Raw genomic sequence first — 57671 nt, 5'->3', positions numbered from 1 at the left:
GGCTGGGCCGGAATGCCGAGCCCTCGGCCTGCGTAATCGACGCGCAGAGCGTGAAGACCTCCACCAGCGTCCCCGTCGTGAGCCAGGGCACGGACGCAGGCAAGAAGATCGTCGGCCGTAAACGGAGCATCGTCACCGACACGCTCGGCCTGCTTCTCGCGGTGCTGGTCACCGCAGCCAGTGTCCAGGACTCCGTGGCCGGCACCCAGCTGCTCGACCAGGTTGCCGCCGACCATCCCGGCATCCGCAAGGTGTGGGTCGATGGCGGTTACCGCCAGCACCTCGTCGAGCATGCCGCCACCTTGGGCATCGACATGGAAATCACCGCCCGCAAACCCGGGACCAGGGGATTCACCCCGATGCCGAAACGTTGGACTGTTGAGCGAACATACGGCTGGCTGATGCTCCACCGCCGCCTGGCCCGCGACCACGAGACCCTCCCGGCCCGCTCCGAGGCCATGATCCACCTGGCCATGACCGACCTGATGGCCCGCCGCCTCAGAACACCATCTCCTGGCGCGACCCGACATCACCGGATCACATTCGCACCCCAAGATGAAACAACGGGAGAAAACGACCTCTGAGCCTGTGCTTTAACCAGCGGTCGCATCGCAGCCTGCCCCGCGCGGTTCGGCCCCCTCCGCCGAAGGTAGGTTGGCTTCTGTCGGCGGTGGCTGATTGACGTAGTGGCGCGAAGGGGGCTGGTGTGACGCACGAGATGGACATCAAGGTCGGGACCAACGTGCGGATTACCGGTGGACCGTTCACCGACTTCACGAGCCCCGTCGTGGCTGTTGACCATGTTCGGGGCCGTGTCGAGTTGACGGTGGATATCTTCGGCGACGCGACCAGGATCGACATCCCCTTGTCGGATGTCGTGAGGACTGTCTGATCTTGCCCCTCAGGGTCTGATCCGGTCGCGTTCGCTGATGGTCTCCGGGCGCCGGACGGTTTTGCCCACGTCGTAGCGGGTGGCCAGTCGCTGGTTCTTCGACCCGAGGGGCCTGCCGGGGCCCGGCCGCGATGGTTTCGGCGCACGGGTCGGGCAGTGCAAGGCCGGGCGGAGGTTTCTGAACCCCCGGCGGACCCGGGCCGGGGTGAGCTTGTTCGGTTCCATCGAGCGCTCCCAGGGCCGACGGACATCTTCGGAGAGTGGACGGGCGAGCCGTAGCTGGGTATGCGCGTCGATGATCAACCACGTCCACCGGTCCGCCGCTGCCTGGTGCGGAGCTTCGGCCGGGTCCAGCCGAGGGTCTGCTTGGTCATGCGGAACGTGTGCTCCAGGTCGAAGCGTCGCAGGAACGCCTGCCAGCGCAGATCGACGCCGGCGCTCGTCAGGCCGGTGGCGGAGGACCACAACCACAGCGGCAGCGGATCTCCGCCGCCGGGCAGGCGGTCCACCTCAAGGCGTATCAATGTCCCTTCGATGATGGGCAGTTCGCCGTCGTGGTCGATCCATGCGGAGCGGGTAGTGAGCCGGGGATGGATACGGTCCCAGGCCGTCGCCCGGGCGGTCCCCTAGCGGTCGGTGACCTGGACGGTCTCTGCGTCCGGCTCGCTCCAGGTCTCGGGCTTGGCGAAGCGGAACTCCTTGCCGTGCTTGGGAGGCCGCCCGCCCTGAGGGTAGGCCCGGGAGTACTCCAGCTGGGTGGGTGTCGGGCGGCGCATGACGCGGTCCGAGCGCATCCGTCCCAGGACCTCAACAGGCAGTCCGTCGAGCAGGTAGGCCATGCGCGGGGCGTCGTAGCCGGCGTCGAAGACAACCAGGATGTCCGGATCGCCGTCGCGCCAGCTTCCGCCGGCGATCAGGTCCTCGACCACGCGGCGAACCTGGGCGGCGGTGACCTCGGCGACGTCGTCCTCGGGGCCGAGCCGCACCGCGTCCAGCAGCCGGCACCAGGAGGTGCGGCCCGATTCGAGAGCGGCGACGAACGAGTACGGCCAGCCCGGGATCATCAGGTGCTGGTCCCGGCCGCGACCGTGGTGTGGCAGAAGAGCCTGTCCGGGCTGCACTCGGCGTCCGGCCGCGGCCAGTTGCACACATCCACAGCCAGGACCAGCCGGCCGTCGGCCGCCTCGGGCTGGGGCAGCGCGGCCAGCGTCCGCCGCAGCTGTCCGGCATCGACGCTACCCCGGTTGAGAGCCCCGTACAGCGCGCCGTGCCCACGCCGGTGCTCGGGCGTCAACGACAACTCCACCGGGGACCGCACCGGACCGTCCGCGCACAACAAACGCGTCCGCGAGCTCGAACAGCTCGTCAGGCCGCGCAGTCAGGCACGCGAAGAAGTCCTCCCGGAAGTGTGACGCTTCAGCGAACGCCTCCCGCCGGACATCGTGGTGCAGCACACTCATTCCTCGCGGCCTTCGTCGTGGTCAGGCGCGTCCTTGGTCGGAGCACAGGATCAGACGAAGGCCGTGTCCACGTCCGGCGAACACCCGGATGAGCGGCTCCGTTCGACACGCCGTTCGAGGCCAAAGGAAAAGCACAAGCTGAGGCATCTGCTCTTCGCTGATGGCGCGTTTGCCGGATTTGCCGGGAGGCAGGCGCGCCCGGCTTGGCTGGAGACGTGCGGCGGTCACTGACCTGCCGTGCACAAGCCGTCATCAGTTCCAGGCCGGACACGCGGTGGAGCCGCGCGGGGTGATGACCCGCTGGGCATACACGCCGAGGGCGCGCGCGATGCCGGCCGGCTCCATCTCCGCCACCCCGGGCCAGCACCGCTCATCAAAGACGCTGCCGGGCACGGGAGATACCCCGAGCAGCCATCCGGACCACGGGAACGACGGCATGGGCGCTCGACTCGCTGGGCACGATGACCGACGGCGCCGCGACCACCGCACCCTCGGCTCCGCGTATCGGAGCGGCGATTCCGAGAGCCTCTTGATGGACGCGTCCGGGGCAATAGGCGTATCCCTGCTGCCGGGCCTCGGCCAGGACCGCACGCAACCGGGTGGGCTCGGCCGGAGTGGCCGACGTGTAGGCGATCAACGGGCCCGAAGGGACAGCTTCCTTCAGGGATGTGGGGCCGTAGGCCAGCAGCACCAGTCCGCTGGAGGATGCGTGCAGGGACAGGCGCCCAGCGATTCGGGTGTAGTTGATCACCACGTTGGGGGCCGAGAGCCGTTCCAGGAACAGGACATCCTCGGTCGAGCAGGACGAGGCCGCCACCATCCGGGTTCTCCACGTGGCGGCGGGCTCGGCCTTGCACCGAGCCCGCCGCTCCAACTCCACTCCTTCCTGATCGCTTGCTGTGACGCTCACCCGGTCCGGCGTACGTCGTTGCCCGCGAGCGTCACGACCACCAGGACCTGTGTCACGCCACCGGCTAGCGCTGCAGTGTCAGCACGCCCGGCCGGTACGGCAGGAGGCCGTAGTCCATGCCGTCGGTGCTGGGGTCGCGTCCCTGGTAGAGGAACTGCAGATTGCAGGGGTCGATGGTCTTGGTCTGGTCGGGGTTGGTGCGAACCAGATCGCCGTGGCTGATGTCCCTGGTCCAGGCCGTCGCGCCGCTGTTGGCACTGCCGGCGAAGGGGCTGGTCACGGTGTCGGCCCCGGCCTGCGGTGTCCACGTGCCGTCGAGGCTGGTGGCCGTGAACGCGCGGAAGTAGCGGCCATACCCTGTGTAGTTCTGGGCCTCGACGATCATGAGGTACTGGTTCTGGCCCTGGACCTTGTAGACCTCCGGCGCCTCGAACAGGTTGAGCGGCGTGTCGCTCATGATCTTCGTGAACGAACCGAAGGTGCCCGGGAAGTTGCCGATGGGCATGCTGGCGCGGTAGATGCTGCCCTCGTCGTCGGCGAAGAACATGTACATGTTCGTGTCGTCGCCGATGAGGGTCACGTCGAGGGGGCCCCCCTTCGGGAGGGTGCCCGTGAACAGCTCCTGCTGCGCGGACCAGCCGTTGGGGTTGGTGGGGTCACTTGAGGTGCGGTAGCCGAAGCTGTATGGCCAAGCCCCGTTGTAGGCGAGCACCCAGAGGTTCTTCGGGGCGAAGTAGAACAGCGTCGGCGCGATGCCGTCGAAGGGGATCGTGTTCTGGGTGGCGGTGGCCATGTCGGACCAGTTCGTGAAGGGGCTGAAGGTCGTCAGTCCCCAGCGCCCGTCGTCACCGGCGAGGGTGTTGTGCGTCGTGGCATAGACGATGTGCTTGCCGTTGTAGACGACGCTGGTGAAGTCCTTGAGCGAGGCCCAGCCCGCCTTCGGCTCCGCCAGCGGGCCGGTCGATGTCCAGCGGTAGGTCGACGGAAGAGCACACACGTGGTTCGCTCCTGACAGGCCGGTCCACTTCTGGTTGGTGCCGCCGTGGCACGACCAGATCTGCACTCCTGTGCCGTTGGATTTGCCCCAGCCCGCGGCTTCCAGGCAGAGTCCGGACCGCACGCCGACGATCGTGCCGTCGGGGTTGACCCGCCACTGCTGGTTGTCGCTGCCGTTGCACGTCCAGATCTGTACCGGCGTGCCGGACGTGGTGGCGCCGCCCCGGACGTCCAGGCACTTATTGCCGTAGACGGTCAGCTGGTTGCTGTCCGTCAACGTCCACTGCTGGTTGGTTCCGCCGTGGCAGTCCCAGATGTGCACGTTCGCGCCGTCGGTCTGGCTGAAGCCCGACACATCGAGACACTTGCCGGAATCAACACCGCGCACGTCGCTGGTGGTGGCCGCCTGAGCCGGGCCGGCGACGAGCAGCGCCGCCAATGCGGCCAGGGCCGCAACCGCTGCGGCGAACACCACCGACGGACGTCTGCGGCTGAAACTACGACTGCGCATAAGGACCTCGTCATCCCTGAGCGAGCGACTCCGGTCTTCCCCGTCAGGGGCTGCCCGGATGCCGACATGGTGCATCCTTGTCCGATATACCGAACAAGGGTCGAAGTGCCGATCGAGAGAATGCTAGACATCCCATGAAACACGTCAACACTTCGCGCAATATCCGCGAGCAGAAACGTTCACAGGCTGAAACCGGGCCTTCAAATCCCGTTATTGCAAAGACCTTTGACGCGAGGTCAGGCGGCGGTGCGAGCGCGGGCTTGGACAGGCACCGTTGCAGTACTGGTTGCCGCCGCTCCCGAAAAGGTTGCCGCCCGGTCCAAGTTGAGGGTGTGAGGGGCAGCGGTTGCAGGCGGGTGCGTTCGACCGTCTGGCGCGGAGGCCGGTGCCCTGCCTGTCTCGCGGTGGACTCGGGTGTTGACCTACCGCCAGAAGATTCGCGCAGGCCCCGCGGAGTTCGGCGAAGCTACCGTGCTTCTCCCGCGGGTTCGCGGAGGTCGGGATCAGGTTCGTCTTCGCGATACGGACGGTGGCCTCCCTGCCCCCATTTGGACTCGGGGTCGAACGGGACGCAGGTGTGCACTTGCAGGCCGTAGTGGCGTCCTGCGGCCACGACTTGAGGAGACGGACCGCGATCCCGGCGAGCCGGTCGATGGTCATCGTCTTCTCGTTGTCGGTGAGTAGACAGGTCGGTGCCCCGCCGATCGCCCGCAAAGTGGAGTCGATGCACGAGAGCACCGTGGGCAGGGTCCGGTCCCAGACCGGGATCACCACCCGGAAGCGGGACCACGCCGGCCACGCACAGAACAACAGCGTCTCGCGCGCTCGCCTCCACCGCCCGGAACAGGCACTTTCGGGCCCCATCCCCAGTCGAACTGGAACCAGAGACCGGGCTCGGCGATCCGCGGCCGGTAAGTACGACGGTGGCCGGCCCGCCACTGTTCCCTTCGCCCGCGCGACCGCCCGCCGCGTCGTCCGCTCGTCCCCGGTGAACCCCAGTAGCTGGAGGCGTTCGTGGAGCTCGTCGGCTCGCACCGTACGCCGCGACCGGTCGACCCACTCCTCAATCTTCGGCATGAACGGGTCGATCGAGGATCTTGTGCTGTCCGCTCTCAACTCCTAGGATCCATGCCGTCCGAAGGACCGGTTCACGTTCGCAGTATCGAACACATCCCGGCCCGAAGCGGCTTGCGCATGGTGCACATGCCGGGCATGACAGCACCCGCATCATCCGTACCAGTAAGGCTCTCCCCCACACGCCAAGTGCCGGACTTGGAAGGGTGCACCCGGCATTCGTGCGGCGAGCCCCGATCGCCTCCTGGAGCATCGTGTGACGTCACCCGCACCATGCCGCGCCCGCGCCTGTGCCGCGCGGCTGTGGTCCTCCTATTAGGCCTGGCGCGGCCGGCCCGTCGTCCAACTCGTAGGCCGTGCCTGGGGCACGTCGTATCCAGCCCCGCCCTGCCGCCCCCACCCCGCCAGGTCACCCCACTGACCGGAAGGGAACCACAAACCGGACCACGACACATGGTCCGTCAACAACGGCCTGACCCTGCGCACCGCGACGGCCACCAACCACCTGTACTGGGCCCGCAATACCCTCACCCACCGGATTCAGGGACCCATCTCCACCGCGACGATCCAGCTGGACGACGCGACGATCCGCGATGGACAGCAACTGGAGCACCACCGGCGCCGAAGTCGCGAGCGACAACGTCACGGCGGTCGCATCCGGCTGCGCGCGGCCGCCGGCATCCGCCCCGGCGCCTCCCGCCCGGGAACCTTCTCCCACAGCACCGACGGCACCAACTTCACCCGCCTGGGGCCGCGTTCACCATGGGCAACACCTGGCAGTTCTTCATGGGCTACCGCTTCGCCCTTCCAGCTACGCCACGCAGACACTCGGCGGTTCCGTCCGCATCGCACGGTTCGCACTGACCACACCCCAAGCACAGCAACGTCCCTCCCCCGCATCTGACCAGCTGCTCAGTCCCCGACCCGCAGCACCAGGAAGGACCACACCATGGCCAGTACCGCCGTCCACAGGCCAACGGCTCACCCGACCGCAGTGAGATCACCCGCCACCGGTACGAGGCTCGCCCGGGCAACCTGGGTGCTGATCCTCATGTTGGCGTTCGCCGTCCTTCCCGCCGCGGTGCATCCCACGGCGGCCAAGGCCGACAACCCGATCGTGCAGAACGTCTACACCGCCGACCCTGCCCCACTGGTGTACAACGGGCGGGTCTACCTCTACACCGGGCACGACGAGGACGGCTCCACCTCCTCCTTCGTGATGAAGGACTGGCGGGTGTGGTCCTCCGCCGACATGGTCAACTGGACCGACCACGGCTCGCCGCTCAGCCTGGCCACCTTCAGCTGGGCGTCCGCCGACGCGTGGGCGGGCCAGGCCGTCGAACGGGGCGGCAAGTTCTACTGGTATGTGCCGGTGACGGCCCGGGCGACCGGCCGAATGGCCATCGGCGTGGCGGTGTCGGACAGCCCCACCGGCCCGTTCCGGGACGCCCTCGGCCACCCGCTGGTGGAGAACAGTGAGATCGACCCGACCGTCTTCATCGACGACGACGGCCAGGCCTACCTGTACTGGGGCAATCCGAACCTGTGGTACGTCAAGCTGAACGCGGACATGACGTCCTACGCAGGCAGCCCCGTCCAAATTCCGCTCACCACCGCGGGCTTCGGCACCCGCACCGACAACCCCGACCGTCCCACGCTGTACGAAGAAGCACCCTGGGTCTACAAGCGCAACGGCCTGTACTACATGGTGTATGCGGCCAGGTGCTGCTCGGAGTTCATCGCCTACTCCACGGCACCCAGCCCGACCGGGCCGTGGACCTACCGGGGAACAGTCATGCCCGCCCAGGGCAACAGCTTCACCAACCACCCCGGGATCGTGGACTTTCAGGGCAACTCGTATTTCTTCTACCACAACGGCGCCCTCCCGGGCGGCGGCGGCTTCACCCGCTCGGTCGCCGTGGAGAAGTTCTCCTACAACGCTGACGGAACTATCCCGACGATCAACATGACGAACACCGGTGCGCCCCGGATCGGCGCGCTTGACCCGTACGTACGCCAGGAGGCCGAGACGATCGCCTGGAGTTCCGGGATCGAGACCGAATGGACCAGTGACGGCGGAATGGACGTCGGCTGGATCGAAAACGGCGACTCCATCAAGGTCAAGGGCGTGGCCTTCGGGGCCGGCGCCTCCTCCTTCACCGCGCGCGTGGCCTCCGCCGCCGGCGGCGGCACCGTCGAGCTGCACCTGGGCAGTCCGAGCGGGACGGTCGTGGGCCGGTGCAGTGTGCCGAACACCGGCGGCTGGCAGGCCTGGACCACGGTGACCTGCCCCGTGAGCGGCGCGACGGGAACCCAGGACCTCTACCTGACGTTCACCGGCGGCAGCGGCTACCTCTTCAACATGAACTGGTGGCAGTTCACCCGCGCCGCGTAACCGCACCACGTCGACTTGCTCCTCGGGCTGAAGGCCAAAGATTCCGGCCTTCCCGTCCGAAGACTGTGCCGCGTAGCCGCGTAGCGGCACAGTCTTCGGACGGGAATCCGTGGCTTCCCGCTTCGTCGCGCTGTGCCGGGACGAGTCCTGGCCTGACCTTCGCTCCACAGACCGCCAGTCCGGCGGCCGTCTTCTCGTCCCCCCGCCGACGTCCCCCGCCTGACATCACCGCCGCCCTGACGGCGGCGCGGGGCGGAGGCCCCGCCGACGCGCAACACCGGTGAGCGCGCCCCGAGCCCCGGCTGCGTCCGCGCCGCCCATCCGCCCTCCCACATCCTCAACTCCAGCCAGGGCATGGTCGAAGGCGTCACAACGGGGATGTCAGCAGCCCGACCACGCCATACGCCGGTGGCGACCTGGGCGGACTTCGGAGGGCGCTGTCACGTTGTTGGGTGCGTGAGTGCCTGACAGGTGCTGGAGTGTGGCCGGCCCGGGTGTCGGCCTGGGTCAGGCTGCTGCGGGCAGGCCGGCGATGCCGGTGATGTGGTCCCAGATGGCGAAGCGGATGATCATCTCGACTCGGTAGTGGGTAGCGGACAGGCTGGGGCGGTGGGGTCGGAAGTGGGGTGAGATCCCGCTGAACGCGGCGAGGATTTCTGCGCTGCGCCGGTGCTGCGGAAGCCTTTCAGGGCCCGTTCGCGCTGCCGGGTCGGTTGGTGTGAGTTCTCGGCCCGGTTGTTCAGCCCTTTGTGGGAGCGGTGCTCGACCGAGGCCATGACCTCGCGGTGGGCGGCTCCGTAGAAGCGGAGCTTGCCGGTGACGACCACCCACGGCACCGTACCCGTCTTTGTGAGAAGGCCACGGAAGAATCGCCTGGCCGCGGCCTTGCCGCGTCGGTTCTGCACGAGGATGTCCAGCACGTTGCCGTCCTGGCCGACGGCCCGCCACGGGTATTCCTGCTCGCCGTTGATCTTGATGAAGACCTCGTCAAGGTGCCACTTTTCGCCGGTCCGGGGCCGGCGACGGCGTAGTCCGTTCGCGTAGGCCTGACCGAACTTGGCGCACCAGCGGCGGATCGTCTCGTACGAGACGATGATCCCGCGCTCGAACATCAGCTCCTCCACCTCACGGAAGCTGAGCGGGAACCGGAAGTACAGCCACACGCAGTGGGAGATCACCTCGACCCGGTACCGGTGCCCCTTGCACGACAGCGACCCGGCCCCCACGAACAGCCCCCTCCGGCACGATCAACCAGAAGATCATCCCACCCGGTCAACCAACGTGACGGCGCCCCACCGAGTGCGGCCAGGCCGGCGCACAGGAAGACACCCGCGACGTAGAAGCCGGTGATCCACGACGCGTACAGCACTCTCACGGAACTCGGCATCGTAAGCGCGTTGCCTGGACCCCGTGAATCCCAACTTCCCCTGCAATCACGGGCTTCACGCTACGAGGGGAGGGGCAAGTCCTCGATCACCACGATGTCCAGGGTCCGCGGCCCGTGCACCCCTTCCACACGCTCCAGTTCGATGTCGCTGGTGGCCGAGGGGCCGGAGACGAGGGTCAGAGGCCGCAGCGGATCGAGACGGCCGAGCGCCTCGGGCACGTCACCGGCGATCTGGCTCGACCGCACCACGCAGACATGCTGGTCCGGAAGGAGGGTCAGCGCCCGGCGGCCCTGGCCGGGGCCGCTGTCGAGCACCACCGTGCCCGTGACGGCGATGGCGCCGGCGGCGGTGGTGACCACCGCGTCCGCCGCGTCGAGTTGTCCGATGCTCAGCGGTGGGACGTCCGCCAGCCGGGCCCAGTCACCAGGAGGCAGCAGGTCCTCGGGGAACCCGGGCGGGATCACCAGCGAGCGCGCTCCGGCCCGCACAAGCGCGCGAGCGACAGCGGCGGCGGCCTCGCCCTCGGGCACGCGGACGACGGTGGCGCGGTAGTCGGCGGCTCGTTCGGCGAACAGCCCGACGACGTCCGGTCCGGCGTGGTCGGCGCCACAAGCCGGCGGCGCCGGGACAGCGTCGGGGGTGTCGGAGCGTGGCACGTCGCTCAGAGCGCCGCGAATGCTCCGCAGTACGGTGTCACGGCCGTTCATCGCCGCTCGCCTTCCTCTGTCGTACGGCTGTTTCCTCCAGGGCGACCGCGCGTGCGGCTTCCCTGCGGCGTGTCGCCGTCCCCTCTCGTACGGCGCCACCAGGCGCGCAGCGATTCCCGGGCCGGCGCGGGTGTGTCACGCGTTCCGGACCAGCGGGCGAACGGGCCGGGGAGGGCACCGATCCGTCCGTCGCGGGCCACCAGTCGGGCACCGAAGGCGCCGAGTCGCTGGGCTGCCGCCAGCCGCCGGGGCGAGGCCAGGACCGCGCCCGCGGCATTCATCGCCAGCGCCTCCGGGGTGGGCAGCAGCCGGGCCGCACGCTTCGCCTCGACCGCCTCGGCCCGCAGATGGACCAGCACCTCCGGAATGTTGATCTTCACCGGGCAGGCGTCATAGCAGGCCCCGCACAGCGTCGAGGCGAACGGCAGCGAGGCCGCCTGCTCGATGCCGACGAGCTGAGGGGTCAGTACGGCACCGATGGGACCGGGATACACCGAGCCGTAGGCGTGGCCGCCGGTGCGCTCGTACACCGGGCACACGTTCAGGCAGGCCGAGCAGCGGATGCAGGACAGCGCCTGGCGGCCCACCTCGTCGGCCAGGGTCGCGGTGCGGCCGTTGTCGAGCAGCACGAGGTGGAAGTCCTGCGGCCCGTCGCCCTCGGTGACGCCCGTCCACAACGAGGTGTAGGGGTTCATCCGCTCGCCCGTGGAGGAGCGCGGCAGCAGCTGGAGGAAGACGTCCAGGTCGGTGAAGGACGGCAGGACCTTCTCGATGCCCATGACGGTGATCAGTGTCTCCGGCAGGGTCAGGCACATCCGGCCGTTTCCCTCCGACTCGACGACGACCACGGTGCCGGTGTCCGCCGCGGCGAAGTTGGCGCCGGAGACGGCCACCTTGGCCCGCAGGAACTTCTCCCGCAGGTGCAGGCGGGCGGCTTCGGCGAGGTCGCGCGGATCGTCGGTGAGCCCCTCGGGGGCAGGCTTTCCCCAGGCGCCCATCTCCCGCTGGAAGATCTCCCGGATCTCGGAGCGGCCCCGGTGGATGGCCGGGACGAGGATGTGTGAGGGCCGGTCGTCGCCCAATTGGACGATGAGTTCGGCCAGATCGGTCTCGTACGCGCGGATCCCGGCCTCGGCGAGTGCCTCGTTGAGACCGATCTCCTGGGTGGCCATCGACTTGACCTTCACGACCTCGCTCTCACCGGTGGCCCGCACCAACGAGGTGACGATGCGGTTGGCCTCGGCGGCGTCGGCCGCCCAGTGGACGGTGCCGCCCGCGGCCGTCACCGCCTGCTCCAGACGCAGCAGATGCTGGTCCAGGTGCCGCAGGGTGCTCCGCTTGACGACGGCGGCCCTCTCCCGCAGTTCCTCCCAGTCTTCGAGTTCGGCGGCGACGGCCAGACGCTTGTCGCGGATGGTGCCGGTCGCCCGGCGCAGGTTCGCCCGCTGTCGGGTGTCGGCCAGCGCGGTACGGGCCGCGTCGGGGAAGGCGGGAGCGCCGAGCCAGATGACGTTGTCGGCGCCGCTCATCGGACGCCTCCTTCCGTGGCGGCCAGGATCTCGGCCAGGTGCAGGGTTCCCACGCCGGTGCGCAGGCGAGACAGGCCGCCGCCGACATGCATCAGACAGGAGTTGTCGCCCGCACACAGGTACTCGGCGCCGGTGTCCAGCACGTGGCGCATCTTGTCGGCCAGCATGGCGTTCGACACGTCGGGATTCTTCAGTGCGAAGGTGCCGCCGAAGCCGCAGCAGGACTCGGCGTCGGGCAGTTCGACCAGGTCGATGCCCTTGACGGCGCGCAGCAGTCGCAGCGGGCGGTCGCCGACCCTCAGCATGCGCAGCGAGTGGCAGGTGGGGTGGTAGGTGACACGGTGCGGGAAGTACGCGCCGACGTCGGTGACGCCGAGTACGTCGACCAGGAACTCCGACAACTCGTGGACCCGCGGCGCCACGCGTCCGACGGCCTCGCCGAGAGCGGCGTCTCCGTACTGGCCGGCCACCACAGCGTGGTAATCACGCACCATCCCCGCGCAGGATCCGGAGGGGGTGACGACGGCGTCGTACTCCTCGAAGACCTCGGCGAAGCGGCGCACCATGGGCAGGGTCTCGGGCCGGTATCCGGTGTTGAAGTGCATCTGGCCGCAGCAGGTCTGCGCCTGGGGAAACTCCACGGTGTGGCCCAGCCGTTCCAGCAGTGTGATCACCGCCCGGCCGGTGCTCGGGAACATCGTGTCGTTGAAGCAGGTGATGAAGAGGGCTATGCGCATGGGGAGTTCCTGTGGAGGGGCGGGCCGTAGGTGCGTACGGCAGTGCCGGCGAAGACCTCCCGCCGCTCGGCGGGGCTGAGCCCCGCCATCAGCTCACCGGCAGCGGCGCCGACCTCGGCATAGGTGGCGGCCGGCCGGCACACGGGCCAGTCGGAGCCGAACATCAGTCGCTCGGGACCGAAGGCGTCCAGCACGGTGTCGGCGTAGGGCTTGAGGTCTTCCACGTTCCAGGACCGGTCGGCCTCGGTGACCATGCCGGAGAGTTTGCAGACCGTGTCGGGCAGTGCGGCGAGCAGCCGTACCGCGTCCGCCCAGGGCTGGAGTTCACCGGAGGCGATGGGCGGTTTGCCGAGGTGGTCGAGGACGAAGGTGCAGCCGGGCAGGCGCCGGACGGCCTCGACGGCAGCCGCCAGCTGATGGGGCTTCACCAGCAGGTCGTACACGAGCCCCGCCTCGGCGACGGCGGCCAGGCCGTTCTGCACGTCCGGTCGGAGCAACCAGCCCGGATCGGGCTCGCCCTGGACCTGATGGCGGATGCCCACCGGGTGCTCGCCCCCCGGCAGTTCCCGGAGTCCGGCGAGGGCATCGGCGACACCGGGGGCGGTCAGGTCCGCCCAGCCGACGACTCCGGCCACCAACTCGCTCCGCGCGGCCAACGCCGGCAACTCAGGCGTCTCCTCCGGGACGGTGACCGTCTGCACCAGCACGGTGGCGGTGACTCCCTGGGCCCGTGCCTCGGGTTCCAGGTCGGCGAGGGTGAAGTCGCGGCGCAGGGGCGCGAGTTCCTCGCCGGTGATCCAGTCCTGGTCGCGCACGGACAGGTCCCACACATGGTGGTGGGCGTCGACGACGCCGAGGCCGACGTCCATGCCGGTCACAGCTCCCACACCACGGGCAGGGAGGCGTCGGCGCCGTCCGCCGAGTAGTCGTGGACGACCTCCAGCAGGTCGGTCATCCGGGCCTGCCAGGCGATGTTGACCGGGAGCTTCTCCAGCTCCGCGATCATCGCCGGGTAGTCGTCCACCTCCAGGAGGTGGAACAGGTCGGTGCGGCTGCGCCAGATCGTCCACCGGCTCACTCCGGCGGCGCGGATGGCGGTGGTGAGTTCCTCGGGGACCTCGCGGTGTGCCGCCTCGTACTCCTCGGCGCGGTCCGCGCGGACCGTGGTGTGCAGGGCGATCCTCACGACGGCTCCCTTGTCGGCAGAGGAACAGGCACCTCGGCGGGCATGAGTCCTTCGGCGCGCAGGTCGTCCCAGAGGGCGGTGGGCACGGACCGCCGTAGCAGTGCGACGGTGTCGTGCACCTCGTCGGCGGAGCGGGCGCCGGTCAGGACGCTCGCGACGGCCGGATGGCCGAAGGGGAAGCGCAGGGCGGCGGCACGCAGCGGGACGCTGTGGCGTTCGGTGACGGCCTTCAGTCGCAGCGCCCGGGCCAGGACGGGCTCCGGGACGGGCGCGTAGTCGTACGTGGCACTCGGCCGCGGGTCGGTCAGGAGGCCCGAGTTGAAGACCCCGCCGACGAGCACGCTCCTGCCCCGGGCGGCGGCCTCGGGCAGCACCTCGGCGAGACCCTGCTGCTCCAGGAGGGTGTACCGGCCGGCCAGCAGGACGGCGTCGACATCCGTTTCGCGCAGGAAGCGGGCGAGCAGGGCGGTCTGGTTCATGCCGACGCCGATGGCCCCCACGACGCCTTCGCCGCGCAGCCGCTCCAATGCCGGGTAGGCCTCGCCGAGAGCCTGATCGGTGTGGTCGTCGGGGTCGTGCAGCAGGGCGATGTCTACGCGGTCCAGGCCGAGCCGCTCCAGGCTGGCCTCCAGGGAGCGCAGGACACCGTCGGCGCTGAAGTCCCATACCCGGTGATGGGTCGCGGGGACCGCGAAGCCGCCTGCGAGGTCGTCGCCGTCGGTCTCCTGCGGCACCAGCAGCCGGCCGACCTTGGTGGAGACGGTGTACGTCTCCCGGGGACGGCCGCGCAGCGCGGTACCGAGGCGCCGCTCGGACAGGCCGAGTCCGTAGTGCGGGGCCGTGTCGAAGGTGCGGATGCCCACGTCCCAGGCGGCGTCCACCGCGGCGGCGGCGGCCTCGTCGGTGACCGGGCGGTACAGGTTGCCGATGCCCGCCGCGCCGAAGGCGAGTTCCGTGACCCGGACACCACTCGTGCCCAGCGTCGTGGTTCTCATGAGCCGGCCGCCGGGCGCAGCCGAAGACCTTGCATGCCGCCGTCGACGGCGAGTGCGGTGCCGGTGACGCTGGCGGCGGCGGGGCTCGCCAGGTAGACGATGGCGGCCGCGACCTCGTCCGCCGTGACCAGTCGGCCCAGGGGCTGGCGGGCGTTCAGGGCGGCCCGCTCGGCGTCCGGGTCGTCGGCGGCGTCCAGCAGCCGGCCGACCCAGGGGGTGTCGGCGGTGCCGGGGTTCACGCAGTTGACGCGGATCCCCTCGCGGACGTGATCGGTGGCCATGGCCAGGGTCAGCGAGAGCACGGCGCCCTTGCTCGCGGAGTACAGGGCGCGCTGCGGCAGTCCGGCGGTGGCGGCGATCGAGCAGGTGTTGACCACGGCCGCGCTCGGCGAGCGGCGCAGGTACGGCAGGGCGGCGCGGGTGGTGCGGACGATCCCCAGGACATTGATGTCCAGGACGCCGTGCCACAGCTCGTCCGGGTTGTCCTCCACGGTGCCGGCCGCGCCGATGCCCGCGTTGTTCACGAGGATGTCGAGGCCGCCCATCTCGGTGGCCGCCTCCGCCACGGCGGTCCGCACCGACGCGTCGTCACTGACGTCGGCCTTGAAGCCGAGCAAAGGGGGGTGCGCTGCCGACGGGTCGAGGTCGAGTACGGCGACCCGGGCGCCCTGCGCGACCAGCGTCCGGGCCGTGGCCAGCCCGATGCCGGAGGCGCCGCCGGTGACGAGGGCCCTGAGTCCTGACAGCCCGGTCATGCGGCCTGCTCCTGTCCGGCGAGGTCGGCGGCCCAGAAGGCGCCGTCCGGGTAGCGGTACTCGGCGATGGACGTCGTGTGCATGGTGGCGGAGAAGCCGGGCGCGAGCGGCGCGGCGTAGTGGCCGTCGCGGATCGCCACAGGGTCGGTGAAGTGCTCGTGGAGGTGGTCGACGTACTCGATCACCCGGTCCTCGGTGGTGCCGGACAGGGTGAGGTAGTCGAACATCGACAGGTGCTGGACGAGTTCGCACAGCCCTACTCCCCCGGCGTGCGGGCACACCGGTACACCGAACTTGGCGGCGAGCAGCAGGATCGCCAGGTTCTCGTTGACGCCGCCGACCCGGGCGGCGTCGATCTGCAGGACGTCGATGGAGCCGGCCTGCAGCAGTTGCTTGAAGACGATGCGGTTCTGCACGTGTTCGCCGGTGGCGACCTTCACCGGCGCGACGCCCCGGCGCACGGTCGCGTGGCCGAGGATGTCGTCGGGGCTGGTGGGTTCCTCGATCCAGTACGGGTCGAAAGGGGCGAGCGCGTTGGTCCACTCGATCGCCTCGCCGACGTTCCAGCGCTGGTTGGCGTCGATGGCGATGCGGATGCCGTCGCCGACGGCGGCTCGGGCGGCGCGCATCCGTCGGATGTCGTCGTCCAGGTCGGCGCCGACCTTGAGTTTGATCTGGGTGAAACCGTCGGCGACGGCCTGCTTGGCGAGCCGGGTGAGCTTGTCGTCGGAGTAGCCGAGCCAGCCGGGCGAGGTGGTGTAGCCGGGGTAGCCGCGCTCCAGCAGCGCGGTTTCGCGCTCCGCCAGGCCTGCACGGCCTTCGGTGAGCAGGCGGACGGCCTCCTCGGGGGTGAGGGCGTCGGCGATGTAGCGGAAGTCGACCTGGGACACCAGCCACTCAGGATCGGCATGGGCGAGCAACCGCCACAGTGGCTGGCCCTGCCGCTTGGCGGCCAGGTCCCATACGGCGTTGACGACGGCGCCGATCGCCATGTGCATCACACCCTTCTCGGGCCCGAGCCAGCGCAACTGGCTGTCCCCGATCAGGTCCCGGTTCAGCGAGCCGGGGTCGGCGCACAACTCGTCGACGGAGCGGCCGAGCAGATGAGGACGCAGGGCGTTGACCGCGGCGACCTGCACGTCGTTGCCGCGTCCGATGGTGAAGGTGAAGCCATGGCCCTCGAGCCCGTCGCCGGCGTCGGTGCGCAGCACCACATAGGCGGCGGAGTAGTCGGGATCCGGATTCATCGCATCCGAGCCGTCCAGCTCACGCGAGGTGGGGAACCGGATGTCGTAGGTGTCGACAGCGACGATCCGGGCGGAGATTGCGGACAAGGGGAGCTGCCTTTCAGGCTTGGGCGAAGGTCTGGCGCTGGTCGCCGAGTCCGTCGATGGCGAGTTCGACCGTGTCACCGGCACGGAGATAGGGGGTGCCGGGCAGACCGAGGGCCACGCCCGCGGGCGTACCGGTGTTGATCACGTCACCCGGTTCCAGGACCATGTACTGGCTCAGGTACGACACGATGTGGTCGACAGGGAAGATCATGTCGCGGGTGTGGCCCTGCTGCCGCTTCCTGCCGTTGACGCTCAGGTGCAACGAGAGGTCCTGCGGGTCATCGATCTCGTCGGCGGTGACCAGCCACGGGCCGAGTGGGTTGAAGGTCTCGCATGACTTGCCCAGGTCCCACTGCGGGGAGTACTCCAGCTGGAACTCACGCTCCGAGACGTCATGACTGACGGCATAGCCCGCGATCACCGCCCGGGCGGCCTCAGGTCCGTCCAGGTAACGCGCCCGGCGACCGATGACGACCGCGAGTTCCACCTCCCAGTCGGTCTTGACGGAACCGCGCGGGATCAACACCTCGTCGTACGGGCCGACGACGGTGCCCGGGTCCTTCATGAAGACCACCGGACGCGGAGGTATCGCGGCGCCGGTCTCGGCCGCGTGGTCGCGGTAGTTGAGACCGACGCAGATGATCTTGCCGGGACGGGCGACGGGCGCGCCGATCCGCAGGCCGGCGGGGTCCAGCTCGGGCAACGACGTCTCCGTGACGGCGACACGCAGCCGCTCCGGTCCCCCGGAGCCCAGGAACGTGCCGTCGATGTCGGCGGTGACAGGAGATGCGTCGAGCAGTCGGCCGTCTTCGGTGCGGACGGCAGGCCGCTCCTCACCGGGAGCCCCGAGTCGTAGCAGTTTCAACGGGAACAGCTCCTTGCCGTGGGTTCGGTGGGTGACGACCGGCCGCACCGGCCGGCGGGCCGCCCTCGGCGACCGGGCCGAGAGGGCGGGGCGTAGGGAGAAGTCGCGGCCACGTCGCCGAGTCATCGGATGTATGGCGCACGGCGACTGTAGATGGCGGAAGCCCGAGTCGCAATGCAGTCCTCGGAGGTGTGGCCTTCTCGCCATGTGACACAAGGGAAAACATCCCAACTTTTCCCATCAATGATCACCGGGCGGCGGTACAGCCTCCGATGAATCCGTCCCCACTCTCCCTCGAAGCTCCCGCGCCGCGTCGGCCCAGTACGGACCGGAGACGGTGTGGTGGTCGAGGTCGCCTTTCTGCATGTCGGGGCCGGCCGGCGACCCGGGTACCGGGGTCAAGGGTGGGCTGCGGGGGGACGTTGCCGAATCGTAAGACGCTGTCGCCACGCATTGACCTCGCACAAAAACCGCAGGTCAACGGCGTCAGCGAGGAGCTAGGAGAGCTGCGGGCCAGCTCTGTCGCCCTAGACCCGCGAAGCCGCGCGACTCATCGGCGAAAGAAACACTTGTCAATCCCGGCAACCTCGCCGTAACGTCCTCATCGCCTGGCAGACATCGGAGGACTCAACGGCTTCCCGTTGATGTCGTCACCGCCTCGGGCATCGGTCTCACCCATCCATCCTCACCCAGCCCCTGGGAAGCGCGGTCCCGCTACAGCTGCCCTCCGGCCCGCTCCTTTCGGCGACCTCACCCCTTTCCCGCTCCCCCGCGGGAAGAAGCCGCCGCCCCGTCCCACCGTCGCCCTGCGGCTCCCTGCCCGGGCTAAGGAGAGAACACGGTCATGAAGCTCGCTCGTACCCGCTCCACTGCCGCAGCCGCCACCGCCGTCCTCGCGGTGCTGGCTCTCGCCACCGCCTGCAACCGGGAGAGCACGGCCTCCACCCAGGCCTCGGGCGGCGACAAGCCGGCCATCGGCATCGACCTGCCCCGTTCGGACTCCGACTTCTGGAACTCCTACGCCGACTACGTGAAGAAGGACCTCGACAAGGACGGCATCAAGGCACTGCCGCTGAGCAACTCGCAGAACGACGTCACCAAGCTGGTCGCCAACGTCCAGGTCTTCGAGAACACCGGGGCCAAGGCCGTGGTCATGGCGCCCCAGGACACCGGCGCCATCGCCTCCACCCTCGACGCCCTCGCGGCGAAGAAGATCCCGGTCGTGAGCGTCGACACGAGACCCGACAAGGGCGACGTCTACATGGTCGTACGCGCCGACAACAGGGCCTACGGCACCAAGGCGTGCGAGTTCCTCGGCAAGCAGCTGGGCGGCACGGGCAAGGTGGCAGAACTCCAGGGCGCCCTGGACTCCATCAACGGACGCGACCGCTCCGAAGCGTTCGCCGCGTGCATGAAGGAGAAGTTCCCGAAGATCACTGTCTTCGAGCTGCCCACCGACTGGAAGGGCGACGTCGCCTCCGCCAAGCTGCAGAGCCTGCTCGCCCAGCACCCCGACCTGGGCGGCATCTACATGCAGGCCGGCGGCGTCTTCCTGCAGCCGACCCTGGCGCTGCTGCAGCAGAAGGGCCTGCTCAAGCCGGCAGGCGAGAAGGGCCACATCAGCATCGTCTCCAACGACGGCATCCCGCAGGAGTTCGACGCGATCCGCAAGGGCCAGATCGACGCCACCATCTCCCAGCCCGCCGACCTCTACGCCAAGTACGCCGTCTTCTACGCGCAGGCCGCGGCCGAGGGCAAGACGTTCAAGCCGGGTGCGACGGACCACGGCTCCACCATCGTCAAGCTCCCCAACGGCCTGGAAGACCAGCTGCCCGCGCCCCTGGTGACCAAGAAGACCGTGGACGACACGTCCCTGTGGGGCAACAACATCAGCCGGTGACCGACCAACCGACGGCTGAGCGGAGGGACGGGCAGGATCTCGTCCCTCCGCCTCGCTCGACACATCCCCCGTACTCGTACACAAGGACGGTATCCACCATGGCGGACACCGCGACCGCCCCGGCGAACGGCACGCGCGGCCAGGCCCCGGTGGCCGAGGCGACCGGTATCAGCAAACGATTCGGCGCCACCGTCGCGCTGCGCGACGCCCGCATCACCATCGCCCCGGGCGAGTCGCACGCCTTGGTCGGACGCAACGGCGCGGGCAAGTCCACGCTTGTGTCCGTCCTCACCGGCCTCCAGCAGCCGGACACCGGGTCGCTGCGCTTCTCGGGCGAAACGGCACCCGCTTTCGGCGACACCGACGCCTGGCGCTCCCGCGTCGCCTGCGTCTACCAGCGCTCCACAATCATCCAAGAGCTGAGCGTGGCGGAGAACCTCTTCCTGGACCGGCAGAGCCCCGCCGCGCTGCGGCCCATCCGCTGGAAGCAGCTACGGCAGCGGGCCGAACAGCTCCTCGGCGAGTACGGCGTGGACATCGACCCCGCCGCCCGGGCCCGGGACCTCACCGTCGAGCAGCGCCAGTTCATCGAGATCGCCCGGGCTCTGTCCTTCGGCGCCCGTTTCATCATCCTCGACGAGCCGACCGCGAAGCTGGACGCCCGCGGCATAGCGCGTCTCTTCGACAAGCTCCGCGATCTCCAGCGGCAGGGTGTCGCCTTCCTGTTCATCTCCCACCATCTGCAGGAGGTCTACGACCTCTGCGCCACGGTCACCGTCTACCGGGACGCGGCCCATATCCTGACCGCGCCCGTGGCCGAACTCGGCCACCAGGCCCTGGTAGAGGCCATGACCGGTGAGACGGCTTCCGCGGCGGCCGCGACCGGCTCCGCGTCCGTGCGGCCCGACGCCGAGGAGCTGCTGACGATCGAGGGCCTGACCCTGTCCGACGCCTGCCACGACCTGTCCCTGTCCGTGCGAGCGGGCGAAGTGGTGGGGCTGGCCGGTGCCGCCACCAGCGGAAACGTGCAGCTGGGCGAGACCGTCGCAGGTCTGCACCGCCCCGACGCCGGCCGGATCTCGGTGGGCGGCCATGAGGTCCGCAGCGGCAGTGTGCCGAGGGCGCTCGCCGCGGGGGTCGGACTGGTCCCCGAGGACCGCCACCTCCAGGGCCTGGTCAACAACCGCAGTGTCGCGGAGAACGCGACACTGACGGTCACCGACCAGCTGGGACCGTTCGGCACCGTGCTGCCCTCACGCACCAGGTCCTTCGCCCAGCGCATGATCCAGGGTCTCGACATCAAGACGCCGGGGGCCGCGACCCCGGTCTCCGCCCTGTCCGGCGGCAACCAGCAGAAGGTCGTCGTCGCCCGCGCGCTGGCCACCGACCCGCAGGTCCTGGTGGCCATCCGGCCCACCAACGGGGTCGACGTCAAGTCCAAGGAGTTCCTCCTCGGCCGGATCCGCCAGGTCGCCGACGGCGGGAAGGCGGCCCTGATCGTCTCCGACGAGCTGGACGACCTCAAGGTGTGCGACCGCGTGATCGTCATGTTCCACGGGCGGGTGGTCGCGGAGTTCGACCGCGGCTGGAAGGACGAACACCTGGTCGCCGCCATGGAAGGCGTGTCGGGAACGCCGGCCGCATCCCCCACCGAACAGACCGACGCCTCGCGACACGAGCACGGAAGGTAGCCATGTCCGCCACCACAGACGTCACCGAAGCCACCGTGGCGGAGAAGCAGCCCGCCACCGAGACCGCCCCCCGCCGCGGCCTCCACCTCGGCAGATTCCGAGAACTGTCGCTCGTCCCCGCCATCCTGGTGCTGGGCCTGATCGGGTTCATCGTCTCGCCGGCCTTCCTCACCGCCGACAACCTCATCGGCGTGGCCCAGCAGTCCACGGAGCTGAGCCTCCTGGTCCTCGCCACGGCGCTGATCCTGATCTGCGGGCGGATGGACCTGTCGCTGGAGTCCACGATCGGTGTCGCCCCCGTCATCGCCGTGTGGCTGGTGCTGCCCAGTACCGGAGGGCGCTTCACCGGGCTCGGGCTGTTCCCCGAGTGGACGGCGATACCGCTGTGCCTGCTCGTCGGAGCGCTGATCGGCGCCGCCAACGGCTTCCTCATCCTCAAGCTCCGCCTGAACGGGTTCATCGTCACCCTCGGCGGCCTCACCATGCTGCGCGGCCTCCAGGTGGCACTGTCCGAGGGCCAGTCCATCGTGGACCTGCCCTCCTCGTTCACCTACCTGGGCAAGACAGCCTGGCTGGGCGTGCCGGCAGCCATCTGGATCTGTGCGCTGCTGTTCGCACTCGGCAGCAGCGCCCTGGCCTGGCTGCGCCACGGGCGGGCGCTGTACGCGATCGGCGGCAACTCCGAGGCCGCCCGCACCGCCGGCATCCGCGTCGACCGGATCGTATGGATCGTCCTCATCCTCGGCAGCGGGCTCGCCGCGTTCGCAGGCATCCTCTACAGCGGCCACTACGGCTCCATCTCCGCCACCCAGGGAAGCGGCTGGATCTTCCAGGTCTTCGCCGCGACCGTCATCGGCGGGGTCAGCCTCAACGGCGGCAAGGGGTCCGTGTTCGGCGCCCTCACCGGTGTCCTGACCCTGCAACTCGTCGTCAACGTCATGACGTTGGCGGGTGTGCCGCCGCTGTGGAACCAGTTCCTCAACGGGGCCATCATCATCGTCGCGCTGATCATCTCCCGCTTCGCCTCCGGCGAGAAGCAGGAGTAGACGCCATGCGACGCGGCTCCCCCCGGACCCCGCCAGGGCTCGCGCGGAGCCGCTCCCTGTCCGCCCGGCATGAAAGGCACCCCCATGGCGCTGACCGACGAGGCGATGGACCAGATCAAGGCCATGATCGTGCGGGGTGATCTCGCCCCGGGCTCCCGCCTGCCCAGGGAGGACGACCTCGCGGACCAGCTCGGCCTGTCCCGCAACTCGCTGCGCGAGGCGGTCCGGGCGCTGACCGCCATGCGGATCCTCGTGGCCCGGCAGGGCGACGGTACCTATGTGTCGAGCCTGGAACCCCACCTGCTCCTCGAAACGCTGTCCTTCGCCGCCGACGTCTCCCAGGGGCGGACCGCCCTGCAACTGCTCCAGGTGCGCCGGCTCCTGGAACCGCAGGCGACCGGGCTGTCCGCGGCCCTGCTGACACCCGAGGACCTCCAGGCGTTGCGCGGCATACTCGACCAGTGCCGGGCCGCGGCCACCGTCGAGGAATTCGTCGCCCACGACATCGAGTTCCATCTGCGGATCGTGGAAGCGGTCGGCAACCCGGTCCTCTCCATGTTGCTGCGGGTGCTCTCCACCCGTACCCAGCGGGTGCGGATCGTGCGGGGCAGCCAGATCCAGCAGGCTCTGGAAAACGCGCACCACGAGCACGAGGAAATCTTCCGTGCCCTTCGGACACGGGACGCACTCCTCGCTGTCTCCGCCGCTACGGTCCATGTCGCCGCCGTCGAACAGTGGCTTGCGAGGAGCCTCGGCGCGGACAAAACTCCCCAGGGCCCCGATGGGTGAGACGTCGGAGCTCCCCGAGAACCTGCTGCCGGACAGACCGCGGACTGCCGCAGCCATCGCCCGCCCCTGCCGGGAGAAGGAAGCCGCCGCCCGCGTCGGGCCGGGGCCTTGCCCGGGCCTCGGCGGCGGGACGACGCGCCCGTCGTGCGCCCCGCAGACCCCGCCTTCCTTCCCTTGTGCCCTCAGCTCTTGCCCGCCGCGGCAACTTCGCCGTAATCTCCCCGCTGTCTGCTATAGATCCTATGACTGGCTAGGCGTAAGCGGGCCATCAAACGCGAGCGCGATGCTCTTGATTGCTTCGTAAGTGCCATGTCCACCTGCGTTGGAAGCCTCCCCTTCGGCCCTGACCCGCTTCGCGATGGGGCAAAAACAGTCGCCCCTGATGGTCGAATCATCGGAGCTCTCTCGGTGATAGCGCCAGCAGTCATAGCCAGCACATGACGTTCAACCCCTGTCGCGTCCTCCAACGGGTCGCAACCGCACTCTCCTGAAGGAGCATCAATGCTGCTGTTCCGCCGCAGATCCGTCCGCGGTATCGGCACGGTAGGCGCCGTGCTGATCGCCGCGGTCGCGGTCGCGATCCCCCCAGCGTCCGCCGCCACGCCGACCCTGCTGTACGCGTCGCCCACCGGCTCGGGCACCGCCTGCACGCTCAGCGCGCCCTGCAGCCTGGACGGTGCCAAGAGCAAAGTGCGGGACCTGGTCTCCGGGATGGCCGCCGACATCGACGTCTCTCTCCGCGGAGGCACCTACCGGCTGTCGGAGGCGTTCACCCTCGGGCCCTCGGACTCCGGAAAGAACGGCTACAAGGTCGTCTACGCCGCCTATCCGGGCGAGAAGCCGGTATTCAACGGCGCCCGGAAGGTCACCGGTTTCTCGGTGTACGACAGCGCCAAGAACATCTACCGCGCCTCGGTGCCGGTCGGCACGCAGAGCCGCCAGCTGTTCGTCGACGGGGTGCGCGCCCAGCGGGCCCGCGGCCCGCTCAACCCGGGAGGCTTCACTCTCAGCGGGTCCAGCTTCACCACCAGCGACACCTCCTACGCGTCGTTCACCAACACATCCTCGGTCGAGGTCGCGTACGACAAGGACTGGAAGCACATGAGGTGCCCGCTGGCGAGCATCACCGTGCCCAGCGGTGGCGGGTCCAGCCTGAACGTCGACCCTGCTTGCTTCGTGAACAACAACACCTCGGTGGTCAACCGGGGCTTCCCCTTCAACGGCGCCGGCCTGCCCAAGCTGGACGGCGTCACCTGGGTGGAGAACGCCTACCAGCTGCTCGACCAGAAGGGCGAGTTCTATCTGGACAGTGCGGCCGGCTACGTCTACTACATGCCGCGCACGGGTGAGGATCTCAGCACCGCGGACGTGGAACTTCCCGTCCTGGAGAAGCTGGTGGACGCGAGCGGCACCCCAGGACACCTGACCCCGGTCAACGACAGCGACCCGGGCGTCACCTACACCGGCGCCTGGACCACCGCCACCGGCCGCACCTACGGTGACCTTTACGCCGACGTGCACGCCACCACCGCCAACGGCGACTCGGTGAGCTACACCTTCACCGGCACCGGCCTGGACGTACTCTCCGAGGTCAACACCGACGAGGGCGGCATCGACGTCTACGTCGACGGCACCAAGACCCAGAGTGTGACCGCGGCCGGCTCCACCAGGCTCGCCCAGCAGGTCGTCGCCTCCGTGTCCGGCCTGACCAAGGGCCAGCACACCGTCAAGCTGGTCAAGACCGGTGGCACCTACATGGTGATCGACGGCTTCACCGTCATCCCCGACACCGTGGCCCCGGTCCACGACATCACCTTCCAGGGCCTCACCTTCGCCTACACCACCTGGAAGCTGCCCTCCACCGTCGGCTACATCGACAACCAGGCCGGCGTGCTCTGGGACGCCGGCACCCAGGCCCCGCTCCGCATCCCGGCGGCCGTCCAGATCCACCGTGGCTCCGGCATCGGCTTCACCGGCAACGAGATCACCCACACCGGCGGCAACGGCGTCGACCTGGCCGACGGTACGCAGAACACCTCGGTCACCGACAACTACATCCACGACACCTCCGGCGGCGGCGTCTACGCCGGCGAGGTCGACGACTACTACCTCACCGACACCGCCCGGATGACCACCGGTGACACCATCTCGCAGAACTGGATCGAACACGTCGCCCTGGACTACCGCGACGCGGTCGGCATCTGGGGTGGCTACACCCGCGATCTGACCATCGCGAACAACGACATCGGCCACACTCCGTACTCCGGGATATCGCTCGGCTGGGGCTGGGGGTACGCCTCCCCCTGCAGCATGCAGTCGGCCCAGGGCCTGACCACCTGCCGTCACGGCACGATCTACGCCGGCCACAACCAGATCCTGAACAACCACGTCCACGACGTGATGAACGTGCTGCACGACGGCGGCCCGATCTACACCAACGGCGGCCAGGGCAACGGCGACGGCTCCGCCACCTCCGTGACCTCGGGCAACCTGCTGGAGGTGACCAACCACACCAACCAGGTGATCTACCACGACGAGGGCAGCTCCTACTGGAACACCCACGACAACGTCGTGCGCCTCGGAGGGGGCAACTGGGTCGGCATGTGGACGCCGACCATCCACGACAACAACATCCACGACAACTACGCCGACCGCTCGCATTACGACAACCGGGGCACCAACATCACCCTGGTCCAGTCGACGATCGTCTCCGGCGGCGCCTGGCCCGCCGCGGCCCGGGCGATCATCGCCGCGGCCGGACCGACAGCCGCGTACCAGCCGCTCACCGGCCTGGTCGACGACGACGACACGGCGATCAGCTACACCGGTTCCTGGAGCGCCAGCGGTTACCGGGGCCTCGGCGACCTCCACGACGCCCTGCACGCCACCTCGGCCAACGGCGACAGCGCCACCCTGACCTTCACCGGCACCGGGGTCTCCGTGATCGGTGAGAAGAACACTGACCAGGGCCAGATCGAGGTCTTCGTCGACGGCACCTCCAAGGGCCAGTTCGACACCTCCGCCACCACCCGCCAGGTGCAGCAGACCGTCTACAGCGTGAGCGGTCTGACCGCAGGCAGCCACACCATCCAGGTCGTGAAGCGCAGCGGCTCCTTCGCCACTGTGGACGGCTTCGAGGTCACCGGCGTGTACAACGACACCGCCTCCTCCCTCACCTACACCGGACCGTCCTGGAGGGCCTACACCAACCGCGGCCTCGGCGACTACCAGGACGACGTCCATGCCGCCACGGCCAACGGCGACTCGGTCACCGTCACCTTCACCGGCACCGGAATCGACCTGGTCACCGAGACGAACTCCGACGAAGGCACGATCGCGGTCTCGCTTGACGGAGCCTCACAGAGCACCGTCAACGCCAACGCCGCCAGCCGCCACGTCCAACAGACCGTCTACACCGTGAGCGGTCTGGTCCAAGGGCGACACAGCCTCACCCTCACCAAGACCGGAGGCTCTTACCTCGTGATCGACCGGTTCGACGTGCGGTGACCCACCTCGGCTCCCCGCTCCCGACGGGTTCCGGATCCGTCGGGAGCGGGGTGGTCGGCCCGCACTCACCAGACGCACCTCGATGCCTCAAGCGCGTCTGGGTACCGGTCTCGACGCACACATCGTCCAGACCGGTAACGAGGCGATCCCACGTTCGTCGCTGCTGTACGTCCGAGTGTGACGTAGGCGTCCCGCTCATGATGCTGTTGGTGATCTTCAATCCGGTGAGGTGGATGGTTCGGGCGTTGTCACGTTGTTGGACGTGCGCGGGCCTGATGGTTTGCCGGCCGTGCCGACGACTCCGGTGACGTGGTCCCGGATGGCGGAGCGGATGGTCATTTCGGCTCGGTGGGCGGCAGCGGTCATCAGGTGTCTGCGGGGTCGGAAGTGGGGCTGCCTCACCGAAACCGGCCTGACCCTCAACCCCGGCACCCGAAGCCAACCCGCCAAGGTCAGTAGTCATCCACCGCTCTGGCGAGCGGCTTTGCGAAGCGAGTCCCACAGGGTGTCGATGTGGTCGGGCAGCGTCGTCGTCGCGCCGATGGCGACGCGAATCGCGAAGTGACCGTTGACCGATGTGTGCGTGAGGAAGGAATGCCCTTCGGCGTTGACCGCCTCCATTGCTGCCTTGGTAGCGGCGTCGTCGGGGCGCCCTTCCCGGTCGACGAGGTACAGACATACGAGTGCCAGTGATGGCGGGGTGGCCAGGGCGAAGCCCGACTCACTCTCAATCCGGCCGGCCAAGGAGTTGGCCATGGCGACGTGGCCGCGGATGCTTTCGCGCAGGCCTTCCAGTCCGGCGCCGTGCACCACCGACCAGATCTTCAACGCACGCATACGACGGCCCAACGGGACCTGCCAGTCGCGGTAATCGATGACTTCGCCCGATTCGGTCGCAGCGTTACGCAGGTACTCCGGCGTGATGGACAGCGCTGTGGGCAGCGCTCGGGCATCCCTCACCCACATGAACGAGGCGTCGAAGGCGGTGTAGAACCACTTGTGTGCGTCGGTGCAGAACGAGTCGACAAGGTTCACGCCGTCCAGGAGCCAGCGGAACTCGGGACACAACGCCGCGACCCCTGCCCACGCGGCGTCGACGTGCACCCACGCCTCGTACGCACGCGCTGCCAGCGCGACGTCTCTCACGGGGTCGATGGCACCCGTGCCGGTTGTTCCCACGGTCGGACAGACCATGACCGGCCTCTTTCCGGCGACCGCGTCCTTGGCCAGCATGTCTGCCAGGGCATCCGCCGACATGGACAGCGTGCCCTGGGTAAAGGGGACGATCCGCAATGCTCGCGCGCCGAGCCCGGCCACACGCACGGCCTTGGCCAGTGACGAGTGGGTCTCGGCGGTGACGTACACCGTCTCGGTGCCGTCCACGCCGTGTTCGCGCCAGTCCGGGTTGCTGCGCTGCAGCGCAGCCAGCAGGGCAGCCAACGATGCCGACGAAGCCGAATCCTGCAGCGAACCGCCTCCGCCTCCGGCGAAAGTGAACTCGCGACCAAGGCCCAGGGCATCCGCCAGGCCGTCGAGCAGGACCTGCTCGATCTCCGTCCCGGCCGGCGATGTCGACCAGAGCATTCCCTGCGCTCCGATCCCGCCCGATGCGATGTCACCGAGGAGCGACAGCAGGGACGCGTTCGCTGGGAAGTAGCCGAAGAAGCCCGGGTGCTGCCAGTGGAGCGACGAGGGGACGACCACGTCGTTGAGCAAGGCGATGAGATCATCGCCCAGCGCCTGGGACGGCTGCTCAGGCAGTTCACGAGGAAGCTGCGCCTTCACGGAGCCCGGTGAGACCTTCGGCCGCACGCGCAGGGAAGGGAGCGAGGTGCGGTATTGGGCGACCCAGTCGACCAACTGGTGGCCCTGGCGGCGGAATTCATCTGGCTCAAGATCAGGCATGCTCTGTCCTAAGAGGTGGTGTTGGTCATGACGAGGGCTGAGCGCCCACCTGAGCGCTGGGGACGATCAGGTGCCCGGGGCGAGCTGGCCGCTACCGGATTCAGAGGGCCTCGATGCCGCGTACCGATTGGTGCCGCACCAGAGCCTGTCGTCTACAGTTGTAGATTAATAGCTTCAATGTAATCCCTTATGGGGTCGCTGGGAAGGGGGCGCCATGGGGACCTCTCACGGCCACCGGGAATGACAGCTCTTCGCCCTCGCTCCGTGCGCCCCTGCCGCGAGCACGTGGCGTAAGAGGTTCACCAGGTCACAGGGTTGGGTCTGCGGGTCACACGACCCCTCGGACTCATCCGCCGTGAGGCCCGCGAGTGCGACCCCAGCCCTCAGCATTCAGGCGTCTACCCGTTGGTAAGGTGTCACCATGCCCAAGATCGTGGACCACGACGCGCGGCGTGAAGAGATCATCGAAGCCGTATGGCGCCTTGTCGCGCGGCGAGGGTTCGCGGCGCTGAACATGCGGGATCTCGCCGCCGAAGCTGGATTCACCAACGGTGCGCTCGCACGATACTTTCCCACCAAAGCAGCCATTCTGCGGGCCGCGCTGGAGCGCGCCAATGCAGCCACCGAACAGCGGGCCGCCCGCACCATCGCCGGCGCCGACGGCCTGACCGCGTTCCGCAAGTTCTGCGTCGAGATCATGCCCCTGGACGACGAGCGTCTCAATGAGGCCCGCGTGGTCATCGGCTTCTGGAATTACGCGGTAGCCGATCAGGAACTGATCGGCGTCTACGACCAGGCGATATCGCGCTGGCGCGATCAGATGCTCTCGTATCTGCACACTGCGGCTGAAGCGGGAGAGATCAACCCATCCTGCGATCTCGATGCGTTCTTGGACCTTGCGATGGCCACGCTGATGGGACTCCAGATCAACGCGATCTTCGCGGCCCGCCTGACCACACCCTCCCGCCAGTTGCGGATACTCGACGGACTCATCGCGGGGTTGCAGACCGGCACCTCATGATGTGAGCACGCAGGCGCAGACGTACTCACCTGTGGATCAGTTGCATCTGATCCGCCCCTTGTGTCCACCGTCGGCAGCGGAAAACTACGGCAGCCGGGGCGCCTCAGCCACCCGTTCGTGCCGTGGTCCGGGTGGCGTGGACCACCGCCGTCCCGGCTTCGCGCCGTCTTCCGCCCTGCAGACATACGAAGGGGCGAGAATCGAATGCGTCGGGCTTCTCGGCAGCAGCGGCGTAGGCAGGTGCCGTGTACATCGGGGGCCGATGGCCGAGCGCTCCCTCACTCGAGCTTCGTACAATTTGGGCCCGAACGGTATTGTCGATCCAGTGCGTCGCAGAGACGTCGAAGGGGTGTGCCCGTGCCCGGCCATCGATCCATCACCGAAGCCGAGAAGCTGGCCGCTGCGAAGCTCGGCGGCATCCCGATCCGCCATGAGCAGATGGCTGTGGTGGCCAATATCCACCGGGCGGCCTCGGCGGTACGGCAGCATCTGGAGAACTCCGTGCTCCGCGGATCCGATCTCACCTGGACGGCGTTCGTCGTGCTCTGGGTGGTCTGGATCTGGGGCGAGTCGGAGACCCGGCACGTGGCTGAGGAAGCGGGGATCTCCAAGGGCACACTCACTGGGGTCGCGCGCACGCTGGAGGCTCGGGGGCTGATGCGACGGGGCGGTCATCCCACCGACGGGAGGCTGGTTCTGCTCAGCCTCACGGACGAGGGTGAGGAACTGATGCGGCGGGTGTTTCCGCAGTTCAACGAGGAGGAGGCATTCGTGGCCGAACAGCTGGACGACGACGAGTGCCGCAGCGTCGCGGACGGACTGCGGCGAGTTGTGCTCCAGGTCGAGGAGCACGGCGAGGAGCGTCGGCGCGCCCTGCTGAACGGTGCCGAGCCCGCCCTGCGTCGCAGTGGTCGCCGTCCGAAGCCGAAGGCGTGAAGGGGGAGCCCGCGCAGCGGGGCAGGACTCAGAGGGAGCACGCCTCCGCCGCGATGAAGGCCGGCGGCGCTCGGAGCCCCCGCGTTACCGGTGACGCGATGGCAGCGATCCCACTCCCCGCCGGTGGACTGCGGCAGCTGATCACATCGGGCGATGGCGATGTCCTGCGGTCCCAGCCCTCGGGCGGCCGTGATGCGCCGCAGAGCTGTGCCGGGAGCGAGGTAGCCGCGGGGGCAGGACTTGTGCGGCGTCAGACGAGGAAGACGGCGGTGAGTTCTCGTGCTGTCAATGGCGGTCGCGTGCGGCGCCTACAAGGGCGTCGAACAGTCCCTGCTGGGCGGGGTCTTCATGGGCGGTGTCCTCGGGGTGCCACTGGACCGCGGCGAACCAGCCGAGAACTCCGGGCAGTTCGAGCCCTTCCACTGTGTCGTCGGCGGCCCGGGCGGTAATCGTGAGGCCGGCGCCCGTACGGTCGACCCGCTGGTGGTGGTAGCACGATGCCTCCACCTTCTCGGCGCCGGTGGCCTGTTCCAGCAGCGAGCCGCGCCGGATCGCCATCGGGTGCACGACATGTCGGTGCTCGCGGTCCGGACCGCCCATGTCCTGGTGGAGGGTGCCGCCGAGGGCGGTGTTGACGACCTGGAGGCCGCGGCAGATCGCGAGCAGGGGCAGGCCCAGGTCGATGGACTGGCGGGCGACTTCCAGGTCGAAGGCGTCCTGGAGGTCGTCGACGTCGTACACGCTGTCGTGGGTGTCGCTCGCGCCGTAGCGGTACGGGGCGAGATCGCCGCCGCCGGGGAGGAGGACGCCGTCGAAGCGGGCGAGGCGGGCGGCCACGTCGGCGGCGGTGGGCTCGGCGGGGTGGATGGTGGCCGGTTCGCCGCCGGCCCGCCAGACCGCCTCGACCAGCGCGCGGGCGTTGACCTCGGCGGCGTAGCGCAGGGCGGAGGTGGAGGCGGCGAAGCGGGCGGGGATCGCGATCAGCGGTCGCGCGGGCGTCGTCACAGCTGGATCCAGGTGGTCTTGAGTTCGGTGTACTTCTCGATGGCGTGGGCGGACTTGTCGCGTCCGTTGCCGGACTGCTTCACGCCGCCGAAGGGCACGGTGAGGTCGCCCTCCTCGTAGCAGTTGACCCAGACCGTGCCGGCCTTCAGCGCGCGCGAGACCTGGTGGGCGGTGGACAGGTCGGAGGTCCACAGCCCGGCGGCCAGGCCGTACTCGGTGTCGTTGGCGAGCGCGACGGCCTCGTCGAGGTCGTCGAAGGTGAGCACGGACAGGACGGGGCCGAAGATCTCCTCACGGGCCAGCCGCATGCCCGGATCCACGTGGTCGAAGACGGTGGGCTGCAGGTAACTGCCGCCGGTGTCGGCGAGTGTGCGGCTGCCCCCGGCCCGCAGCCGAGCGCCCTCGTCGAGGCCGGTGCCGATGTGCTCCAGTACGCGCTGCAGGTGGCGCTCACCGACCAGCGCCCCCATCTCGGTCGCCGGGTCGAGCGGGTCACCGATCCGTAGTTCCCGGGCCCGCGCCACGATGGAGTCCGTCACGCGCTCGGCCACAGAAGAGTGGACGAGCAGCCGCGAAGGGGCCGTGCACATCTCGCCCTGGTTGAAGAAGATGCCCCAGGCCGCGGTTTCGGCGGCCTTCTCCAGGTCGGGTGCGTCCGGGAGGATGATGTTGGGTGACTTGCCGCCCAGCTCCAGCCAGACGCGCTTGAGGTTGGAGTCGGCCGCGTACCGCAGGAAGTGCCGCCCGACGGCGGTGGATCCGGTGAAGGCCAGCACATCGACGTCCGGGTGGAGGCCGATCGCCCGTCCGGCGGTGGGCCCGTCGCCGGTGACGACGTTGAGTACGCCCGGCGGCAGCCCGGCCTCGGTCGCCAGCCGACCGAGCAGCAACGCGGACAGCGGCGAGTTCTCCGACGGCTTGAGCACCACGGTGCAGCCGGCCGCGAGCGCCGGAGCGACCTTCCAGCTCGCCAGTGTGAGAGGGAAGTTCCAGGGGACGACCGCGCCGACGACACCCGCCGGCTCGCGGGTGACCAGGGCGAGCGCGTCGGGCGCGGTGTGCGGCGACTCGTCGGTGAGCTTGTCCGCCAGCTGCCCGTACCACCGAAAGGTGTTGATCGCGGCGCGCAGCTCGATGTCGTACGCGTCCGTGATCGGCTTGCCCATCTCCAGGCTGACCGTCAGCGCCAGCCGGTGACGCTGCTCCTCCAGCAGATCAGCGATCCGCAACAGGACCCGGCCCCGGTCGGCAGGTGCGAGGCGTGGCCACGGCCCCGAGTCGAAGGCCCGGCGCGCGGCGGCCACGGCGGCGTCCACCTCGGCGGGCTGGGCGTCGGCCACGTGCGCCAGCACCTTCCCGTCGCGGGGCGAGACGGCCGGGTAGGACTGCCCGCCGCCGGGTTCGTCGGCGCCGTCGATGTGGTGCGCACCTGGCACATCCAGTGCCGTGGCCCGGCGCAGCCAGTCGTCGTGGGTGGTGTCCAGCATGCGTAGCCTCCAGGTCACGGCGTTACGTTTGAATCCAAACGATAAGTCACGGGCGGTCCCCGCAGGGGAGACCGGGGTCTCGACCGGCTTGTCGTTCGGTCGTACGGTCAACGGGTCATGGACATGCGCGGGCGAACTCGCACCCCTGCGCATGGATCACCACCTCGGCGTACCGGTGGTTGGTGTCTGCTTCGGCGGCGGGGGCCGACCACCGCGCTCGGTGGATCGGTCAATGCGTCATCGCGCCCGGAGATCGGCCGGCGTTCCAGGTGGGGCGCTTTCCGGGGATGCGGATCCGGAGATCACCAGGGCTGTGACGCGCGACTGCCTCGACCTCGGCGGCGCGGAGCGGTGCGTACGGCTGGCACGTCGGCCACGTGGCACAGCGGCCGGCTGACGGCTTCTTCACGCACCCCGGACTCAGGGCAAGCCCTCCCCCGGCCCGGAGAGGTCGGTGTGGCCGGTCCGGGCCCGAGGGGAAGGACAAGGACCGGGCCGGCCACACCGCGGGGCAGGCTCAGACGTCGGCCATCGCCCTGCCACGAGTCAGTCGCGCGGCGATGACGCCCAGGACCAGGACCGTCGGGACGGTGAGCTCCAGCCACATCGCCGTGCCCTGGTCCCCGCCGATGAGGGTGGTGAAGTTGGCCAGGATCAGCCAGATGGCACCGGCGATGCCGAGCGCACCCAGGACGGGGGCGATCAGCGTGTTCCAGGCGCGAGCGTCCAGCCGTTCCCGGCGGAAGAACACGACCACCGAGACGGAGGTCAGGAAGTACAGGAGCATGACCGCCAGCACCGCGACCCCACTGAACCAGGAGAAGAGGCTCAGCACCGGGTCCTTGCCCAGCAGCGCGAAGGGCATGACCAACGCGAGCGAGATCACGGTCTGCACGCCGCCGGCCGCCCAGGGCGAGTGGCGTCGGTTGATCGCGGTCAGCCCGCGCGGCAGCAGGCCGTCGCGGCCGAGCGAGAACAGGTAGCGGTTGGCGGAGTTGTGGAAGGCGAGGACGCCGGCGAGGAGGGAGGTGGCCAGCAGGATGGGCAGCGCGTCGCCTGCCCAGCCGCCGAACTGCGCGGTGATCGGCGCGAAGACCCAGGACGTGGCGTCGCCGCTCTCCAGTGCCTTCCCGGCGTCCGCGGTGGCGTTCGAGGCGCCATGGGCGGAGACCAGCATCCACGAGGTGAAGGCGAAGAAGACGGTGACGACCATGACGGACAGGTACGTGGCCCGGGGGACGGTCCTGCGGGGCTCCCGTGCCTCCTCGCCGTAGATCGCGGTGGCCTCGAAGCCGAACATCGAAGCCACAGCGAACATCAGCGCCACGCCCGGTGCCCCCTGCAGGGCCGCATGGGGCGAGAAGCTGTGGGCGAAGCCCAGCCCCTCGGGGCCGCCGCCCTTGAAGAAGGTCACCAGGGCGAAGGCGAACAGGATGCTGAACTCGGCCAGGACGAAGACGGCGAGGATCTTGGCGCCCATCTCGATCCCGGCGGCACCGAGGATCTGGACGATCACCATGGTGACCAGGACCCAGACCCACCACGGTGCGCTCAGCCCCGTGTACTGCTCGACCAGGCCGCTGACGATGAAGCCGTACAAGCCGTACATGGCGGCCTGGACCGCACAGTAGGCGAACAGCGCGACTCCCGCGCTCCCGGAGCCGATGGGGCGGCCGAGCCCCTTGCCGATGTAGGTGTAGAAGGCGCCCGCGTCCACGACATGTCGCCCCATGGCGACGAAGCCGACGGAGAACAGCAGGATGACGGCGCCGACCGCGGCATACGCGGCGGGCGCACCCGCGCCGTTGCCGATGGCGACGGCGATGGGCACGGCACCGGCTATGCCGGTCAGCGGCGCCTGCGCGGAGAGAACGAAGAAGAGGATTCCCAGAACACCGAGGGAGTTGGGTTTGAGCCTGCCTGCAGCGGAGGGGCTCTGCACGGTCTGTGTTGGTTCGACCGTCTGACTGTCCACGCGGATCACCTGCCTGGAAGGGAGAGGGGTTTCGTTTCGAGCCAAACGAGTTGCCTCATAGTGGGCTGGAACTATCCAGATGGCAAGGGTTTGTGTGGTGTTTTTTGGGCCACCGCATCGTCTGTACGAGGCCGTGGCCGAGGTGGCATCCGAGCCGAACGAGGCCCCGGGCGCCAAGCGTCCGGGGCCTCACAACAGGCAGGTCGGCGAGTCAGGCGCCGCTGTCGCCCGCACTCTCGCTGTCTGCGTCGGCGTCGAGCAACCGCAGCAAGGAGCGGAGCTCCTCGATGGCCGCGTCGGTGACCTCGGGTCCGCCGCCCAGAACGAGCTGGTGCAGGACGAGACCGTCGAGGGCGGCGAAGACCAGCCGCGTCATCGCCCGGTTCGCACCCTCGGGAAGCATCCGGGACAGCTCGCGCTCGGTGGCATCGAAGTACTCGTCGTACAGCCCACGGATCAGCGGCAGCAGCTCCGGCCTTCGCCGGGATTCGAGCAGCAGCTCGTACTGGAAGACCTGGGTGTCCGGATCGGCCGTGACCATCTCGGACACTCCGGCCGAGAAGTCGGACACCTTGCCGGTCCCCGGCTCGACCGCGCTGACGCTCAGGCTGGAGCGTACGGTGTGGGCGAGCGCCTCCTCGATCAGCGCGTCACGGGTGCCGAAGTGGTGGACGACAAGACCGTGGGTGACCCCTGCCTCCTCCGCCACCGCGCGATAGGTGAGCTTGCGCAGACCACCCCGGGCCACCACCCGCACGGCCGCGTTGAGCAGGGCCTCCCGGCCCTCCCCGTAGTTCACCCGCTTGCGCGGCCTGCGGCCCTCAGGGGTCCCGGTGGCTTCGGTCATGGGTGCGACCCTACCGGCCCGTACACGCACGGCGGCCTCTCCCCTGCCCGGCCGCACGGGACGGACAGGTGAAGCACCACGCCGGGCACCGTCGCGGCAGGCCGGGTGCGGTTCCGCCCACGGTGGGCATCAGCGCTTGGGGGGCCGGATACCGCGGAACTCCCAGTCGCCGCCGAGCGCGGTGGACAGGACCTCTTCCGATTCGGTGGGCTGGGCTCCGACGTCCGTACGGATCGAGGTGGGGCCGGTGACGATGTGGTTGGTGAGCCGCCCCAGGCCCTCGACCTCGACCTCGACGACGTCACCGGGCTGGACAGGGCGGGAGCCCGCCGGGGTACCGGAGAGCAGCACGTCGCCGGGGTGGAGAGTGATGGTGCGGGCGATGTCGGCGACGAGGTAGTGCATGTCCCACTCCATCTCGTCCGTCGAACCGTCCTGGACGACCTCGCCGTTGACGTACGTGCGCAGGTACTTGCCGTGGAAGTCCCAGTCGGTGACCAGGCCCGGGCCGAGCGGACACAGGGTGTCGGAGCCCTTCACCCGCAGCATCGAACCGGCGTCGGTGTCGCGGAAGTCGTGCAGGCCGTAGTCGTTGGCGACGGTGTAGCCCGCGATGTACTCGCCCGCCTCGGCAGGGGAGATGTTGCGCGCGGTCCGGCCGATGACGATCGCCACCTCTCCCTCGTAGTTGAGCCACTTACAGCCCTCGGGGCGGACGATGGCGCCCTTGTGGGAGTTGAGGGCGGAGGTCGGCTTGTGGAAGTACGTCGGCGTCGAGGTCAGCTGGATCTTGAACTCGTCGACCCGGCTGCGGTGGTTGAGGTGTACGGCGACGACCTTGGACGGCACGACCGGCGGCAGGTGCTGGGCGTCCTCGATCTTGACCCGGCGGCCGTCCCCGGCGACGAGTTCGTCACCGTCACAGACGGTCTCGACGGCGGCTCCGTCGAGGAGGACACGGCGGTATTCGGGCATGGCGGGGCCTTTCTAGGAGCGGCTGTGCGGGGTGCGCGGGGAGGCGGACGCGGGCGCGCCGGTGCCGGTCCAGCCCTCGGCCGGGCGGTCGAACCAGAGGTGGACCTGGCCGGTGCCGATGGAGTTCTCGTACTCGCCGTACTGACGTGCCTCGGCGACGCATGCCTGCTCGCCGAGGGCGCCGGCCATCATCAGGTAGTGGTAGAAGCGGGCCTCGGGCTTGTACTTCCAGAACTCGTCCATGGTGTCGAGGACCTTGCCGTGGCGGCCCTCCTTGAACCAGGCGATGCGCTCGTAGTCGGCATCGCGGGCCTCGGACGTGAAGATGTGGCCGGGGTCGCTCGACTCGTGGTCGCGAAGCTCGCGCAGCGGCCAGAAGGTGTGCGACAGCGCTCCGGAGGCGATCAGCAGCACGCGGCGGCCAGGAGTGGCGCCGATACCGTCCGCCAGGGCGCGGCCGAGGCGCAGGTGGTCCTCCATGTCACCGGTCTGGCAGACGCCGATGGTCACCCATCGCTTGTCCGGCAGCCCCTCGCCGAGGAACTTCCACAGGTTGATGGTGGCGTAGTAGATCGGGAGGTACTCGTCGTCGATCGCGGTGACCCAGGTGCCGTGCTTGTCGGCGAACCGGGCGATGCTGTGGGCCAGTTCGGGGTCACCCGGGAAGTCGTACGGCATACGGCACATGCCGCGCGGCAGTTCCTCGGAGGTGAACAGTCCGGCCCTGCGCTGCTGGGCGGTGACGACGAACTCGACGGTGGTGGCCCAGTGCGAGTCCAGGACCACGACGGTGTCGTAGTCGTCACTGTCGAAGACGTCCTCGCGGAGCTGTCGCAAGCCGGTGACGAGGGTGATCTCCTTGCCCTGGTTCAGCTCGAGCCGGTCCCCCTCCGGCAGCACGATGGTGGGGACGTGGGCGAGCAGACCCGCCCCGACGATTTCACCCATGGTCTTGCCATCCGTTCGGCGCGGTGACGGTGTTCTTGACGTCGCAGTAGAAGTCGAAGCTCCATGTGCCGCCCTCCCGGCCGACGCCCGAGTGGCGGGAGCCGCCGAAGGGAGCCTGGAGGTCGCGTACGAAGAAGCAGTTGACCCAGACCGTGCCCGCGACGAGCCGCGCGGTGACCCGCTCGGCGCGCTCGTGGTCGCCGGTGACGAGGGTGGCGGCCAGACCGAAGCGGGTGTCGTTGGCGAAGCGCACGGCCTCTTCCTCGTCGCCGAAGGTCTGGAGCGTCAGGACCGGACCGAAGACCTCCTCCTGCACGATCTCCGAGTCCTGGGCGACGTCGGTGAGGAGGGTCGGCTCGTAGTACAGAGCGTCCTTGCGCTTGCCGCCGATGACCGCGCGAGCCCCGTCGTCGAGCGCGCGACGCACGAAACCGTCGATCTTATCCAGCTGGCGCGGGTGGATGTTGGGGCCGAGGTCGGTGCCCTCGTCACGCGGGTCACCCTGCCTGAGCCGGCTCGCCTTTTCCACGAACCGGCGGGTGAACTCGTCCGAGACCGCCTCCTCGACAAGGATGCGGGTCGCGGCCAGGCATACCTGTCCGGCGTTGTCGTACTGCTCCACCGCCAGGTCCACGGCGAGGTCGAGGTCCGCGTCGGCGAAGACCAACAGCGGTGACTTGCCGCCGAGTTCGAGGCTGAGAGGGGTGAGGTTGGCGGCGGCCGCCCGGGCGATGTGCCGGGCGGTGGGCACGGAACCGGTGAAGCTGATCCGGCGGACGTCCGGGTGCGAGACAAGAGCGTTGCCGACCTCGGTGCCGTAGCCCTGCACGACGTTGAGGACACCGGCCGGCAGCCCTGCCTCGGCCGCGATGTCGGCGAGCAGCGAAGCAGTGAGCGGGGACCACTCGGCGGGCTTGAGGATCACCGTGTTCCCGGCGGCCAGCGCCGGGGCGACCTTCCAGGTGGCCAGCATCAGCGGGGCGTTCCACGGCGTGATCAGCACGCATGGGCCCGCCGGGTCCCAGCTCACGTGGTTGGTGTGGCCGCGGCCCGCGGCGGAGCCGCTCGTGTACGTGGTGAAGTCCTCGTGCTCCAGCTTCAGCAGCCAGTCGGCGAAGAAGCGGAAGTTGTGCGCCACGCGCGGCATCACACCGCGGCGGTGGGAACGCAGGAGAGCGCCGTTGTCGAGCGTCTCGACATTGGCGAGGTCCTCGATGCGCTTCTCGACTCCGTCGGCGATGGCGTGCAGGATGCGGGCCCGCTCGGCCCGCGATGTGGCGGCCCAGGCGGGAAAGGCGGCGCGAGCGGCGGCGACGGAGGCCGCGGCCTCCGTCGCCGTGCCCCGGGAGATCTCTCCAAGGGTGCTTCCGTCGATCGGCGACACGTCGGTGAACGTCTCGACGGACGCCACGCGTTCGCCGCCGATCCAGTGCCGGGTGTCGACGGCGACCCCGGCCACCGTGGTGATGTGCTCGGTCATGTCCGGTCTCCAGGTCTTCTGATGTGCAAGGGGGGTTACTCGGCCTCGGAGGTGCCGGATTCCAGCAGTCGACCGCCGTCCCAGACGACGCCCACCTGCCGGTAGTACGCGGCGATCGGCTCTCGGATCTCCAGCCGGGCCAGCTCTTCCGTCGGCGCCTCGAACAGCTCCAGTTCCGCTTCGCCGACCCACGGCTGTCCGGCCTCGAAGGACGCGGCGCCGGTCTCGATCAACTCGTCGAGCGCGAGGCCCTTGCCGTTCTCGATGGAGGGAAGCCAGCGATGGTGGGCCATCGGGTGGCCGTTGACGAAGCCGTTGGTCTCGGACGGCTCGCGCAGGGTCACCACCGTCTGTGCCAGGCGTCGGTCGGCTGCGGCGAGGGTGGCGCCGAAGCGGGCTCCGGCCTCGATGCGCGGGGCCGGACCGTACAGGTGGGGGCGCGTCTGGTGGATCGAACCGAGCTTCTTCGGGTAGCCCTGGTGCAGTCCGCGGGCGATCGCGAAGTCCTTGTCGACCCAGATGTACACGCAGCGCGAGTACGTCCGCCCCTGGTACGAGCAGCGGACGACGGCGAAGGCCTCCTTGTACTGGGCGCGCACCGGGTCCAGCAGCTCCTCCTTCGTACCGGAGCAGGACTGCCAGTCGGCCCAGATCAGCGCGACCGCGCCCGGGTCCTCCTCGGCGAGTTCCAGCGGTGCGGGCAGCAACTCCCGTACACGTGCGGGATCGGTGCGGTACTCGATCGTGAGCAGGTCGCCGGAGTAGTGCCAGGGGGGTGAGGGGATCAGGGACGACGATCCGGTCGCCGTCTTGGGATGGAAGTAACCACGGACGCTGGCCATGACGTTGGTTCCTTACGCGGTGAGGGCGGGCTGCTTGAGCAGCTGGGCGCGATAGCGGGCGGCGCCGGTGGCAGCGGCTGAGCCGCCGAGGGCGACGACGCCGACGAGCTGCCCGCCGTCGGTGTGGTAGCCGACGATCATGTCGCCGCCCGGATCGCCGGCCAGGACGCGGATGTCGGCGAGGCCGAGTACGGGGGAACCGAAGGACTGCAGCCGGAAGTCGTGCTGGTCGCTCCAGAAGGTGGGCAGCGGCGCGAACGGCGCCAAGTCGGCTTCCGTGCCCGTGAGATGAGCCATCAGTGCCTTGGCCGCATGCTTCGCGGTGTCGCCGGGGATCGACCAGTGCTCGACCCGGCGCGGTACGCCGTCGTAGCGGGCATTGGGGAAGCGGGCGATGTCGCCGACCGCGACGACGTACGGCAGTCCGCCGACCCGCAGCTGCCCGTCGGTGAGCACGCCGTCGGTCAGGTCGAGACCGTTGCCGTCGAGCCACTCGGTGTTGGCGACGGAGCCGACCGACTCCACGACCACATCGGCCGGGAGCACCGTCCCGTCACTCAGTACGACTCCGGTGACGTGCTCCTCGCCCTCGAACCCCGAGACACCCGCACCGAGAGCGAAGCGCACACCGCGTTCCTCGTGCCGCCCCAGCAGCGCGCGGGCCGGCAGCTCGCCGAGCGGTCCGACCATGGGCAGCGGCAGCGGGTCGACCACGGTGACGTCCGTGACGCCGATACCGACCGCGGTGGCGGCCACCTCGCAACCGATGAACCCGGCACCGATGACGACGACCCGGGCGCCCGGCCGGACCAGCCCCGCCCGCAGGGCCTGAGCGTCACCGAAAGTCCGTACCGTGTGACGGCCGACCGCGGGGCCCTCGCAGCGCAGGCGCCGGGGACGCATACCCGTGGCGACGACCAGTCCGTCGAAGGGCAGCTCCTCGCCGCTGTCGAGCACGACGACCCGCTCGGCGAGTCGGGCGCTCGTGACGCTCGTACCGAGCCGCCACTCCACGTCGGCCGCGCTCGCCTTGGGAGCGAAGGCCAGGGACTCGAACGACGCCTTTCCGGCCAGCGCTTCCTTGGAGAGAGGCGGCCGGTTGTACGGCATGTGGGGCTCGTCACCGATCACGGTGATCGCGCCGGTCCACCCGGCGCCGCGGAGTTGTTCGGCCGCGCGCAGGCCGCCCATGGAGGCCCCGGCGACGATGATGCGCTGCGTCGTCATGCCGCTCAGTCCTCGATCCGGATGGCCTGCAGCGGACAGACGTCCGCGGCCTCCTCTACCTCGTCGCGCAGGGTGTCGTCCGGGTCGCTGACGTAGGCCAGCCGTCCGTTGTCGTCCAGCTGGAAAACGTCGGGGGCCGCGAAGACGCACTGTCCGTGGTCCTTGCACTTGTTCATGTCGACGACGACCTTCATGGCCGGTCCTCCTGGAAGGTGGGTGCGCCGGAGCGGGCGGGAGCGAGGGGCTGGGGCGGGATGGAAGGGCCCGGCCGGTGGCCGGGCCCCCAGCCACAGGGGTGCGGGAAGCCGAACCCCTGACTCGTTTGGCTTCAAACAACATAGGAAGCCGCCACGCTCTGGTCAATACCTATCCGGATGGATAAATTCTTTGGCACACCCCCTTGCGGGAAGGTGGCCACCTCCATACCGTTTGGCTTCAAATGACTGACCGGGGCTTCACGACCGCGGCATCGCCCGGCGCCCCAACCAGTCTTCGCTCCGCCACCCTCCCCCCGGGCTCGACGCCCGAGAGGTGCCCCGAATCCGCCGAGGAGACATCGGTGAGCGCTCACGACACCCCATCCGTCCGCCGGCACCAGGACCGGCTCGCCGCCGAGGGCATCGACGTGGTCCGGGTGACCTACCCCGACCTCCTCGGCACCGACCGCGCCCGCGACGTGCTGCTCGACCACCTGCCGTCGGCCTGCGAGCACGGCCTGGCCTTCTGCCGCGCCGTCTACCACACCACCCCGCGCGGCGACGTCGTCGCGATCGAGGGCGGCATCGATGCCGGCCTGCCCGACATCTCCGTGCGACCGGACCTGAGCACCCTCGCACGCGTGCCCTGGGAGCCCGGCGTCGCGTGGTGTCTCGGTGACACGACCGACCCGGCGACGGGCGGCCCGGCCGCGGAGTCGCCGCGCGATCTGCTGCGCTCGGTCCTGGCCCGGTGTACGGACGCGGGTCTGAGCCCGGTCGTCGGCCCGGAGCTGGAGTACTTCCTCCTCGAAGAGGACGCCACCGCGCCGAACGGCTGGCGGCGCAGCCCCGCCGTCACCGGGTCCGTCTACACCGCCGGCCTGCGCGCCGACCCCGACAACCACCTGCTGCGTACCCTGCGGCAGCTGCGCGACCTCGGCATCGGCGTCATCACCGGCAACCACGAGTTCGACGGCGGCCAGTACGAGATCAACCTGACCCACTCCGACGCCCTGGACGCCGCCGACCGGGCGTTCCGCTTCAAGGCCGCTGCCAAGGAACTGGCTCGCAAGGAAGGCAAGTTGGCCACCTTCATGGCCAAACCCTGCAACGATGCGGGCGGCTCCGGCTTCCACCTGCACTTCTCCTGCGTCGACGCCGACGGTCGCAACGTCTTCGATGACCCGGCCGGCGCCTTCGGTCTCTCCGGCAACGCCCGGTACGCCATCGCCGGCATCCTCGCTCACGCCCCGGCGCTCGCCGCGCTGCTCAACCCGACCGTCAACTCGTACAAGCGCTTCGGGCCCGACACCCTCGCGCCCTGGCTGATCAACTGGGGCCTGGACAACCGAAGCGCCATGGTCCGCATCCCGCCCGAGCGCGGCTCCGGCGCCCGCCTGGAGGTACGGCTCGGAGACGCCGGCGCCAACCCGTATCTCGCGATCGCCGCGCTCACCGCCGCCGCCCTGCTCGGCGTCCAGGAGGGCAAGGAGCCGCCCGCGCCGCTGGAGGGCTACGGCTACGACCTGGAGAAGTCCCGGGTCCTGCCGATGAACCTGACCGCCGCGCTCGACGCCCTGGAAGCCGACGAAGCGCTCATCGAACTGCTGGGCAAGGACTTCACCGCGTCCTTCCTCGCCTACAAGCGCGACGAGGCCGAACGCTTCCAACGACACGTCACCGACTGGGAGTTCGCCGAGTACTCCTACCACCTCTGAGCACCCCGCCAGGAGCACACCATGACGAGCACCCTGAACACCATCGACACCCTCCACGCCCCCGACGACCCGATGCCGCTGGACGAGGTCGACCTCGCCGACAACGACAAGTTCCTCGACGGCGTCACCCCCTGGCGCATGTTCCACACCCTGCGCCACCAGGACCCGGTCCACTGGCAGCCGGAGCCCGAGCCCAACCACGGCTTCTGGGCCGTCACCCGGCACGAGGACATCGCCCGCGTGGGACGCGACCCGCAGACCTTCACCTCCACCAAGTTCGCCAACCTCGAAGAACTCGACGACGACCAGATCAAGAAGCGCGCCTCCATCCTGGAACTGGACGGCGTACGCCACCGCGCGATGCGCAGCCTGCTGCAGCGTCAGTTCGGCCAGGGCGTCATCAACGAGTACGCCGACTTCCTGCGCGGCCTGACCGCCAGGACGCTGGACACGGCCCTCGCCAAGGGCACGTTCGACTTCGTCGCCGACGTCGCCGCCGACTTCCCCATCAACGTCCTCGCCCGGCTCCTCGACGTCCCCCCGGAGGACAACCAGCAGCTCATCGACTGGGGCAACCGGATTATGGGCAACACGGACCCCGACTACGCCGATGTCCTCCTCCACAGCGAGGAGAGCGAGCAGTACAAGGATCTGCCCTTCCGCAGCCCGGCCTCGCTGGAGGTCTTCGAGTACGGACGGGAGTTGGCCCGGCAGCGGCGGGGCGGCACCGGCACCGACCTGATCTCCAGACTCATCAACCAAACCCCGCGCGACGGCATCCCGCTCTCCGCGCAGGACTTCGACAACTACTTCCTGCTGCTGGTCGTGGCCGGCAACGAGACCACCCGGCACACCATCTCGCACTCCATGCTGGCCCTCATCCAGCACCCCGAACAGCTGACCAGGCTCCAGGAAGACCCCTCTCTCATCCCGGTCGCCGTCGAGGAGTTCCTGCGCTGGGCCACGCCCGTCTACCACTTCCGCCGTACCGCGACACGCGACGTCGAACTCGGCGGCAAGCGGGTGAAGGAGGGCGACAAGGTCGTCATGTGGTACGCCTCCGGCAACCGCGACGAAGAGGTCTTCGGCAACCCGTACGACTTCGACGTCACCCGCCAGGACAACGACCACCTCACCTTCGGCAAGGGCGGCCCCCACCTGTGCCTGGGCAACCTGCTCGCCCGCACCGAGATCCGCATCATGTTCGAGGAACTGATCCCGCGCCTCGCCGGCATCCGCCTCGCCGGCGACGTCCCCCGGGTCCGCTCCAACTTCGTCAACGGCATCAAGAAACTGCCGGTCGAGGTCACCCTCGCCTGACCGCCTGTACACAGAGCTGTGGCCACCCGGACCGCTGGGTGCCCACAGCTCTGTGTGTTTGCGGCGGCAACACGCTGATCGCGGCCGTTCGCCAAGGGCATGGTCACACCAAATGGTCTTGCCGTTCGGGGCTCTGCCGGTCTTCCGTCTCCCGGTGAGCCGGGCGACCAAGCCCGGCTCCAGCGCCCGCCTCACATCTCGGCAACAGGCCCCGTTATGCGCCGGCCTGGCGACAGGGCGGCCAGACGGGTTCGACATGCCGGCGACTCACGCGGCGTGCCGCGGGCCTCCCTCGCGACTCACGACGAGTTCATCCGGCGGGCCCTTGAGGATGAGAGGTTCGGGCGTGGCCTTGGGAGGCTCCGCTGCGTGATCTCATCGGCAGACTGGAAGTGCCCGACTACGCGGCAGCCAGTGCGCTGCGCGTCACCGACCACTTCGACCACCTGGTCGAGGAGCGGGCCCCTCGCGGCCGTCGCCCGGACCATGGCTGCCCTGGCGGACTGCCCCGCCGGGCTGCACCACGCCGGCCGGGACATCACACGCCGGTACGACCCCGGGCGCCACTCGCAGTTTGAGGCGGAGAGCCGTTCCTGGGCACAGGTGGCAGTCGCCGGGCTGCTGGATCTGGCTGGAGCAGACCGGCAAGGCGGGGCCACTGGACGCCCTGATCCTCGAACGCTCGGCGAAGGCGATTCAGACGCTCACAGAAGACTCCGCCGATCGCTCGGCCGGCGCCGCAGACCGCGACCCTGCCCCAGATGACAGCACCCCCGACGCCGTGCCCGATCTCATCTGTCCCGGACTCGGACCTGTCGCTGGGACCCGAGTGAGCATCGCCGGACTCTTCAGAGGTGGCCTCCACACCACCACCCTCGACGGCTGGAGCCTGGAAGTCGTCAGCCCCGAGTGACCCCACCATCGCGTTCCGCTCTCCACAGACGGAGGAATGCCTCACGGTGGACCGCACGGTGACCATTGGTGGCACATCTCCGAGGAAGCGGTTGAGCAGGTGGCGTTGTGCCAGTCCCCGTGCTCGCGTCGGCGGCGGTAGTGGGCGTTGGCTCCGGGTGATGCCTGGAGGGCTGAGAAGGCCCAGAGGAAGCCCGCGTGCTGAGTCGGTTGTTTTTGACAAAGCGGCGGCCGACGAAGCGTTTCTTGCCGGAGGCGCGGGTGATCGGGGCGGAACCGGCGTAGGACTTCAGGGCTCTGGCATCGGCGAAGCGGGTCCGGTCGTCACCGATCTCAGCGAGGACGCGGGCTGCGAGCAGGGGGCCGAGGCCGGGGAAGCTGAGCAGGATTTCGCTGTCGGCGTGCTGCTTGAAGGCGGCCTCGGCCGCTGTGGCAAGGTCATCCGCGGCCTGGCAGGTGGCGTCCAGCTGCTTGAGCAGGGCCAGCAGCTGCTGGCCGAACGCGTCCTCGACGGCCGGAAGCTGCCGGGCGTACTGGGAGCGGAAGATGCCCCGCAGGCGTGCGGTCTCGGTGTCGAAGGCGCGGATGCGGCCGCTGCGCTTGAGGGCGGCGCGCAGCTGGGCGAGGGTAAGTTTCGCCGCCTTGGCCGGAGTCGGGGCGAGTGTGAGGATCCGGGCGTCTGCCCTGGTCAGGCCGCCTTCCTTGCCCTGGAAGGCGTGCAGGGCGGCGGGGTAGTACTCGCGCAGCAGCGAGCGGACCTGGTTGGCGACCTGCTGGCGGCTCCAGACGGCGTCCTGCTGGGCTCGGGCCAGCACGGTCATGGCCTGGGCGAGTTCGCTGTCGGCGGGCGGTGGGCGTGCATGTCGGTGCGCAGAATGTTCGCCAGAACCAGGGCGTCACCGGGGTCGGACTTCTTGCGGCTGACGCCGTGCCGGTCGCGGTAGCGGGAGGCGGCGGGTCACGCGGCGCCCTAATCCCAGGACTCACAGGTCCGCCATCTCAGTAGCCGTTCGCGACACCAGCGCACCCCAGGGGCTCGGTCTTTCTGCAGAGCTCGCGGCTCGCGGTTGGAAACAAGGGATCGACCCTGGGGCGGGCTCGCGCCGTGACGGTCAACGTCCGGCCGGCCGCTGTGAGTTTCGCGGTGATCACGGAGGCGCCGGGCTGTGCCGCTCTTGACAGAGGCCTCGAAGGGCCCGGGGAAACGGAGGCATCAGCCCGGTGCCCGCATCATCACCGCGAAGCACGGACGGCGGCGGATCCCGTGACGGAGGCGAAGGTGCCGGGCCTCGCCGCTCTAACGGGAGGCCTCTCGGGCCAGGCTGACCACAGGCATTGCCCGACACCCACGTCACCGCCACGGAACCCACCGGGTGGACAGCGGCACCGGTCTCAGAGCGGGCCTCAAGGGCCAGAGAGGGCCAAGGCGTACCGCGCTGTCCGTCGCAAGCCGCTCGCTGCCCCCTTGCGGGCGCCTGTCCGAGCCGCTTACACCCTGGATTAGGAGAAACGTCCGCTCCTGGCGGCCCTCGCCGCATCGGACAAGGGGCCGTGGTCGGCCCGACCGGGCCCTCTTGTCGAGTCGTGGTCGGGCCCGTGGTCGGGCCCGACAAGGGGGCCCGCTTCAACCCCTGCGGCACCAGTTCGCCCCGGTTTGGATAGGGGGAGAAATATCCGGCCTTCATCCACAGGGGCGCGGCGTGAGCATCAGGTCAGTCGCCGTGATCGGCACGGCGGCCAGCCTGTTGAGGAGATCCGAATGTCGCACCTGGAGCAGTCCCGCACGCCGCTGACGCCCGAAGAGGTGGAGTCGCTTTCGAGTACGTCCTGGCGATACAGGACCACAGCGAGCACACCCTTGCCACCGTCATCGATCGGACGAAGGCCCTTCCGGCACCGACCTACCTCTTGTTGCGGCTGGCTGAAAACATCATCCTCCAGTGAGTGCAAACCGCTCTGTACTACGCGGGCCAAAACTGGAGTACGTGTTCCTCTACCTCGTACGCAGCAACGAGAAGGCGTCCCTTCCAGCGGTAGGGGGGTTCGAGGCCGGGCCGGTTGAACAGGTGCTCCGGCGGCGGTTCCTGGAACATGTCGTCGGGGTCAGTCCCGGTCGTGAAACTGGCCGGAGCGTCGGTGGCAGTACAGGTGAAGACTTCGATGTGGGTCCACTCCCCCGCCAGCGGCTCGGGTTCCTGGTCGTAGACGAGAAAGCTGATCTTGACCGGCTCCCACTCGGTGGAGCCTGCCATGATCGTAAGGCAGCTCTCGCTGTCGGTGGCAGTGACGCGGGTACGGGAGGACATGGAGGGCAGGGCAATGCCGTCGGGTTCTCCCATATCGATGACGTAGAAGGCGTGGTTCAGGGTGGCCATTCCGGAGTACTCGTCTACCGGCCTGATCTCTGCCATGGGTGTTTCTTTCCTCCGTCATAGGGGGCAGGCCCCTCGCGCCACGGGCGTGAGGGGCCTGCCGGTATCGGGTGGGGCGGTGTCACGCGCCGGCCTGCACGTAGAACTTGTCTCCGGGCAGGATGTGGTAGCGGCCGAAGAAGGTTCGGATGATGCCGCCCTGCTGGCGGTTCTCCTTCAGCGGCACCCACTTGATAGACCGGTTGGGCGGGTTGTAAGTGTTGCCGCCCTGCGTGGTCTCGGCAAACGGGTACTCGTCGCAGGAGGGCTTGGTGCCGTCGTCGCTAGGGTCGACAGTCCACCAGATGTCGCTCGGCTTGGGCTGGACGCTCGGACCGCAGACTTCGCTTCGGTTCTGGTCGGCCTGGGCCTTGGTGGCTCGGGTGAAGGGATCTGGAGCCCGGGTAGCCGATGTGGAGTCCGGCACCCTGAACCCTGCGGATGTTGTCGCCGATTCCGGGCAGGTTGGCCATGTCGGACAGCTTGGTCCAGTCCTTCTCGACCGAGATGCGGGTCGGGTAGACGCAGCCTGCGCCGTCTTGGCGGTCCTCGTCGTCGCAGCGGTAGGTGGATCCGACGTAGGCGGCTTCCCCGCTGGTGTAGCCCGCCTTCTTGAAGTCGAACTCGTAGCGGGTGTGGGTGGAGCGCGGGTGACCCCGGCTGACGGTGCAGGTGTGGTCTGCCGAGCCGGTGCGGGCCGAGCCCAGGGTGAACGGGGAGGCGAGGTTGCCGCCGGCGTGGACCTGGCAGCCGGAGCCGCAGGATGGGTGGAAGGTGGTGATGATGCCGCTGGCGTTGCCGGTTTTGCTGGCCTTGCCGACGGTGATCTTCTCGGACCACTTGATGCTCTTGAGGTTCAGGTGAATCTCATGCCACACAGTGAACTTGGCGGTCCCGACGGTGCGGCCATTCTTCTTCACACGGACCGTGATGGGCATGTGGTAGCAGTCCATCGTGCGGTTGACCGCAGTGGTCATGGGGTTGGGCTGCTTGCGGTACCCGGCCGGTTCGCCTGCCTGCGGCGTGACCGCCGCCCTGGCCTTGAGGTTGTCGGCGCTGAAGTCGGACTTCGCCGCGCTGGTGGTGACGGTGATCTCGCTGGTTCCGCTTTGAGGAGCGGAGGCGGCGATGGTGCCGGTGGCAGCGATGGTCAGGGTCGCGGCCGTAGCGATCAGTTTGCTTCTGGTCGATGTCAAGTTGTACCCCCGGTGTAGGTCGTCAGCAACAGGGGCACACAGACTCAACTCACGCGTCCCCCCGTCGCGTTGGCGCCATAAAGCACAGGCGGTGCACAGAACGCATCGCAATTTGATCTTTATTGACCATGGGTGAGCGAGGGGCGAGGTCGGGTGTGTGTCTCTCCGCTGTCCGCGATCGAGCAGACCTCTCAGCTTGACTCTGTCGGGGATCTTGGATGGTCGGGCTCAGCTGCCGAGCGTTCGCCAGGACTTTGACCGGGGGATCTCGTTCTGGTCCAGGAAGGTCTGGAAGGCGGTCGGCGGTCTCGGAGGAGAGGGTTCCTCGGTCGCCGACTGTCCGCTGAGTCGTTCGATGTTCACGGCGATGGCCGTGAGTATGCGCATGGGCGTACGCGGCCGTCCGGTGGCCGGGTCGAGTGAGGCGAGCGGGGCGACGGCGGCGTCGACACCGAAGACGGGGCAGATTCCGGCGGTCACAGCGGTGGTGGCGAAGCGGAGCGTGCCCGCGGCGGTGTTCCGATCGGTGAGCGCGAGCGTCGTCATAACGCGTTCGGCACGCTGCACGAGAGGTGAGTTGCCGACGTCCGCCTCGTCACGCACTGGAGCTGCGGCTTGCCCGGATGCACGGAAATGGGGGAAGGCAGCGGCTGCGGTGCCGGCCCCCGAAGGCCACCACCGAGTGAAGGTTCCGAGACTCCACGAACCGGGGTCAGGCCAGACAGGGTGCGTCGCCCGCCTGGTGGTGTGGGCCGCCGCGTATTCTGCTGGCCGTCCGCTCGGCGTGCGCGGTGCCGTCGCGCCGCGGACGGGGCGGAAGGATTGGGGAGGGATACGTGGAACCGGTGAAGCCAACTGATCCGGACGTGGTCGGGGGATACCCGCTGTTGGCCAGGCTCGGCGCCGGAGGCATGGGCCAGGTCTACCTGTCCCGGACACCTGCGGGGCGGCCACTGGCCCTGAAGACCGTGCGCCCGGACCTGGCCGCCGCGCCGGACTTCGAGCCGCGGTTCGCCCGCGAGATACGCAACAGCGATCTTGTCCGCTCGCCATTCACCGTCTCCGTCGTCGACTACAGCCCGCCCGGCCAGCGCCCGCAGTGGCTTGCGACCGAGTACGTCCCCGCCCCGTCGTTGGCCGACTGGGTCGTCGCGCACGGGCCGCTGCCGCCGCTCACGGTGCGTGCGCTGGCTGGCGAACTGGCTGCCGCTCTCGCCGCCGTGCACGCCTGCTCGCTGGCACACCGAGACGTCAAGCCGTCCAACATCCTCCTGGCCCGCGAGCGTTGCATGCTGATCGACTTCGGCATCGCCCGGGCGGCCGACGACTCACGGCACACCCGCAGCGGCGCAGTCATCGGTTCTCCGGGCTACCTCGCTCCCGAGCAGGTGTCCCACGGCGTCGTCACCGAGGCGGGCGACGTCTTCTCCTTCGCCTGTGTCGTCGTGTTCGCCGCGACCGGACGGAGTCCGTTCCAGCACAAGGGGGAAGATGTCTCGGCAGCCTCGCTGTTGTACCGCATCGTGCACGAGCAGCCGCACATCGACGCCGTGCCCCCGGAGTTGCTGCCCATCGTGGCGCGCTGCCTGGCCAAGCACCCGGAGCAGCGACCCGCCAGCGAGGAACTGACCGATCTGCTGCCCCGCCGCCCCGGCTCTGGCTGGCCCCAGGCCCTGCCGCCCGGTCTCGGCGACGAACTCGCCACACGCCACGCGGAGGTCTCGCACCTGGTCGCGGCGCCCACCGGCACGGCGGTTCCATCACCGCCCGCCGGTACCGCCGCCCCGCTGCCCGTGGCCGTCCCCGTCACTCTCCCACTGGTAGCGTCACACAGCCTTCCCGGCCAGTTCGGGCCTCCACCACGACCCGGGCCGAGCACAATCGGCCCCGAGGGCCCACCTGCTGGAAGAGCCAGCACCGGGCAGTCCACGACGCGCACATCGCGCACTTTGTGGTTTGCCGCAGCGGCCGTGGCAGTCGCCGCGCTGGTGGTGGCGCTGCTGCACCCGTTCGGTGGTGACGGTGGCGGCAGCCAAGCGGGAACGAGCCCGAAGGACAGCGAGCACACCTCGCCATCCACCTCGGCGACAGCACTGACGCTCCCGAAGAAATGGGCAGGCGTCTGGAGCGGCACCGGCCCGGGCAACCCCAGGGCCGATGGGCAGCTTTCGCCTCGCACCACCTCATTCAAGGTCACCCTGACTCTGCACACCGCCACCATCGGAGAACTCGCCGGTAAGCAGGTCAGCAACGTCACAGAGGCCGGCACTCAGCGCGAAGTTGGCTGCACCGAGGCCCTCGAACTGCGCGGAGTGCGTGGAACCACAGCCACCTTCGAGGCGGTCACCAGCCATCCCACTGACCGTTCTGCCTCCCTGCTGACGTGCGAGAAGGGCCATGTGTACGTCGTAGAGCTGACGGGCAACGACACGATCTCGCTCGGCGAGGAAGGCGCTCAGTCCGCCGGCGCGCCCTCCCGTCTACACCGCGGCCGGTCCACCGGCTGACGCCATCCCATGCGGACCCCAAGTGCCCCAACGGGGAGGCGGTGGATGAGCCAGGCGCCGGCCATGCCGATCATCGCGCCGACGGCGACGTCGCCGGGACGGTGGGCGCCGCTGTGGACGCGTTCGACGCGGCATCTCCGTCGGGGACCGCGCACAAGGTGCCGACCGGCGGCCAGGCCGGGGTGACGGCGGCAGTGAAGGCGACCGCAGCAGCGGTGTGGCCAGAGGGAAATGATGAGGAGTCGCGGACTGACCGGCTACTTCACCGACCACCATGCGTTCCTTGCCAGGACGATGCTGGACCGGATCGACGGCACATTTCGACACCCAAGGTTGAAGAACAAGCTCAGGCCGCCACCCAGTCCGGCTCGGCGGCGGCTCGCGCGCTGCGGAGGAGCGCCAGTGCGGCGACGGCCGTTCCGGCACCGACCGGGGCCATCGGCCACCACGGTGGGGAGCCGTCGTCTCGGACCGCCGTGAAGAAGACGAGGAACAGACAGACGGCCAGGCCAATCAGAACACCGTAGCTGTAGGCCGCGACGCGCTCCCCCACGTCGACGCGGGCTCGTCCGCCCCGGTTGAGTACCTGCGCCAGCAACGCGGTGGCCACGACGATGACGTACCCCATGGCGACGGGGGGCGAGCCATCGGCTTCAAGCGGCTGCTGCGGATCAGTAGATGATGTTCCTTGTACGCGCCTGAGCGACGGAGGGCCCCGGCCGGGCGAGCCGGTCGGGGCCATGCCCCGTCGTCCCGCGGCATCACCTCATGTCGCAGGTGCGGGAAGCGGGATCAGTGGTGGTGGCCACCGTGGTGGTGGTGCCCGCCCCAGGAGGCGTCGTCGATGAAGCGGTCGTGGTCGTTACGCAGGGTGGCGGTGTCGGAGTAGTTGTCCCACACGTAGTTGCGGCGGTCCATGTAGAGGTAGTTGTCGGTGTCGCGTCCCTCACCGGTGTGGATGCGGACCGTGGCACGGCCCTCGAGGCGGTAGCCGTCGAAGGTGTAGGTGTGACGGTCCTCGTCCCTCAGGGGCCAGCCGTCGAGATTGACCGTGCGGCGCGTGGTGTCGGTGAACTCCACCCACTCCTTGTTCAGCGAACGCCGCGAGCGGTCGTCACGGCCAGGCGAGTCGAACTGGACCGCGCTGATCTCTACCCTGGCCCCCAGGTTGTACGGGCACCCGCCCATCCCCTGGCCATGAGACGGGCCGGGTGGGACGGACTGGTGCGGTGTGCGGGTGGCGGCCGGTCGGCCGCACGCCCACACCATGGCCAACCCGCGCAGGTTGTGAACGCGATACGCGTGTCCGTTACTGTTCGCCCGAATCGCTGGAGCTTTTACCTGTAACGTCCATTAATGTGCCGAGGCACCAGGTTGACGCCCCCACTCACCACCATCTCGTGCAGCGCCGATCACCCAGGCTCGATCGCTACGCTGCACCACCCCGGCCCATCCGAGTGGCTCACCCGAAAATGCGTCACACAACGCGGAGCACAGCGCGACGCTGGACCGCGACCAAGGTGTGCCGGCCGCACGCAGCTTCGGCGGCAAGGGCGAGCAACTCCCCCACCGTGAACGCCTCACCTTCCGGACCAACGCACGTGGCGATGCCCCCGGCCACCCTCCCGGCTGTCGCAGCTTCCTCGAGGACGACGAACGCGTCCCGGATCGCGCGGTCTGCCAGCGAGAATCTGCGTCGCCAATCCCCCATTAAGGCGTTCTAGTCCCCCAGGTTTTCTGGCGGCACAGTCGCTGTCACCGCTGCGGGCAACCGGCCATTCAGGACTTCCTGACGTGGCAGTGACAGTCCGAAGTGCTCCTGTAGGGCGGTCGGAGTCGCTCGCAACGAGTCGAACTCCTCGCTCACATCATCATCGAGGAGACCGGCTTCTTCGAACTCCGGGAGCAGGAACGCCATGCCCTCGTCTGGGGTGTCACCGATGTCGAAGCGACCAACCGTTTGGCCGTCGCGGTAGTACCAGCACTCTCTGGGCGGGTCGTCCGGCTTCGGGGTCAGGTGCAAGACTTCGATTCCGTCTGCGGAGACGTCGGGGTGAGCCCACCAAGCCTTGGAGTGCCAGCCCTGCTCCACCGCATATGACCAGCCCGCGCATTCACCGAAGCGGGCCACGCGGGCTGATTCGCGGTCGTTGAACGTCAGTCGCTCGGCCTCGGCGAAGGTGATCGGGGCGAGCACTTCTCCGGGCCGGGCGCCGAGTCGGACAACGAGGTCACGGGGGCTGATGCCGCGTGCGAAGGTGACGAACAGGATGGGGGCGTCTCCGCGCCAGGCGTCGCTCAGCCAAGTGATGCCGTCGCTCAATGTCTTCTCCTGGTTTTAGGGCGCGACTGGGGCGGGATGGCGTGGCCATCCCGCCCCAGTCTCCGTGGTGGTCTACCAGCCGGTCATGGCTTCGGAACGGTGCACGACACAGTCACCTTGGACGCGTCGCAGTGCGCGAACTCGGGGAAGGCAACCCAGTACTCGTCCTTGTCCAGCAGACGGTACTTCGATGCCGAGGAGAACGTTCCGGAGAAGGGCTGCATCGACTGAGTATTCTGGTAATTCGACATCGACGAGTGTCCGCAGACTTCCTTCCACGTCGGGCAGCTGTACGGATGTCGTCGTACAGCCTCCAGTCGCCCGTCGCGATGCGTGAGGCGTAGGTCTGCACGCAGGCGTTGCCGGTGTCGACTTCGTTCATGCCGCCCAGGGAGGCGGGCATACCGCCCGAGTTGTAGGAGGCGGCGTAGGCGAACTCATCGCAGCTGGCGGTGTCGCTCGTGTCGATGGGGGTGGTGTCGGGGTTGCCGTAGGTCTTGGCCCAGCCATCCGGGCAGATGACCTTCCGGTTCAGGTCCGAATCCCGCACATACGCAGGCAGGTACTTGATCGGCTTGCCTGCTGCCTTGGAGCCGGGGTGGTTGGGAAAGCTTCGACTGGATCAGCCAGGCGTGCGCGACGGCGGCAGGCGTCCTGGCGAAGTTCATCACCCAGGTCGGCTTATAGGCCAAGAACACGCAGCCGGGGCTGGTGGCAGAGGCGACGACATCGCAGCGGATATCGAAGTCCGGGATGGAGTTGCCCAGCCACTGACTACCTGTTTTCGAAGCCGGGTTGTGGCGTCGAGGCGACTACCTATCCGACCCTCACCGGCGCCCCCGCACCGCCGCCCACCGCCAGCAGAGCGCTGTGGCGTCGGAAGGACGTGAGCTGCCCGACCACCAGCAACGCGTTGGCGCACGCGAGCGCACCCCACAGCCCTGTCAGACCCCGGGCCTCGGCCACCGGCACGGCAACCACTGCTAGCGCCCCCCCGACAACGGCGAACCGCACGAGGCTCGACAGGGTTCGCTTGATGCCGATCATGCCGAAGCCGACGACTGCCTGAAGCGCGTCGAACGCGACGACTAACAGCAGCAGGGGCAACTGCCCCCGCACCAGGCGCTGGATCCCGGCATCCGATGTAAACACCGGAATGACGACCCCTCGCAGCGTTACGAGCAGCAGCCCCAGCACCGCCACCGCACCGAAAGCGACCCGCAGTCCCGCCGCCACATTGCGTCGGGCATCCCACACGTCCCCTTCTTTCAGCGATTGGCCCATGAGCGGAATGAGTGCTTGCCCGACGGCAACCGCAGCAGTGAAGATCAGGTTGGCCAGTGACATGCAGACGGAGTGCACGGCGGCTGCGTCCGTACTGATGCGGGCAGCCGCAAGGGTCAGCACGCCCAGCGAGGCGAACTTCAGCAGCACCGTCCCGGCCAGCGGAATCCCCACTCGCGCAAACCGGAGGACCTCCCCGAACCGCGGCCGCCCCAGCCGCAGCGACCGCCCGGCCAGTACCGGCACCCGCCGCAGCCCGAGATGTGCCACGCAGGCGTTGATCGCCACCGAGGCGAGCATCGCCACCCCCGCACCGGGCAGCCCGAGCCGTGGAACGAGGCTCAGCGACAGCACGACTGCCGCGCCCGTGCCGGCCAGCCCGGACCGCATCACGGCCTGACCGCGCCCGAGTCCGACCAGGGTCGAGGTCGCCGACATGCTCAGGCCGAGTACAAACACGGCGGCAGCCAGCAGATACGGAAAGCCGCCCAACGCGTCCAGCGTCACTCCCGACACCCCGGCGATCCGCCCGAGCAATGGCACCACAGCCACCGCAAGAGCCCCCAGGAACCCGACCGTCACGCCCAGCCACATGCCGCTGCGCACGACATCGACAAGGCCGTCCGGATCGTCGTCCTTCTCGGCCACAAAGGGCATCACCCCGCGCAGCGCCCCGGCCACCGCAGCCGACGCGGGATTGAACACCGCGATCGCAACCGCGAACGCCGCCAGCGAGGCTGTCGCATGACGCCCCAACAGGGCCGTATCGACCACCGCCCCCGCCGACGAAGCGATCAACGTCAGATACAGCGGCAGCGCCGCCCCCGCTATCACGCGATCCTTCACGAGCCCAACCTAGCCCGAGTTTGGCGGCTACATGGCTGACGCCCTCCACGCTGAATGCGCAGAGTGCGATTTGCTGGAAGTCATCTTTGTCCAGCTGTCGGTGCGGGGGCCATTGCGGGTGAGGCGGCGGGTCATGAGGGTAATGAGTGACCAGGTCAGGTGGGCTTCACTGTGCTGGGGGAGGCGTTCGTAGTCCCTTGCGTTGCGGCGGGCGCGCATGGTCCAGCCGATCGCGCGCTCGACGCGCCAGCGGCGGGGCAGGACGACGAAGCCCTTGGCGCCCTTGGGACGGGAGACGGTTTTGAGGGTGATGTGGAGGAAGTCGCGGGCCCTGTCGACGAGCTGGCCGGTGTAGGCGGAGTCCGCCCAGACCTGGGTGATCTGCGGATGGGCGAGGCGGAGGCGCCAGAGCAGTTCGCGGGCAGCGTCGCGGTCGGTCATGTTCGTGGGCGTCACCAAGATCATCACGGGGAGGCCCGTGGTGTCGATCGCGAGGTGTCTCTTCCTGCCGTTGATTTTCTTGGCCGCGTCGTAGCCGCGGGTGGCTTTGCTGACGGTCTCGGCGGCCTTCACCGACTGGGAGTCGACGATCAGCGTCACCGGGTAGGGGCAACGGCCCAGGTTGGTGCGGATTCGTCGCCGTAGCTGGTCTCGGATCCAGGCCACTGCCCCGGCCCGGTTCCACCTTGCGAAAAACACGTAAACGGTCTCCCAAGGCGGGTAATCCGCAGGCAGGGCCCTCCATTTGGCTCCGTTGTCGGTGATGTAGCGGATCGCGTCAACGATCTCGCGGCGCGGGTGTTTCTCCGGTCGGCCGCCCTTCTTGGTCTGGCAGGCCGGCAGGGGCAGCAGGGGTTCGAGCAGGGCCCATTCGGCGGTGGTGGTGTCGGAGGGATAGCGGCGGCGCCTGGCGGTGGGCATGTCGGGCTCGGCAGACGGGGTCGGGCCGGTGGTGACCGGGCTATTTTGGTGAGCTGGGCGAGGGTGGCGCGGACGCGTCGGCCGGCGACAGGTCGGCGTCGACACCGAGGTCGGCCATGGTGGCGAGGTACGCGTCGCGCAGCCGGTTGTACCAGCCGTCCAGGTACGCCCGTTCTCGTATCGCACGTACGCCTCGATCGGCGCGAGGTCCTAGCCGAGCTCCACCGCGTAGGCGACGGTGGGCGTCGCGTACCAGGCCGGCCCCTCGGGGCGCTCGCCCTTCGGTGTGAACGGGCTGGGCAGCAGACTCGCGTCCAACTCCGCCCACGTGTCCTTGCCGACCTTCACCCGCGACAGGTCGACGTGCAGCTCTCCCGACCGTCAGCTACGACGTCACACCAACGAAGTCAGTATGAAGTTCAGAAGATCCCGACGGCAGCGAACGCCGCTTCGACTGCGGCGACCTTGAAGGTCAGCTCGTTTGCGGGCAGTGCTCGGAACAGAGTCCGTGCGCTGGCCACGACCGCGCGGCGGCTGTCTGTGAACTGCGAGGTTCGTGGCAGCCGCTGCGTGAGGGCCAGATAGAACATGGCCGCCACCTCAGCTGGGCTGAGCTTGAGTGAGCCATCGTCGTGGGGGGGGGGCCCCCCGGGGGGGCCCCCCCCCCCCGGGGGGGGGGGGGGGGGGGGGGGGGGGGGGGGGGGGGGGGGGGGGAGCGGGC

At 68.9% G+C, this 57671-nt stretch carries 44 protein-coding genes and 9 pseudogenes (1 of these 53 running past the window's edge); 15 read left to right on the top strand and 38 right to left on the bottom strand.

What is annotated here, in order from left to right; genetic code table 11:
- Positions 1-584 (top strand): annotated as a pseudogene (locus ACIRP7_RS41715) (IS5 family transposase); it begins 312 nt to the left of the window's first position.
- 122 nt (positions 585-706) lie between these two features.
- Positions 707-892, top strand: a complete 186-nt coding sequence (locus tag ACIRP7_RS41710) for a hypothetical protein (protein ID WP_403671003.1) — start codon at positions 707-709, stop codon at positions 890-892.
- A gap of 9 nt (positions 893-901) precedes the next feature.
- Here the strand turns inward: ACIRP7_RS41710 and ACIRP7_RS41705 are convergent.
- The 4 genes and pseudogenes from ACIRP7_RS41705 to ACIRP7_RS41690 form a co-directional block, all read right to left on the bottom strand.
- Positions 902-2352: pseudogene (locus ACIRP7_RS41705) on the bottom strand (NF041680 family putative transposase).
- Between the two features lie 373 nt (positions 2353-2725).
- A complete protein-coding gene (locus ACIRP7_RS41700; RefSeq protein ID WP_403671000.1) occupies positions 2726-3262 on the bottom strand; it encodes an IclR family transcriptional regulator C-terminal domain-containing protein in 537 nt (178 codons plus the stop codon).
- Between the two features lie 64 nt (positions 3263-3326).
- A complete protein-coding gene (locus ACIRP7_RS41695; RefSeq protein WP_403670997.1) occupies positions 3327-4769 on the bottom strand; it encodes a non-reducing end alpha-L-arabinofuranosidase family hydrolase in 1443 nt (480 codons plus the stop codon).
- Between the two features lie 322 nt (positions 4770-5091).
- Positions 5092-5861 (bottom strand): annotated as a pseudogene (locus ACIRP7_RS41690) (IS21 family transposase); the annotation flags it as partial.
- Between the two features lie 310 nt (positions 5862-6171).
- Here ACIRP7_RS41690 and ACIRP7_RS41685 point away from each other — a divergent pair.
- Positions 6172-6841, top strand: a pseudogene (locus ACIRP7_RS41685) (hypothetical protein); the annotation flags it as partial.
- A 44-nt stretch (positions 6842-6885) separates the two neighbouring features.
- The gene (locus ACIRP7_RS41680; protein WP_403671017.1) at positions 6886-8238 is read left to right on the top strand and encodes a glycoside hydrolase family 43 protein; all 1353 of its coding nucleotides are present in this window, start codon (positions 6886-6888) and stop codon (positions 8236-8238) included.
- Positions 8239-8745: 507 nt separating this feature from the next.
- Here ACIRP7_RS41680 and ACIRP7_RS41675 read toward each other — a convergent pair.
- From ACIRP7_RS41675 to ACIRP7_RS41630, 10 genes and pseudogenes are all read right to left on the bottom strand, one after another.
- Positions 8746-9449, bottom strand: a pseudogene (locus tag ACIRP7_RS41675) (IS6 family transposase).
- A 236-nt stretch (positions 9450-9685) separates the two neighbouring features.
- Complete coding sequence (locus tag ACIRP7_RS41670; RefSeq protein WP_403670995.1) at positions 9686-10333, bottom strand: lactate utilization protein C; 648 nt, start codon at positions 10331-10333, stop codon at positions 9686-9688.
- A complete protein-coding gene (locus tag ACIRP7_RS41665) occupies positions 10330-11862 on the bottom strand; it encodes a lactate utilization protein B (RefSeq protein ID WP_403670992.1) in 1533 nt (510 codons plus the stop codon). Before ACIRP7_RS41665 ends, ACIRP7_RS41670 begins: the two co-directional genes overlap by 4 nt.
- Positions 11859-12599 (bottom strand): (Fe-S)-binding protein, encoded by a 741-nt coding sequence (locus ACIRP7_RS41660; RefSeq protein ID WP_403670989.1) that lies wholly within the window; start codon positions 12597-12599, stop codon positions 11859-11861. Before ACIRP7_RS41660 ends, ACIRP7_RS41665 begins: the two co-directional genes overlap by 4 nt.
- Entirely contained in the window at positions 12590-13468 is an 879-nt protein-coding gene (locus ACIRP7_RS41655) for an amidohydrolase family protein (protein ID WP_403671015.1), read from the bottom strand. The genes ACIRP7_RS41660 and ACIRP7_RS41655 overlap by 10 nt, the downstream gene beginning before the upstream one ends.
- Positions 13469-13473: 5 nt before the next feature.
- Positions 13474-13785 carry an L-rhamnose mutarotase gene (locus ACIRP7_RS41650; RefSeq protein ID WP_403670987.1) on the bottom strand — a complete coding sequence of 104 codons (312 nt, stop codon included), beginning with the start codon at positions 13783-13785 and terminating at the stop codon, positions 13474-13476.
- The gene (locus ACIRP7_RS41645) at positions 13782-14780 is read right to left on the bottom strand and encodes an aldo/keto reductase (protein ID WP_403670984.1); all 999 of its coding nucleotides are present in this window, start codon (positions 14778-14780) and stop codon (positions 13782-13784) included. Before ACIRP7_RS41645 ends, ACIRP7_RS41650 begins: the two co-directional genes overlap by 4 nt.
- A complete protein-coding gene (locus ACIRP7_RS41640) occupies positions 14777-15535 on the bottom strand; it encodes an SDR family NAD(P)-dependent oxidoreductase (RefSeq protein WP_403670981.1) in 759 nt (252 codons plus the stop codon). Before ACIRP7_RS41640 ends, ACIRP7_RS41645 begins: the two co-directional genes overlap by 4 nt.
- Positions 15532-16869 carry an enolase C-terminal domain-like protein gene (locus ACIRP7_RS41635; RefSeq protein WP_403670978.1) on the bottom strand — a complete coding sequence of 446 codons (1338 nt, stop codon included), beginning with the start codon at positions 16867-16869 and terminating at the stop codon, positions 15532-15534. The genes ACIRP7_RS41640 and ACIRP7_RS41635 overlap by 4 nt, the downstream gene beginning before the upstream one ends.
- Before the next feature lie 13 nt (positions 16870-16882).
- Complete coding sequence (locus tag ACIRP7_RS41630; RefSeq protein WP_403671012.1) at positions 16883-17734, bottom strand: fumarylacetoacetate hydrolase family protein; 852 nt, start codon at positions 17732-17734, stop codon at positions 16883-16885.
- An 844-nt stretch (positions 17735-18578) separates the two neighbouring features.
- Here ACIRP7_RS41630 and ACIRP7_RS41625 point away from each other — a divergent pair.
- The 5 genes from ACIRP7_RS41625 (at position 18579) to ACIRP7_RS41605 (ending at position 26667) form a co-directional block, all read left to right on the top strand.
- Complete coding sequence (locus tag ACIRP7_RS41625; RefSeq protein ID WP_403670975.1) at positions 18579-19634, top strand: sugar ABC transporter substrate-binding protein; 1056 nt, start codon at positions 18579-18581, stop codon at positions 19632-19634.
- Between the two features lie 98 nt (positions 19635-19732).
- Positions 19733-21325 carry a sugar ABC transporter ATP-binding protein gene (locus ACIRP7_RS41620; protein ID WP_403670972.1) on the top strand — a complete coding sequence of 531 codons (1593 nt, stop codon included), beginning with the start codon at positions 19733-19735 and terminating at the stop codon, positions 21323-21325.
- Between the two features lie 2 nt (positions 21326-21327).
- On the top strand, positions 21328-22371 hold the full coding sequence (locus ACIRP7_RS41615) for an ABC transporter permease (protein WP_403670969.1): 1044 nt from the start codon (positions 21328-21330) through the stop codon (positions 22369-22371).
- An 84-nt stretch (positions 22372-22455) separates the two neighbouring features.
- Positions 22456-23160: a FadR/GntR family transcriptional regulator gene (locus ACIRP7_RS41610; protein WP_403671009.1), complete on the top strand. Its 705-nt coding sequence runs from the start codon at positions 22456-22458 to the stop codon at positions 23158-23160.
- A gap of 501 nt (positions 23161-23661) precedes the next feature.
- Positions 23662-26667: a hypothetical protein gene (locus tag ACIRP7_RS41605; protein ID WP_403670967.1), complete on the top strand. Its 3006-nt coding sequence runs from the start codon at positions 23662-23664 to the stop codon at positions 26665-26667.
- A gap of 459 nt (positions 26668-27126) precedes the next feature.
- On the opposite strand, the gene ACIRP7_RS41600 is transcribed toward ACIRP7_RS41605, so the two are convergent.
- Entirely contained in the window at positions 27127-28572 is a 1446-nt protein-coding gene (locus tag ACIRP7_RS41600) for a pyridoxal phosphate-dependent decarboxylase family protein (protein ID WP_403670965.1), read from the bottom strand.
- 421 nt (positions 28573-28993) lie between these two features.
- Between ACIRP7_RS41600 and ACIRP7_RS41595 the strand changes: the two genes are divergently transcribed.
- Both ACIRP7_RS41595 and ACIRP7_RS41590 read left to right on the top strand, forming a co-directional pair.
- Entirely contained in the window at positions 28994-29593 is a 600-nt protein-coding gene (locus ACIRP7_RS41595; RefSeq protein ID WP_403670962.1) for a TetR/AcrR family transcriptional regulator, read from the top strand.
- A 357-nt stretch (positions 29594-29950) separates the two neighbouring features.
- Positions 29951-30529 carry a MarR family winged helix-turn-helix transcriptional regulator gene (locus tag ACIRP7_RS41590; RefSeq protein ID WP_007379215.1) on the top strand — a complete coding sequence of 193 codons (579 nt, stop codon included), beginning with the start codon at positions 29951-29953 and terminating at the stop codon, positions 30527-30529.
- Between the two features lie 285 nt (positions 30530-30814).
- Here ACIRP7_RS41590 and ACIRP7_RS41585 read toward each other — a convergent pair whose 3' ends face one another.
- The 10 genes from ACIRP7_RS41585 to ACIRP7_RS41540 form a co-directional block, all read right to left on the bottom strand.
- Positions 30815-31534, bottom strand: coding sequence for a gamma-glutamyl-gamma-aminobutyrate hydrolase family protein (locus ACIRP7_RS41585; protein ID WP_403670959.1), 720 nt, complete (start codon positions 31532-31534; stop codon positions 30815-30817).
- Complete coding sequence (locus ACIRP7_RS41580) at positions 31531-33021, bottom strand: aldehyde dehydrogenase (RefSeq protein WP_403670956.1); 1491 nt, start codon at positions 33019-33021, stop codon at positions 31531-31533. The genes ACIRP7_RS41585 and ACIRP7_RS41580 overlap by 4 nt, the downstream gene beginning before the upstream one ends.
- A gap of 517 nt (positions 33022-33538) precedes the next feature.
- Complete coding sequence (locus ACIRP7_RS41575) at positions 33539-34996, bottom strand: APC family permease (protein ID WP_403670954.1); 1458 nt, start codon at positions 34994-34996, stop codon at positions 33539-33541.
- A gap of 211 nt (positions 34997-35207) precedes the next feature.
- Positions 35208-35843, bottom strand: coding sequence for a TetR/AcrR family transcriptional regulator (locus ACIRP7_RS41570; RefSeq protein WP_403670951.1), 636 nt, complete (start codon positions 35841-35843; stop codon positions 35208-35210).
- A gap of 129 nt (positions 35844-35972) precedes the next feature.
- Positions 35973-36818: a fumarylacetoacetate hydrolase family protein gene (locus ACIRP7_RS41565; RefSeq protein WP_403670948.1), complete on the bottom strand. Its 846-nt coding sequence runs from the start codon at positions 36816-36818 to the stop codon at positions 35973-35975.
- A 12-nt stretch (positions 36819-36830) separates the two neighbouring features.
- On the bottom strand, positions 36831-37766 hold the full coding sequence (locus ACIRP7_RS41560; RefSeq protein ID WP_403670946.1) for a 3,4-dihydroxyphenylacetate 2,3-dioxygenase: 936 nt from the start codon (positions 37764-37766) through the stop codon (positions 36831-36833).
- Entirely contained in the window at positions 37759-39246 is a 1488-nt protein-coding gene (locus ACIRP7_RS41555; RefSeq protein ID WP_403670943.1) for an aldehyde dehydrogenase, read from the bottom strand. The genes ACIRP7_RS41560 and ACIRP7_RS41555 overlap by 8 nt, the downstream gene beginning before the upstream one ends.
- Positions 39247-39281: 35 nt before the next feature.
- Complete coding sequence (locus ACIRP7_RS41550) at positions 39282-40088, bottom strand: acetoacetate decarboxylase family protein (protein ID WP_403670940.1); 807 nt, start codon at positions 40086-40088, stop codon at positions 39282-39284.
- Positions 40089-40100: 12 nt separating this feature from the next.
- Positions 40101-41315 (bottom strand): NAD(P)/FAD-dependent oxidoreductase, encoded by a 1215-nt coding sequence (locus ACIRP7_RS41545; RefSeq protein WP_403670937.1) that lies wholly within the window; start codon positions 41313-41315, stop codon positions 40101-40103.
- A gap of 5 nt (positions 41316-41320) precedes the next feature.
- Positions 41321-41509 (bottom strand): ferredoxin, encoded by a 189-nt coding sequence (locus ACIRP7_RS41540; protein WP_037898529.1) that lies wholly within the window; start codon positions 41507-41509, stop codon positions 41321-41323.
- Between the two features lie 365 nt (positions 41510-41874).
- Between ACIRP7_RS41540 and ACIRP7_RS41535 the strand changes: the two genes are divergently transcribed.
- The 3 genes and pseudogenes from ACIRP7_RS41535 to ACIRP7_RS41525 all read left to right on the top strand — a co-directional run.
- Positions 41875-43230, top strand: coding sequence for a glutamine synthetase family protein (locus ACIRP7_RS41535; protein ID WP_403670934.1), 1356 nt, complete (start codon positions 41875-41877; stop codon positions 43228-43230).
- Positions 43231-43251: 21 nt separating this feature from the next.
- Positions 43252-44550, top strand: a complete 1299-nt coding sequence (locus ACIRP7_RS41530) for a cytochrome P450 (RefSeq protein WP_403670932.1) — start codon at positions 43252-43254, stop codon at positions 44548-44550.
- 736 nt (positions 44551-45286) lie between these two features.
- A pseudogene (locus tag ACIRP7_RS41525) lies at positions 45287-45541 on the top strand (hypothetical protein); the annotation flags it as partial.
- On the opposite strand, the pseudogene ACIRP7_RS41520 reads toward ACIRP7_RS41525, so the two are convergent.
- The 5 genes and pseudogenes from ACIRP7_RS41520 to ACIRP7_RS41500 all read right to left on the bottom strand — a co-directional run.
- Positions 45536-46417: pseudogene (locus ACIRP7_RS41520) on the bottom strand (transposase); the annotation flags it as partial. The pseudogenes ACIRP7_RS41525 and ACIRP7_RS41520 sit on opposite strands and share 6 nt — an antisense overlap.
- A gap of 1006 nt (positions 46418-47423) precedes the next feature.
- Positions 47424-47873 (bottom strand): hypothetical protein, encoded by a 450-nt coding sequence (locus tag ACIRP7_RS41515; RefSeq protein ID WP_403670930.1) that lies wholly within the window; start codon positions 47871-47873, stop codon positions 47424-47426.
- Between the two features lie 82 nt (positions 47874-47955).
- Positions 47956-48180 carry a NucA/NucB deoxyribonuclease domain-containing protein gene (locus tag ACIRP7_RS41510; RefSeq protein ID WP_403671006.1) on the bottom strand — a complete coding sequence of 75 codons (225 nt, stop codon included), beginning with the start codon at positions 48178-48180 and terminating at the stop codon, positions 47956-47958.
- Positions 48158-49069, bottom strand: a complete 912-nt coding sequence (locus ACIRP7_RS41505; RefSeq protein WP_403670928.1) for a hypothetical protein — start codon at positions 49067-49069, stop codon at positions 48158-48160. The genes ACIRP7_RS41510 and ACIRP7_RS41505 overlap by 23 nt, the downstream gene beginning before the upstream one ends.
- 228 nt (positions 49070-49297) lie before the next feature.
- A complete protein-coding gene (locus ACIRP7_RS41500; protein ID WP_403670925.1) occupies positions 49298-49615 on the bottom strand; it encodes a hypothetical protein in 318 nt (105 codons plus the stop codon).
- Between the two features lie 290 nt (positions 49616-49905).
- On the opposite strand from ACIRP7_RS41500, the gene ACIRP7_RS41495 reads away from it, so the two are divergent.
- The gene (locus ACIRP7_RS41495; RefSeq protein WP_403670922.1) at positions 49906-51576 is read left to right on the top strand and encodes a protein kinase; all 1671 of its coding nucleotides are present in this window, start codon (positions 49906-49908) and stop codon (positions 51574-51576) included.
- Here the strand turns inward: ACIRP7_RS41495 and ACIRP7_RS41490 are convergent.
- From ACIRP7_RS41490 to ACIRP7_RS41455, 8 genes and pseudogenes are all read right to left on the bottom strand, one after another.
- Positions 51525-51820: pseudogene (locus ACIRP7_RS41490) on the bottom strand (phosphatase PAP2 family protein); the annotation flags it as partial. The gene ACIRP7_RS41495 and the pseudogene ACIRP7_RS41490 overlap by 52 nt on opposite strands.
- Positions 51821-51922: 102 nt before the next feature.
- Positions 51923-52204, bottom strand: a complete 282-nt coding sequence (locus ACIRP7_RS41485) for a hypothetical protein (RefSeq protein WP_403670919.1) — start codon at positions 52202-52204, stop codon at positions 51923-51925.
- Positions 52205-52368: 164 nt separating this feature from the next.
- On the bottom strand, positions 52369-52764 hold the full coding sequence (locus tag ACIRP7_RS41480; protein WP_403670916.1) for a lamin tail domain-containing protein: 396 nt from the start codon (positions 52762-52764) through the stop codon (positions 52369-52371).
- Between the two features lie 532 nt (positions 52765-53296).
- Complete coding sequence (locus tag ACIRP7_RS41475; RefSeq protein WP_403670914.1) at positions 53297-53899, bottom strand: hypothetical protein; 603 nt, start codon at positions 53897-53899, stop codon at positions 53297-53299.
- An 816-nt stretch (positions 53900-54715) separates the two neighbouring features.
- Positions 54716-56029 carry an MATE family efflux transporter gene (locus ACIRP7_RS41470; protein ID WP_403670911.1) on the bottom strand — a complete coding sequence of 438 codons (1314 nt, stop codon included), beginning with the start codon at positions 56027-56029 and terminating at the stop codon, positions 54716-54718.
- A 27-nt stretch (positions 56030-56056) separates the two neighbouring features.
- Complete coding sequence (locus ACIRP7_RS41465; protein ID WP_403670908.1) at positions 56057-56950, bottom strand: IS5 family transposase; 894 nt, start codon at positions 56948-56950, stop codon at positions 56057-56059.
- A 76-nt stretch (positions 56951-57026) separates the two neighbouring features.
- Positions 57027-57316 (bottom strand): annotated as a pseudogene (locus ACIRP7_RS41460) (transcriptional regulator); the annotation flags it as partial.
- Between the two features lie 53 nt (positions 57317-57369).
- Positions 57370-57549 (bottom strand): M4 family metallopeptidase, encoded by a 180-nt coding sequence (locus tag ACIRP7_RS41455; protein ID WP_403670905.1) that lies wholly within the window; start codon positions 57547-57549, stop codon positions 57370-57372.
- Positions 57550-57671: the final 122 nt, after the last annotated feature.

Origin of the sequence: Streptomyces sp. NPDC102270 (genome assembly GCF_044766405.1) — a bacterium.
Lineage (GTDB): Bacteria > Actinomycetota > Actinomycetes > Streptomycetales > Streptomycetaceae > Streptomyces.
The sequence above is the reverse complement of the archived record's forward strand: the minus strand, read 5'-3'. Positions and strand labels throughout refer to the sequence as shown.

Coding starts and splice junctions, on each gene's coding strand:
- ACIRP7_RS41695 (WP_403670997.1), bottom strand. CDS start 4,769: ATGCGCAGTCGTAGTTTCAGCCGCAGACGTCCGTCGGTGGTGTTCGCC.
- ACIRP7_RS41670 (WP_403670995.1), bottom strand. CDS start 10,333: ATGAACGGCCGTGACACCGTACTGCGGAGCATTCGCGGCGCTCTGAGC.
- ACIRP7_RS41665 (WP_403670992.1), bottom strand. CDS start 11,862: ATGAGCGGCGCCGACAACGTCATCTGGCTCGGCGCTCCCGCCTTCCCC.
- ACIRP7_RS41660 (WP_403670989.1), bottom strand. CDS start 12,599: ATGCGCATAGCCCTCTTCATCACCTGCTTCAACGACACGATGTTCCCG.
- ACIRP7_RS41655 (WP_403671015.1), bottom strand. CDS start 13,468: ATGGACGTCGGCCTCGGCGTCGTCGACGCCCACCACCATGTGTGGGAC.
- ACIRP7_RS41645 (WP_403670984.1), bottom strand. CDS start 14,780: ATGAGAACCACGACGCTGGGCACGAGTGGTGTCCGGGTCACGGAACTC.
- ACIRP7_RS41640 (WP_403670981.1), bottom strand. CDS start 15,535: ATGACCGGGCTGTCAGGACTCAGGGCCCTCGTCACCGGCGGCGCCTCC.
- ACIRP7_RS41625 (WP_403670975.1), top strand. CDS start 18,579: ATGAAGCTCGCTCGTACCCGCTCCACTGCCGCAGCCGCCACCGCCGTC.
- ACIRP7_RS41620 (WP_403670972.1), top strand. CDS start 19,733: ATGGCGGACACCGCGACCGCCCCGGCGAACGGCACGCGCGGCCAGGCC.
- ACIRP7_RS41615 (WP_403670969.1), top strand. CDS start 21,328: ATGTCCGCCACCACAGACGTCACCGAAGCCACCGTGGCGGAGAAGCAG.
- ACIRP7_RS41610 (WP_403671009.1), top strand. CDS start 22,456: ATGGCGCTGACCGACGAGGCGATGGACCAGATCAAGGCCATGATCGTG.
- ACIRP7_RS41605 (WP_403670967.1), top strand. CDS start 23,662: ATGCTGCTGTTCCGCCGCAGATCCGTCCGCGGTATCGGCACGGTAGGC.
- ACIRP7_RS41600 (WP_403670965.1), bottom strand. CDS start 28,572: ATGCCTGATCTTGAGCCAGATGAATTCCGCCGCCAGGGCCACCAGTTG.
- ACIRP7_RS41595 (WP_403670962.1), top strand. CDS start 28,994: ATGCCCAAGATCGTGGACCACGACGCGCGGCGTGAAGAGATCATCGAA.
- ACIRP7_RS41580 (WP_403670956.1), bottom strand. CDS start 33,021: ATGCTGGACACCACCCACGACGACTGGCTGCGCCGGGCCACGGCACTG.
- ACIRP7_RS41570 (WP_403670951.1), bottom strand. CDS start 35,843: ATGACCGAAGCCACCGGGACCCCTGAGGGCCGCAGGCCGCGCAAGCGG.
- ACIRP7_RS41565 (WP_403670948.1), bottom strand. CDS start 36,818: ATGCCCGAATACCGCCGTGTCCTCCTCGACGGAGCCGCCGTCGAGACC.
- ACIRP7_RS41560 (WP_403670946.1), bottom strand. CDS start 37,766: ATGGGTGAAATCGTCGGGGCGGGTCTGCTCGCCCACGTCCCCACCATC.
- ACIRP7_RS41555 (WP_403670943.1), bottom strand. CDS start 39,246: ATGACCGAGCACATCACCACGGTGGCCGGGGTCGCCGTCGACACCCGG.
- ACIRP7_RS41550 (WP_403670940.1), bottom strand. CDS start 40,088: ATGGCCAGCGTCCGTGGTTACTTCCATCCCAAGACGGCGACCGGATCG.
- ACIRP7_RS41545 (WP_403670937.1), bottom strand. CDS start 41,315: ATGACGACGCAGCGCATCATCGTCGCCGGGGCCTCCATGGGCGGCCTG.
- ACIRP7_RS41540 (WP_037898529.1), bottom strand. CDS start 41,509: ATGAAGGTCGTCGTCGACATGAACAAGTGCAAGGACCACGGACAGTGC.
- ACIRP7_RS41530 (WP_403670932.1), top strand. CDS start 43,252: ATGACGAGCACCCTGAACACCATCGACACCCTCCACGCCCCCGACGAC.
- ACIRP7_RS41515 (WP_403670930.1), bottom strand. CDS start 47,873: ATGGCAGAGATCAGGCCGGTAGACGAGTACTCCGGAATGGCCACCCTG.
- ACIRP7_RS41500 (WP_403670925.1), bottom strand. CDS start 49,615: ATGACGACGCTCGCGCTCACCGATCGGAACACCGCCGCGGGCACGCTC.
- ACIRP7_RS41485 (WP_403670919.1), bottom strand. CDS start 52,204: ATGGGGTACGTCATCGTCGTGGCCACCGCGTTGCTGGCGCAGGTACTC.
- ACIRP7_RS41480 (WP_403670916.1), bottom strand. CDS start 52,764: ATGGGCGGGTGCCCGTACAACCTGGGGGCCAGGGTAGAGATCAGCGCG.
- ACIRP7_RS41465 (WP_403670908.1), bottom strand. CDS start 56,950: ATGCCCACCGCCAGGCGCCGCCGCTATCCCTCCGACACCACCACCGCC.